This window comes from Bacillus sp. JHAA (genome assembly GCF_036961585.1).
GTDB classification, from domain to species: domain Bacteria; phylum Bacillota; class Bacilli; order Bacillales; family Bacillaceae; genus Bacillus; species Bacillus velezensis.
On the sequence record NZ_JBAMDE010000003.1, the window covers coordinates 576,715 to 634,385 of the forward strand.

The 57,671-nt window shown below is 46.0% G+C and carries 23 protein-coding genes (2 of these 23 only partly in view); 5 read left to right on the forward strand and 18 right to left on the reverse strand.

From position 1 onward, the window contains the following. The 4 genes from V7728_RS10015 to V7728_RS10025 all read left to right on the forward strand — a co-directional run. Window positions 1-1,562 carry the 3' portion of a YndJ family protein gene (locus tag V7728_RS10015; RefSeq protein ID WP_015239942.1) on the forward strand. It extends 67 nt beyond the left edge of the window, so the window shows 1,562 of its 1,629 coding nt (coding positions 68-1,629); its start codon lies off the left edge, out of view; it ends in the stop codon at window positions 1,560-1,562. An 89-nt stretch (window positions 1,563-1,651) separates the two neighbouring features. After that, complete coding sequence (locus V7728_RS10020) at window positions 1,652-1,870, forward strand: hypothetical protein (RefSeq protein ID WP_012117666.1); 219 nt, start codon at window positions 1,652-1,654, stop codon at window positions 1,868-1,870. A 220-nt stretch (window positions 1,871-2,090) separates the two neighbouring features. Continuing rightward, the gene (locus V7728_RS20495; RefSeq protein WP_366559814.1) at window positions 2,091-2,411 is read left to right on the forward strand and encodes a hypothetical protein; all 321 of its coding nucleotides are present in this window, start codon (window positions 2,091-2,093) and stop codon (window positions 2,409-2,411) included. A 100-nt stretch (window positions 2,412-2,511) separates the two neighbouring features. Next, a complete protein-coding gene (locus tag V7728_RS10025; protein ID WP_014418037.1) occupies window positions 2,512-2,781 on the forward strand; it encodes a hypothetical protein in 270 nt (89 codons plus the stop codon). 258 nt (window positions 2,782-3,039) lie between these two features. Here V7728_RS10025 and V7728_RS10030 read toward each other — a convergent pair whose 3' ends face one another. Continuing rightward, entirely contained in the window at window positions 3,040-4,176 is a 1,137-nt protein-coding gene (locus V7728_RS10030; protein WP_099566768.1) for an alpha/beta hydrolase, read from the reverse strand. Window positions 4,177-4,420: 244 nt separating this feature from the next. After that, window positions 4,421-5,920, reverse strand: coding sequence for a cellulase family glycosylhydrolase (locus V7728_RS10035; RefSeq protein WP_099566769.1), 1,500 nt, complete (start codon window positions 5,918-5,920; stop codon window positions 4,421-4,423). Window positions 5,921-6,369: 449 nt separating this feature from the next. Here V7728_RS10035 and V7728_RS10040 point away from each other — a divergent pair, with 449 nt between their 5' ends. Then, window positions 6,370-6,681 carry a DUF4870 domain-containing protein gene (locus V7728_RS10040; protein ID WP_099566770.1) on the forward strand — a complete coding sequence of 104 codons (312 nt, stop codon included), beginning with the start codon at window positions 6,370-6,372 and terminating at the stop codon, window positions 6,679-6,681. A gap of 53 nt (window positions 6,682-6,734) precedes the next feature. Here V7728_RS10040 and V7728_RS10045 read toward each other — a convergent pair whose 3' ends face one another. From V7728_RS10045 to bioF, 16 genes are all read right to left on the reverse strand, one after another. Beyond that, window positions 6,735-8,132 (reverse strand): sensor histidine kinase, encoded by a 1,398-nt coding sequence (locus tag V7728_RS10045; RefSeq protein WP_309192356.1) that lies wholly within the window; start codon window positions 8,130-8,132, stop codon window positions 6,735-6,737. A 2-nt stretch (window positions 8,133-8,134) separates the two neighbouring features. Further along, window positions 8,135-8,842, reverse strand: coding sequence for a response regulator transcription factor (locus V7728_RS10050; RefSeq protein ID WP_099566771.1), 708 nt, complete (start codon window positions 8,840-8,842; stop codon window positions 8,135-8,137). A gap of 143 nt (window positions 8,843-8,985) precedes the next feature. Then, complete coding sequence (locus tag V7728_RS10055) at window positions 8,986-10,257, reverse strand: glycoside hydrolase family 30 beta sandwich domain-containing protein (RefSeq protein ID WP_042635241.1); 1,272 nt, start codon at window positions 10,255-10,257, stop codon at window positions 8,986-8,988. 61 nt (window positions 10,258-10,318) lie between these two features. Next, entirely contained in the window at window positions 10,319-11,857 is a 1,539-nt protein-coding gene (locus tag V7728_RS10060; RefSeq protein ID WP_099566772.1) for a glycoside hydrolase family 43 protein, read from the reverse strand. A gap of 324 nt (window positions 11,858-12,181) precedes the next feature. After that, entirely contained in the window at window positions 12,182-20,038 is a 7,857-nt protein-coding gene (locus V7728_RS10065) for a non-ribosomal peptide synthetase (protein WP_099566773.1), read from the reverse strand. Window positions 20,039-20,126: 88 nt separating this feature from the next. Further along, entirely contained in the window at window positions 20,127-36,215 is a 16,089-nt protein-coding gene (locus V7728_RS10070) for a non-ribosomal peptide synthetase (protein ID WP_099566774.1), read from the reverse strand. Window positions 36,216-36,259: 44 nt separating this feature from the next. After that, a complete protein-coding gene (gene bamA / locus V7728_RS10075; protein WP_099566775.1) occupies window positions 36,260-48,208 on the reverse strand; it encodes a bacillomycin D hybrid PKS/NRPS BamA in 11,949 nt (3,982 codons plus the stop codon). Window positions 48,209-48,227: 19 nt separating this feature from the next. Then, window positions 48,228-49,430 carry a bacillomycin D biosynthesis malonyl-CoA transacylase BamD gene (gene bamD, locus V7728_RS10080; protein WP_085342048.1) on the reverse strand — a complete coding sequence of 401 codons (1,203 nt, stop codon included), beginning with the start codon at window positions 49,428-49,430 and terminating at the stop codon, window positions 48,228-48,230. 559 nt (window positions 49,431-49,989) lie between these two features. After that, window positions 49,990-50,775 (reverse strand): 3-hydroxybutyrate dehydrogenase, encoded by a 786-nt coding sequence (locus V7728_RS10085; RefSeq protein ID WP_014418050.1) that lies wholly within the window; start codon window positions 50,773-50,775, stop codon window positions 49,990-49,992. Window positions 50,776-50,787: 12 nt separating this feature from the next. Beyond that, window positions 50,788-51,450 carry a CoA transferase subunit B gene (locus V7728_RS10090; RefSeq protein ID WP_014305098.1) on the reverse strand — a complete coding sequence of 221 codons (663 nt, stop codon included), beginning with the start codon at window positions 51,448-51,450 and terminating at the stop codon, window positions 50,788-50,790. A gap of 17 nt (window positions 51,451-51,467) precedes the next feature. Beyond that, on the reverse strand, window positions 51,468-52,169 hold the full coding sequence (locus V7728_RS10095; RefSeq protein ID WP_007410135.1) for a CoA transferase subunit A: 702 nt from the start codon (window positions 52,167-52,169) through the stop codon (window positions 51,468-51,470). 24 nt (window positions 52,170-52,193) lie between these two features. After that, window positions 52,194-53,630 carry a GntP family permease gene (locus tag V7728_RS10100; RefSeq protein ID WP_020954028.1) on the reverse strand — a complete coding sequence of 479 codons (1,437 nt, stop codon included), beginning with the start codon at window positions 53,628-53,630 and terminating at the stop codon, window positions 52,194-52,196. Window positions 53,631-53,934: 304 nt separating this feature from the next. Then, window positions 53,935-55,131, reverse strand: a complete 1,197-nt coding sequence (locus V7728_RS10105) for a cytochrome P450 (RefSeq protein ID WP_082998091.1) — start codon at window positions 55,129-55,131, stop codon at window positions 53,935-53,937. A gap of 1 nt (window position 55,132) precedes the next feature. Further along, a complete protein-coding gene (bioB, locus tag V7728_RS10110) occupies window positions 55,133-56,152 on the reverse strand; it encodes a biotin synthase BioB (protein ID WP_007410132.1) in 1,020 nt (339 codons plus the stop codon). A gap of 2 nt (window positions 56,153-56,154) precedes the next feature. Beyond that, window positions 56,155-56,856 (reverse strand): dethiobiotin synthase, encoded by a 702-nt coding sequence (gene bioD / locus V7728_RS10115; RefSeq protein WP_059367361.1) that lies wholly within the window; start codon window positions 56,854-56,856, stop codon window positions 56,155-56,157. Next, on the reverse strand, window positions 56,853-57,671 hold the 3' portion of the coding sequence (bioF, locus tag V7728_RS10120) for an 8-amino-7-oxononanoate synthase (protein ID WP_099566776.1). It continues 342 nt past the right edge of the window; 819 of the gene's 1,161 nt are visible here — the last part of the coding sequence; its start codon lies off the right edge, out of view; the stop codon is at window positions 56,853-56,855. The genes bioD and bioF overlap by 4 nt, the downstream gene beginning before the upstream one ends.

The window sequence follows — 57,671 nt, forward strand, 5'->3', positions numbered from 1 at the left end:
ATATATCAGCTGCTGAGACGTTTGTTTTATTTTCCGTACTTTTTTTCGTTCCCGCTGTATTCGATTTTGCTTTTCGGCCGTCAAAGACCTTAGAGAATGTGTTATTACGGAGTTATCCTGTTGCCGCTTTATGTGCGGTGCTTGCGCTTGTCACAGACTTCAGTTTTTTTGCCTTTGTGTGGCTCATTTATACGCTTGGGCTGGCACTGTATGCTGTCCGGCGGCTGATGAAAACAAATATTCACAGAACAGAAGAGATGTCTGTTATGGCGGGTTTCATTTATTTGGCCGGGGGCGGATTCTGGTTCTTCGCATATGTCCTTGAGATTCCCGTCATGAATTTCGGCCCGCTTATCGTTCTGCTGACGGCGGTGCACTTTCACTATTCCGCTTTCCTGATTCCGATCTTTAACGGATTGCTCGGCAGGATCATACGGGAGAAACGGGTTCTTTACAGATGGAGCACGGTCATTATTTTGATTTCGCCGATCCTTATTGCCTTGGGGATTACATTTTCAAAGACACTTGATGTGATTGCTGTCGCTCTGTATCTGGCGGGTCTGTATGTAAATGCATATCTCGTCTTTACGGCGCCGTTTGTTACGAAAACAGGCAGGATCTTGATCAGGAGTTCTTCGGCTGTGTTAATGATTACAATTGCTTTTTCTTTGATATATTCGTACGGTGTCTACCGCGAGGAGGCAACGCTCACGATCAGCCAGATGATTTGGATTCACGGGGCCGTCAATGCATTCGGCGTTATCCTGCCGGCTTTGGCGGGGTGGAGGTTGGAAAATCCGAGATCGTTTGATGAGGGCAGCGAAAGAACGTTCAGCCGTATTTACGGGAAGAGAACGATAGGCAAAGACTTTTTGACTGATATTCATGCAGCAAATGACATCCATTATACCGGCCTTCTGGATCAGATGAGAGAACTGCATTCTGAAGACTTTTCAACTCAAAAACTGGCGCCGGCCGTTAATTCCTTTTATGAAGAGACAATTGATTATGATATCATGGCAAAAGTGACGTGGAGCGGATGGTTTCGTCCGTTCGCGCGCGTGTACGAGCCGTTCAGCAGAAGAGCGGGGCAGATTCACCTGTCCATGAATCCGGATTGGTATATCATGCACAGTGATATTATAGGAGTTGACTCTGACAAAGACGGCAGAAAAAATGTCCGTGCGTGGATCAGAACAAATGAAAAGCAGGAAACCGTTTTTACTGCGCTGTATTCAGCGTACAGGGCAAAAGGGGAAGGATACATGAATATCTCTCTTCCGCTGCCGTACGGCCAAATGACGGGCATTTTAAAGCCTTATGCGCGTAAGCAGAATCTTGTTTTGACAAGCAGACGGCGAAAAAGCGGAGCGGGTGATGAAGGGATTTATCTGCAGACGAAATGGGGGACGTGTCATCTTCCGCTGGCAGAGACATTTCTTATTTCAGCCCAGAGCGAAACAAGCCTGAAGGCCGTTCATCATATGTGGCTGTTCGGACTGAAATTTTTAACTGTGCATTATCGGATCACTCATGCTTCCGCAGGTAACCGAAGCAAATAACAAGCTGCAGCGCCGTCTGTTCATCAGGCGGCTTTTTCTCATCTGCTTTATTTGCGAGCTATTTTGCGGCGGATGACACGAAAGGAGTCATGCGCTGGATCTCATTTATTCTCGTGTTAGCTCAGCTGTCAGGGATGAGCATGAGCGGTTATGTTGTCAGTGAATGGGGATGGCACGCGGCATTTTGGATCGGGAGCGGCCTCGGTCTTTGCCTGTCTTTCATGATTCGCGAAATGAAAATGACAGCAATGTTTGGCTTCACAATGGCGAGAAAGAAATCAGCTTGTTGTCTTTTCGTTTATGACTAAGCACGCACTGGCTCTGCTAGTGATAGGAACATTAGTTCGCAGGTGCGGAAACGGGTAACATTAAAGCTGTTTTACTTACTCGCATCCGTTTTTATTTTTATCATTCCTTTTACCGTCAGCCCGATGGCGCTTTATCTGGTCCAGGTTTTAATAGGTTTTTCACTCGGGCATTATTTTTCCTTTGCTGCTTGGAATGTCGATTGAGTCTGTTCCGGAAGACATGAGAGCAACATCGATGGGGGTGTACCAGGCGCTTTGTGCACTCGGTATTTTCGGAGAACCTTTAGCCGAGGGATTTTTTAATGATTGGCTGGGGCTCAGAGCCGGATTTTATTTCGCGGGGGTGCTCGGGCTGGCAGCTGTCATACTTGCTCATATGTGGGGAGCCGATGCAAAAACTCGTCGGAAAAAAGCAGGGAAGATGCGGCAAAGTATTATCAGACATGATTTTATTTTTTGTGTACGCTTTCAAAAAAGAAGAGATCTTATTCGGATAAAATCCATTCCAATATATGTATTTTTAGTGAAAGTAAGTATTTGATCTACAAAATATGACAAATTCCCTTTGTTCAAGATGGTAAAATCAGATTGCCTGCTAAGTGAGTAAGCAGCAGGCAACAAATCAAAAGGGGGCAATATTAATGTTAAAAAGTAAAATTAAAAAAATAGCCGGTGCGGCTGTAATTGCTGGAGCATTATTGGTTTCCGTGTCGCCAGCAAAAGCAGAAACTCTTCCGGGATTGATCTGGGTCATGGACAAATATACTGACGCTTTTAAATTCGACATGTTTATTAAAAACGGAAATGAAAAATGGGTTTATGTTTACACAAGATTATCCGATGGCAAAGTTGATGTGGAAGAAGTAAAGTGTGAAACAATTTATAAAGATCGATGCTATGTAAAGCAGTAAGAAATAAATACAAATCGTAAAACATCCTATTTTTTAATTCTGTCTCATCAACTAAGTATACTTAAGATAACGAGACAGGATTTTCGTTGAAGATTTTACTTCCTAGAATATATATTATGTAAACTAGGAATGATGTAGAGAATATAAAAGTGGATCCATATTCTAAGAGCATCCCCTTTTGTAAGGAAAACCTCTACGGCCTTAATAAATTAAATTGGTCATAAAGGTTTTTCAGTTTGAGTATTTTAATCGGTTATGTCACTTGTTGCTGGTCTTCTTGATCAAGTCCACGCCATCGTATGCCAGACTTTCCACACTTGCAGCCTTCTGCAGTATGTAATGATCAAAAAAGTTCTTCGTATAGTCTGTAACAAGATTTCGCATCTCCATGGCATCCCGTTCACCTCTAAGTTCCTTATTCACACTGGTAAACACGATGTCGCAGTAATCTAAATGCGCAGCACGATCAACAGAGAAATAATAGGTATCCATGCTATTGTTAGCGCCAATGATCGCATTCATGTTATAGTTCGGTTCAGAAAACAGCAGCAAAAAGGGTTTCTTAAGGTCGCTGCCCTGAAGGCCGAACGCACCGCTATCCAAGCCAATCCCGCAGGCGAACCGTTCGTCGTCCCGGCAAACAATCGCCGTCGTAGGCCCTCCATAAGAATGTCCGACTATGCCCATGCCGATATCAAGCAACAATCTGCCCTTAAAGATGGAATTCAGCTCTCCAGAATCCAATTTGACAAGATAATCGGCTACATACCTTACATCTTCTGCCTGTAATTCACTATACTCTGTTAACTTGTCAAGTATCGGCAGTGTAAGCACGTTTTGGCACATCTCAATGGCAGTTTCATCGTCGGGCTGCATTTCCATCTTACCAGCCAACGCCAGCATCTCCGGATCTTCAGAAAACGCCATAATGACATCCGAAAAATCCTTTGATACATTAAACATTCGCCCATCTTTACGCTTATACATCGTGCTATTTTGATGGCCGATGCTTACTACAACATATCCCATGCTTGCCAAGTCTGTACAGATCACTGTACCCCATTCTGGAGAACCGCCCCCGCCGCAAACATAAAATAACACCGGATAGCGTTTTTCCTTCCCGGAGAGAGCAAGGTCGTCGTAACATTGGGTCTTGATATCTATAGAGTAAGCATCTTTCAACGCAGAGAGAAGCGTCTGCTCATCAAGCATTTCGCAGACTTCAGGAAACATGTACGTTGATGTAGTCTTCCCTTCGCTGCTGTCGGACGGATAATACACAAACGCCGTCAGTTCTCTTTTTGTATGATCTGATGCCGTGTACTCAAAATCCATCTGGGTTCGGCCGACAGTATAGCCGCCAATTGGCTCCGGAAACGCGTCATACTTTTTCATTCTCTTGTTCCCCCTTACGTAATAAAAGTGACGGATGTGAAATACACACATTGCTCTACAAACGCTTTTCATTACATCATATGTTCAGTGAATCATAGCTACTCCTTGGCTTTCTTGAGATTGCTAACAACCCTTGTACTGGCCCATATACTGTTTCAGAGTTTCATCCGCCACGTAAACCTCCTTGTATTGCTGTTTAAGATGACAAAAGCGGACATCGTTGCTGATGTCCGCCTAAAGCTAACTAATTGGGTTCTGTTCCCCAAATCAGTTTTCCTTGATGATATAATGTGATTTTTTTCGTTGTTTTAAACGTATTTGATTGGAAAAAGGAATAATCGCCGCTTTGTGCATAATTGCTCCAGTCATCATTGTGAAGACGAAGCTGAATATTCCCTGTGCTTGCTCCCGGTGACAGCGTTCCTGTTTTAAACCCCAGTTCCAGATAGGTATCTGCACCTTGCTTAGGTTTATGCAGCGTCACAAATTTGTGGGTCAGATTGCCGCATCCCATCTGCGCGTAGTCACAGTCAAAGTTTTGGCCTTTGTTTTTCACGTTATACCAGTAACGGGCAGTGACATCTTTTAAATCAACCGTCGCATTGCCGTTATTTTTTATGTGAAGCTGCGGGCGGATTTGATTGCTGTTCACAAGCCCATCCCCTGCTTTGTATTGTACAGAAACGCCTTTTTCCTGTGTGGGGTTATCTTGTGCTGGCGTTTCAGGGCCGTCCTTCGTTGAATCTTTAGTGCCGCGAATGTTTTCTCTTACGAATGTTCCTGAAGCAGTTAAATCTGACAGCGGCCAGCCGCCTGTTTTAGATGCTCCCGGCTTTAACGCTGAGGATGATTCCTGCTTATCAGAAAGATTCCAGTTCACCCAGCTGATTTTCTTGCTGTCGAGATAATTCAGCCATTCCCGCGACTGGTCAAGGAATATACCGCCATTTCCAGACGCGTCGCTTGTTCCCCATTCCGTCACGAAAATAGGCGCTCCTTTGCTGAGTGCGTAGTTTGCTTTATCCCGTAAAAATTGGCCATGTGTGCCGGCATAAAAATGAAGCGCGTACATGACGTTTGCATCTTTTAACTGGTCATCGGCAGCATCATTCACATCCTGGCTCCATGTACCGGTTCCGACAATGATGATGTTGTCTGGATCATTTTTGCGGATAACGGAAATCACTTCTTCCGCATACGGTTTAATATCACGCTTCCAGTTCACGTCACCGTTTGGTTCGTTTGCAATTTCATAAATGACGTTTGGCGTGTTTCCGTAAAGACTTGACATCTCCTTGAAAAATTCTTTTGCCTTCTCTTTATTTTGGTTTGGGTTGCCGTCATTTAAAATATGCCAGTCAATGATGACATATATCCCAAGTTCTTTTGCCGCTTCAACCGCTTCTTTTACTTTATTTTTCACGGACGGGTTGTCAATATAACCGCCATCTGCCGTATACATCGCCGCGCGGAAAACGGTTATGCCCCAATCGTCTCTCAGCCATTTTAAGCTGTCTTTATTGACGAAATCGCCATACCATTGCAATCCATGTGAACTGATCCCTTTCAGTTGTACCGCTTTGCCATCTCGGTTTACAAGTTGTGTACCTTTTATGCTAAGCTGACCATTCTTGGCTACTGGCGTTTTTGTCCCTGCTGCTGATGCCGGCGAAGGCAGCAAGCCGCCCATTGTCAATACCGCAATCAATAAACACGTAATAAAAACAGAAATTGACCGTTTCATATCTGATCTTTTCCTCCTTCGCATCATTTTGGCTCTTTCTTATGAGCTCGAACTCATTGTAAAAATCTTTCTCATGATTGTCTATCAACCTAATTTCTTGTTTTTGGGAGGTGTAAAAGCCTGTCAATTTGCTCTATCTCTATTGAATAAGACACACCTGACACATATAGAACAAAGAAAACCGGGCTGAATCGGGACTTTACACGTCATTTTTCAATCGAATCGAAAAATTAAATGTATTTCCAACGTAGACACGCTGAATGTGATGAGTCTCAATATGGCATTGAATCTTATGATTGCTGTAAGAAGACGAGTCCTTGTTAATTTAAGGTTGATGTAAGGTTCGGATTAATACGGGTTAAGGTTGGAGTTGTACAATAAGATTGTACTTCAGTGAGGGATTCAGCCAGAAGAATTCCCCCTTCAATAAATCATAGAGGTGAAAAGGTTTGAGAGAAAATAAAATTTTGTCTTCATTATGTTACTTCAGTATATTTTTTGCGCCGTTTCTGTTTCCGATTATCGTCTATTTCTTAGGCCAGGATGATGTGAAATATCATGCGAAAAAATCTTTGTGGACGCATCTGATTCCTTATTTGATTTTTGGAATTGGCATCATCGCTTCAGGTTTACTTGGTATGAATGACATCAGGCACACCGGGCCTTTCCTGCTTGCGACGTATGCTGTTACATTCCTTGTGGCGATCTATTTTTTCATTTGGAACATTGTCAAAGGAATCAAAGTGTTTTCGGAACAATAGGAAAAAACGGTTCTGTTATTAATCAACAGAACCGTTTTTTTGTATAGCCATTATCATAATTGTATATCTATCGTTGTCCCTTCTCCCGCGGTGCTGTGAATGGTGATGTCCCCTCCGTGCTTTTGGATAATATCCTTTGCTATGGCCATTCCAAGACCAGAGCCTGCATGCGTCGTTCCTGTATTTGTCCCCCTGTAATAGCGATCAAACACTTTCTCCAGCTCCTCTTCTTCTATCCCTTTGCCGTTGTCCTTAATTGTCACATGAGTTCGTTCTTTTTGTTCAAGCCGTACAACGATCTTCACATCAGGATCATTGTGAACGAGGGCATTTAAAATGAGATTCGTGACCGCTCTCCGAATCAATATCGCATCAAGGTTCAGCATCAGCTTTTCCAGGTTCGTTTGAAGTTCAATGGATTTATCCGCATATCTAGAATCGTTTAACATATCAATTAACGTTTCCCGCAGCAGCGATACAAGGTTTACCCGCTCTGTATGTAACATCACATCGTTGTTTTTCAGCCTTGTCGTTAAATTTAAATCTTCCATCACATCTTTCATATAGAGGGATTTACTCTCAATGATCTGGGCGTACTCTCTGATCTGTTCGACTGTGAGATGGTAATTTGGATCTTTGATGATTTCTGCATAGCCTTGAATAGATGCTAATGGTGTTTTAATGTCATGAGAAATATGACTGATCCACTCTTCACGCATTTGCTCTAATTTATCTTTTTCTTTTTTGCTTAAAGATAGTTGTTCCGATAAGTGATTGACATTATAGAAGACATCTTTATAAATGCCTTTGGATTTCATGTTGATCGTATAATCTCCATTAGCTAACCGCTGGATTCCTTGAATGACACGGCCGAGCGGTTTTGTGAGCTGCCGGCTGAATAGATAGCCAATGAGTAACGCGATCAATGCATCTATTGATAATAATATGATGGTTCCTGCATTGAACTTCGTCACAAATTCCTTGGTATCATATGAGAGGATAAATTTTCCGAGAGAGGGATTTTTAAACCCTATAAAGTAACTGTACTCCTTGCCATTTACTTTTTTCCCGCCAGCGTAAATGGTTGATAATAATTGTTCATCCTTATATTTATGTAAATTTACAATTTCAATAGGCGTATATTTTTTCTTCAGTCCTTTAGGTTCTCTATCATGATAAACATCCTGTCCGTTTTCATCTAATATTTGAATCCATGCATTCTGCTCTTTTAAAGCTTTTTGGCCCTCTTTGTTTACTGTGATACCATTGTTCGATAACGTGACATATTGTCGGAATGATCTTGTGAAAGTTTCCGGTGTACTTTCTTCGTCATGTTGGCTGTTCGCCTGGAAAACGAGCCAAAACATAAAAATAAATAAATTAATGAAGACTGTAATGATGGTCACGATAATGACAGAGACCATATATCTGCCTGTTAATCGCCAATTCATCCTTACGCATCCTTTACAACAAATTTGTAGCCTAACCCTTTCACAGTGACGAGAAAGTCTGGTTTTGATGGGGTGTTTTCTATTTTCTCACGGAGCCTGCGTATATGAACCATCACTGTGTTGTCAGAACCGAAGAAATCTTCTCCCCATACAGCTTGATAGAGTATTTCTTTACTGATCACCCGATTGGGATGCTGCAGAAAATAGGTCATAAGCATAAGTTCTTTAGGTGTTAACTCAATAGCCGCTCCATTTTTGGTGAGCTCGGCTTGTTGTTGGTTTAATTCAAATGGCCCTTTTTTTATTAGGGTTCCGGTTTGAGAAGGCTGTAAGTAAGAGACCCGTCTCAGCTGCGCTTTGACCCGGTATGCAACTTCCTTAGGGCTGAAGGGTTTTGTAATGTAGTCGTCCCCGCCGATGGCAAGTCCTACAATTTTATCCGTTTCCTCCCCCTTTGCAGACAAAAAGATAATAGGAACGTGTGAAATGTCTCTTATTTGCTTGCAGATATCATAGCCTTCACCGTCTGGCAGCATGATATCCAATATCACCAGATCGGGATTTTCTTGATGAAATTGAGCCAATCCGTCACGGGCAGTCGAAGCGGTGATCACACGATCAATGCCTTCTCTTATTAATACGGTTTTGATCAGTTCCAAAATTTCTTTTTCGTCGTCTATGATTAATACTTTGCTGTGAAGCCGTGACATATAATGATCACTCCTTGAAGTCATTGTCATTATTATACCCAATGTCTGTGTATCGTTAAAAAAATCAACACTTCTATCCCACAGAAAATAAGCCAATTTTCTTTTTCAAGTAAGAAAATTGGCTTATTGCGATGCTGATGCCTTTAACGCTTTACAACAAATGTTGTCACGCTTTGAGCCGGCAGATGGGCCCAAAAATGATTGTCCGTTACTTTGAGATCCGTTCCAGGTTGAAGATTGCTGCTGCTGCTCGTGATCCATCTGGATACTTGCGAAGCAGTTCCATTCTGCAATACGAAGTTTTGGTTGACCCCTGTGTTATTTTTATTAATGGCAACAATCACGACCTTATTGTCTCCTTTATAGGCTGACACGTAAACATTCGGTTCAGGATTTTTCGTTGCATCAATCCTTACATAGCCAGGGCGCACAAATTTTGAGAAATGAGCCATATTGTATCCGCGTTTGCTGATCATCCCATCTTCTTTCATAGGGCCGTATGATCTGCGGATATACCACCACACATAAGCTTGAAAATCTCCCTCTACCATTGAATGATGAATATGCTCTGAAACACCTAAAGCCTCAGGCCAGCGATCCGCTGAATTGTTGTCACTATTCGGATAGTATACCTCCGTCATCCATAGCTCTTTCCCTCCTCCTTTTTGTTTGAAAAGAGGATAAGGAAACTGACTGACCTGAGTGCCGTACAGGTGGGTTCCGAGGATATCCATATTCCTAAGCGCCTGCGGATCATTTAAAATGGGGTCCGATATATTTTTCAGGTATTGAAATGATTCCGGCGCAATCACGCGGGCATTAATGGAACCGGCATTCTCTCTCATGAAACGCAGGATTTCTTGGGGCGTCCACCATGTCCATTCGTGAGCGTAATCAGGCTCGTTTTGCATAGAAATCGCATACAGATTCACACCATTACTCTTCATGAAATTAACGAAATCGTTAAGATGCTGCGCGTATGCGGCGTACTTATCGTATCTCAGCCGCTTAGCTGTTGTGTCACCATTATGATTGAAAGTCTCAACCATATCGTTTGGCGGATTCCAAGGGGAAGCAAAAACGATTGCTCCATGTTTGATCGCACTCTTTGCAGTCTCCACTTCCTTGTACCAATTATTTCTATTTTCATCTACATGAATTCTTAAGACCGAAAAACCTAACTGATTCTGTCCATTGCCAAAAGCGGTCTCCCGTTGAGCCGCAGTCAAGTCTCCAATCCAAGCCGGGTGGTTCATTCCTCCAAAACCGCGAATCACTTGTCTATCTGCAGATATATTAACTGTTGCATCACTTGCTGCTGAAACTTCAGTAACTCCCGGTCCTAAGAGCATGACGGACAGCATTGTGAAACATACCAATAATACACAAATTGTTTTTTTTACGCTCGATATCATTTTTTCCTCTCCTTCATATGTCGTTTATGGACTTAGAAAACGTACCTTTGTCTCCCTTTGCTTATCTTTGTGTAAACTGCCAGTAATCGAAATTAAACAAGTTTCCTGTACCAGTTCCGGTAAATACAAAGAATACGTTGTGAACACCGGATGCGCCGCTTACCGCAGTTTCTATTTCTCTCCAAGATTGCGTTCCGCCTGTGGAAGGGACATTCAAGGTTCCGACAAGCTTACCGTTTGCACTATCTAGCCGCACTTCTATTTTCCCGCCAAGAGCGGACGCTACATTTGCTTTAAACGTCCTGGCGCCGCCTGACCCGAAATCTGCATTTCCAACAGCAATCCAGTCTCCGTTATGAATGTTTGTGACATGTTGATTATTGACCGGGCCGCCGGGTGCTGAGGATGCCTCTGTCAAAATCCGTCCGTTCCAGGCAAACGTTTCCGCTTCTACGCGGTGATATGGATTCAAATTGGATAGCTGTTTGACACCTGCAAAATTTGCCGCTACCTCTTGCAGGGAGCCATCTGGATTATGCACAAGCTTATTAATATGGGGAGAACGGTAACCTTTGCCGGCCCCGTAAAGAGCGGAGCTGACAGTTTGAGTATGATACACCACATACCACTCGTTTTTAAAATTGAAAACAGCATGATGATTGTTCCCGCCGCCTCCGAAAAATGCTCCCGGATTTTTCAGAAAGTGCCCTCTATACGAAAAAGAATCTATAGGACTTGAGCTGGTCATATAGCCGATCTCACCTGGAGGTTTATCGGCCGGGTGCGCGCCCCCGAAATTGATACAATAGGAATAGTAATATTTTCCGTTATACTTATGCATTCCCGAATCTTCAAACATAAAAGGCGCATCAATCGTAGACGCACTTCCGGCAACACTGGTCATATCAGGATCTAATTTCATGACTCTTGCTGTTTTAGGATTGGCCCATTGCCCCTGTGCGGGATTTGAACCGCCCGGAACGCCTCCGCCGGCATATAGGTAACCGGTACCGTCATCATCTACGAATACTGCCGGATCAAAAAGCCATACAACACCGGACATTCCTGGCGTATTTGGCGTTACCAGCGCTTTTCCGATCGGATCTGTCCATGGGCCGGTCGGGCTGTCTGCGGTGAGAACCCCGATACCTCCGCCGCCGTTTGCGAAATAAAGGAAAAATTTATCCTTACCATTGATCTTTTTCACCGCGGCTGACGGGGCCCATGATGCTCCTGCCCATTTGGCAATCCCCCGGCCGCCATTCGCCCCATTGGCACCCGCTGCGGGAATCGTTCCGTGATCTGTCCAGTTCACCATATCCGCTGAAGATATGACGGATATTTTATTCAAATTGGCAAATGAATTATCCTTAATCGTGCCGTCGCTATTATATTCATAGTCATCGCTTGACATATAGATGTAGACTCTTCCGTTATAGGTCAGCGCAAACGGATCTGCGCCCAGATGATGGTCAATAAGCGGATTTGAATTCCCAACATGTTTTGCAATTGGAGTGCTTACCGCATTCGCATATTCCCCAGGTAAACAGCTCAATAATAAAGCAAGGACCCATAGGCATACCCAACATTTTTTACACATAACTTAACGCTCCTCCTTTATTTAAAAATTTAGGCAACTTTTACCATCTGAGAACAAATTGCAGTACCGGCAGTAAAAAGCAGACTCCGCAGTTAAGCAACTCAATAATAGAGCTAGTACCCCTAAACATACGCTACACTTTTTTCTAATAACTTGACATCCTCCTTTTTCCTTAAAATGTATGATGATTTTTTTACCATTTGATGACAACTGGTCATGGAGAACGGCTCTGGAGTAAACCTTGCGAACACAGGAGTATGACTCTCGCCTTTTTAATAAAAACGCCGCTGAGTGCCAGGCCAGCGGCGTTTTATACTTGATCATTTACATTTTGTCAAACTTTGCGTCTCCCGCAAACGATCCCATTGACAGTTGTTCTTCAAGAACAAGTCCGTGATGATGCCGTTCTTCAATCCGTTTAATAATAGATCGAATGGCTTCCGCATTTTCTTCGATATTGTGAGGTTCAAAGATCGTCACGTGATCTCCTTTTAATTTGTACTCAAGATAATGCTGTGCTGTTGATTGTGTCCAGCCCCTATCATCGGTTACATCGCCGCATAGCAAATGATGGATGTTGGCGTTAACGGCGCCGGAATTGATCACTTCATTGTGGTACGCAAGATAGCCTCTGATTTTATCCTTAATCGAAGGAATGGTTAATATTTCTCTGTAATAGTCCGGAATAATGTCCATATTCAGATGGACGATCTCTTCGATTTCCTCTTCCGATAAATGAGTTACAGAAGTGGTTATTTTAGAATCCAGCATAATCACATCAGATACGGTGCGGCCTCGCTTCTCCAAAGCTTTAGCAGCCTCAAAAGCCAAATTCGATCCCGAGGAGTAACCAAGCAAAACAAAAGGCCCTTGTTCCTGAATGCGTATCATGCTTTCTGCATATCGGTCAACGATTTCTTTCTCATGAGACGGCTCTTCTAAGAAATCAGCAGCATAGACGGTGCTGACGCCGTCAAGTCTTTTCGCCATTTCATTATAAACGAGTCCATATCCGATTAAAGGCGGGAAACAGAACACAGGGATTGAATCTTCCTGGTTCAGCTTGACGAATACGTTATGATCCGTCTCGGATTCGAAAACTGCCGCTTGAATGGCGCGTGCCATTGTTTCGATGGTAGGAAAATCGTATACGGCTTGATAATGCATGTTGAGTCCCATACCGGCGTTAATTTGATGAATGAGCTGCAATACTTTAAGTGAATGGCCGCCAACGTCAAAGAAGTGATCTTTAATCCCGGGGTCAGGCAGAGCTAAAATATCCTTCCATATATCGGCCAGCTGCTTTTCAATTAACGTTCCTGGCGCTGTGTATTCGGTTCCGGTAAGCCTATTTCCCTCAGGAGCCGGCAAAGCTTTTCGATCGATTTTTCCATTAGCAGTTATCGGCATCTTCTCTACTTGTACAAAATAAGCCGGAATCATATACGCAGGCAGTTTGTTCAGCAAATGACGCTTCAGCTGCGCCGTATTTAATGACTCGTCTCCTGACAAGTAAGCGCACAGCTGCTTTGAGCCCTCTTTTTCAATCGCGATGACGACCGCTTCTTTGACAGCATCGAGTTGTAATAAAGATGCTTCAATCTCGCCGAGTTCTATCCGGTAGCCTCGGATTTTCACTTGATGATCAATTCGTCCCAAATACTCGATATTTCCGTCCGGCAGCCATCTTGCCAAGTCGCCTGTCCGGTACATCCGCTTCCCTGCTTCAAATGGGTGAGCTGCAAACTTCTCAGCTGTCAGCTCCGGACGGTTCAAATAGCCCCGAGCGAGCCCGTCTCCGGCGATACACAGCTCTCCTGCCACACCGAGCGGCTGGAAATATTCCGATCCGGGCTGTACAATGTACAATTGAATGTTGGAAATCGGTTTACCTATCGGAACGGAGTTAAGCGTTTCTCCCGCTTCACATTCAAAATACGATACATCGATCGTCGCTTCGGTCGGTCCGTATAAATTAATGATTTGAGCCTCGCCCGCCGGTGTGATCATGCGATGAAACCCGGCAACGTGCGCAGGCGTCAAAGCCTCGCCGCTTGCAAATACATATTTTAATGACGCCAGCTTTCTCTTTAATTCCTCGTCGGATTTCTGCTCCATGGACTCAAGAAAAGCATGCAGCATCGCAGGCACAAAATGCATAATGGTGACATTTTTCTGCGCAATCGTATCTAAAATGACGTCAGGGTTCTTTTCTCCTCCGTTTGACAGCAATACCGCTTTAGAACCAGTCATCGACCACCAGAACAATTCCCACACCGATACATCAAAGGTGATTGGGGTTTTTTGCAGAATGACATCCTGCTTATCCAGCGGGTAATGTTCCTGCATCCAAACGAGACGGTTGATTACGGATCGGTGTTCCACCATAACCCCTTTCGGTCGGCCTGTTGATCCCGAAGTATAGATAACATAAGCTAAGTGATTCGGTCCGGCCGTCTGTTTCAAGTTTGAACCATCTTCCCAAGAGAATCGCGGATCTTCCAGGTCAAGCACTTTTCCCGTAAAAGGCACGCTTTTCCTCAAGTGACTCTGTGCTAACAACAGCTTCGTATCCGAATCCTCCAATATATAGTGAATTCGTTCTACCGGATAGCTCGGGTCGATCGGCACATACGCGCCGCCGGCTTTTAAGATTCCGAAGAGTCCTACGATCATTTCCAAGGAACGTTCGGCCATAATCCCGACTGGCTGATCCGGCTGCACGCCTTCTGATTGCAATGTCCGGGCAAGTTGATTCGCTCTTTCATTCAGTTCCCGGTATGTCAGCTGGCTTTCCCCGTATACGACAGCCGTTTGATCAGGCGTACGCTGTGCTTGTTCCTCAAACAATTGATGAAGCGTCTTTTCCTTTGGATAATCTGCTTCCGTATCATTAAATGCCTCTATTAGGAGCGAACGTTCATCTCCCGTAAGTATATCCAAGTCTTGGACGCGAATCGCCTGACTGTTCACCATCTGCTTAATGATTTGCATAAAATGCTCTTCCATCCGCTTGACACTTGCATGATCATAGACGTTGCTATTGTATACAAAATGAATGTCGATTTCTCCAGCCGGCATGACAATGAAATTGAAATCGTAATGGGTATGCTCTTCCATATGGAAATTGATAATGTCCAGCGCGTCACGATTCGGTTTCATATGCTCCATTTGTTTCTCGACCGGATAATTTTCAAATACCATGATATGACTGATCAGCTGCTGCTTTTGTTCGGTTTGAGCCTGAATTTCATACAACGGAAATGTATCATACGCCTGAGAAGCCAATGCCTGCTCCTGGCTCATTTTCAACACTTGTTCCACAGTCATTCCAGGCTGAGCGGTAATACGTACGGGAATGGTGTTGATAAATAAGCCGACCATGGATTCAATACCCGGAATTTCTGCCGGGCGTCCGGATACAACCGACCCGAAAACGACATCCTGACTGTTGTTGTATCTTTGCAGCAATAGCCCCCACGCACTTTGAATGAATGTATTCACGGTGACGTGATGCTTGCTTGCAGTCTGTCTGATTTCTTCTGACAGCTGCTTTCCGAGCCGGCATGCAAGCCTTTGTTTTTGATATTTCTTGGCTTGGTTTGAGACAGGTTCTTTCAGTAAAACGGTTTGTCCTTCATAACCGTCCAAATATTTTTGCCAATAGGCCAAAGCGTTCTGATGATCCTGGTCTTCCAGCCATTCGATATATCGGCTGTACGGGGTGACGGCTTCCCGCTCCGGTTGTCTTCTCTCAAGAAGCTCATAATAGGTTTCAAACACTTCTTTCGTAATAAGAGGCAGACACCAGCCATCCATTAAAATATGATGGAAGCTCCATATCAATCGGACTTGGTCGTCCTCTGTACGAAGGATTGATACGCGCATTAACGCATCTTGGGTAAGGTCGAATCCTCTTGCCTTATCTTTTTGTACAAAGCCGGCAATGAACTCGTTTCGTTGTTTATTCTTCATGCTTCGAATATCTTCAACAGTTATTTCGATCGGTTTTTTTTGGAATACGATCTGTAAAGGCTGATCTTTCCATTCCGTATAAAAATGAGTCCGGAGAATCTCGTGTCTTTCCGCCAGCTGCGACAAACTCATTGTAAATGCCTCAATATCCAAGTCGCCTTTGAGGTCAAAAGCGGCTTGTTCAAAGTAAGCTCTGGAAGCCGAATCGATTAAACTATGGAACAGCATACCTTTCTGCATGGGAGTTAAAGGATATATATTTTCAATGTCGCCGATATGCTGTGTTTGCTTAACAAATTGATCTAATTCCTCGATTGTTATGTCCTTCAGCGAAATATCGCTTGGCGTCAGGTGAATGTGTTCTTGAGCTGCGCAATGTTCGATGACTTCTTTTAGGCTGTTCTTTAAGAGAGCTGCACATGTTTCCATTGTTTCTCTTCGATATTGTTTACCGCTGTAACTGATGGCCAATGACAGCCGACCGTCTGAGATCATGCCGTTAATGTCAAGCGTATAGGCAATGGGGTGCCTGTCGCTCGCAATTTTCCCTCCGGAGTAAGGAGATACCTCGATTCCTCCATTTTCGAAATCTTGATCAAATTGTCCGAGGTAATTGAAGCTGATTTCCGGATGTCCGGTCCATTCTGATGCCTTCGGATGATCGGACAAATATTTCATCAGGCCATATCCTATTCCTTTTTGGGGAATCTGACGCAGCTGTTCTTTCACCGTCCTAATCCGCTGGGAGATGTCCCGGTCCGCCTGGATTTGAAGAGAAACCGGGTATTGGGTTGTAAACCAGCCCACCGTACGTGAAATATCAACGTCTTGAAAAACAGATTCCCTGCCGTGTCCTTCCAGATGAACATGAATTTCTTCATGCCCCGTCCAGCGATGAACAGCCATTCCGAGTCCGGTCAGCAATAAATCATTAATGTCAGTCGTATAGGCACGGTTCGATTTTTTTAATAAACGCTCGGTTTCTTCCTCTGTCCATTGGACGATGATCGTTTCCAGGTCTTCGGCCAGACCGGTCTCCTGCTCATTATCCTTTGGCAATTTGTGTTGCGAGATATGTTTCTGCTCAAGCCAATATTGATTTTTCGCTTCAAATTCCGGGCTTTCTGCATAACGTTTCAATCGTTCAGCCCATAACAGATAGGAATCCGTCTTCTTAGGGAGCGTGATCGCTTCTCCGTTTTGGAGCTGCTCATAAGCTGACGTTATATCCTCAAGTAAAATCCTCCACGATACGCCATCTACAACCAGATGATGAATTGCAATCAGCAAATGATCGCCATCCTGACATTGAAACAATCCCAGTTTCATGAGCGGACCATCGGCTAAATGGATGGATTGCTGAATGTCATTGGCTATCATTTCTATCGTTTCGGCAAGGTTGTTTTCTTCGAGTAAAGAGAATACGTCGAGGCTGAATAATTCTCCTTCACTGATCCCGCAGGTTCTGGCTTCGTATTCATGATCTCCCTGAACATAGACCATGCGCAAAGCATCGTGATGCTCGGCAATCTTCTTCATGACTTTCTGAAGCTTCGATTCGTCCAACCCCTCTTTAAAATAAAGCATGACAGATTGATTATAATGGTGCGGATCAGGGTATTGCCGGGCGAAAAACCAATGCTGAATCGGCGTCAATAAAGTACGGCCTTTGATTTCCCCTTGTTCTGCGATTCGGGTAACGGGCTTAATAAAAGGAGCAAGCCCGGAGATCGTCGGGTGTTTGAACAAGTGTTTGATGTCAAGCTTATACCCGGCTTGATATAAGCTTGAGGTTACCTGAATCGACTTAATCGAATCTCCTCCCAGCTCAAAGAAATGGTCATCGATTCCGACCTGTTCTGCGCCTAATACCGATTCCCACACCCCGGCCAGTATTTTTTCCAGTTCTGTCCGCGGAGCTGTATAAGGATTGCCGGTGAGATTTCCCGTTGGAGCAGGCAGCGCCTGACGATCTATTTTTCCGTTGGAAGTAAGCGGCATCGCTGCCAGCTGTACAAAATAAGCAGGGATCATATAGGACGGAAGCTGCCGGGACAGGTGCTCCCGAATTTCGCCTGCGGTTAAAGAATGCTGTGCGGTATAATAGGCGCACAAGGATGTTTCCCCGTTGGTTTCTTGTGCCGTAACGAGAGCTTCTTGAATCGGCGGTATTTGGAAAAATGCGGATTCGACTTCCCCGATTTCAATGCGGTAACCGCGGATTTTCACCTGGTGGTCGATCCGGCCTAAATATTCGATATTTCCGTCCGGCAGCCGCCTTGCTAAGTCTCCCGTCCGGTACATTTTCACCTCTGGTACAAAGGGGTGCTGCAAAAATCTTTCCGCCGTTAATTCCGCTCTGTTCAAGTATCCTCTGGCGATGCCGTCCCCGCTGATATATATTTCTCCCGGGACGCCGGCCGGCACCGGCTTCATGCTCTTATCCAGCACGAAAATGTTCATGTTGTCCGCGGCGGTTCCGATCGGCACTGATTCCCGTCTGTCGTTTTGCGGATCAAAGGAATAAATCATACAGCCGACGACTGTCTCTGTAGGCCCGTATTCGTTAAAAATTTCGATTTTTCCGCCGAATTTCCCGCTGATGCTACGGGCGAGCCGCGTGCTTAAATTGTCACCGCCGACAATGAATTTCCGAATGGTGCACTCAGCAGGGATATTTATCTCTTTCAATAACTGCAAGTGCGCCGGGGTCAGCTTGATAATATCCGCCCTTGAATCCTGAATAATGGAATCAAGCAAGGCAGTACTGTTTTCTCCTCCGTAGACAATAATGGCATTTCCTGTAATGAGCGGAGTAAAAACAGACGTTATCGTCAGATCAAAAGCGATGGACGAATATAGGGGAAAGTTGGTTTTTTCCCCTTTGACATAGACCCGGCGGGCCCACCAAATATAATTGGTTAAGCCCTGATGCTCAATTGCCACTCCTTTAGGCTTGCCTGTGGAGCCTGACGTATAAATGACATAGGCCAAATCCTTCGTACTGCTGATCGGTTCCAGGTAAGAGCCGTCTTCGTGGTAAGAGCTTTCCTGATCGAGGAAAACCATTGTGCCCGCAAGTTCCAACTGTTTTTGAAGATGGCTCTGCGTCAGGACGATATCAGCTTGGGAGTCTTCTACTATATACTGTATGCGATGCTTCGGATAATCCGGATCAATTGGCACATAGGCCCCTCCCGCTTTTAAAACGGCCAGTATTCCCACGACCAGTTCGATCTCATGTTCGCAGATAATCGCAGTGAGCCGATCCGTCTTTACCCCCTTTTTCCTTAACGTTCGGGCTAATTGATTGGCACGTTCATTGAGCTGACGATATGTGAATTGCTTTTCTCCGTAAATAACGGCTGCTTGATCCGGTGTTCGTTTCATCTGTTCTTCGAATAACTGATAAACCGTCTTATCCCGCGGATATTCAGTTTTCGCAGTTTGATTGTCAACGAGAAGTGAATGTGTCTCCGATTCTGGCAAAATATTCACTTGACCGAGGGGGAGCTCAGGCTGAAATAATATGACAGAAAATAGCCGGTTTAAATGTCCGAGCACCTGCATCATATACTGACGATCATAGACTTGTTCATTAAAACATAACTTTATGTCAATCAAGTCTTCACCCATAGCAAACTGGAATAAAGCATCTGCAGCAGCCGTTTCTATGAAACCATCAGGATGAATTTGCTCTAGCGAAACGACTGTATCGATGATCGGCAAATGATTTGCATTGTAGTTCAGCCTCAGCTGTCCGGCCATTTTATCAAAGGGAACGTCCTGATATAAGATCGCTTCGTCCACCGTATGTTTCAATTCATGGAAAATTGATTTAAACGTACTGCCGGAATTGATATGCTGTTTGATTAACATGAGCTGGTCTGAACGAAGATCTTCATCAGTTTCGTCTTCAAAGCTTGGAACCCCTGTAATCACGCCTTCTTCCCCCGTGTATTTGTATAAAAGGGATTCAATTCCGATCAGGAGAACCAGATAGACGGCCATTGGCGTTTGGTTCGTCATGGTCAGGATGCGCCGTGATACATCCGCACTCAATGAACTGTGAATACAGTCAGATCCACTTGTTATATCACGCTTTACTGTTGAGTCGGACATTTGAAACGAAGGGAATGCACTAGGACGGTCTTCCGTGTGAAACATTCGGCCCCAGAACAACTCCTGTTGTTTGAATTCTGACACTCATATCCCTCCAGTTGGTTTCATTCCTGTTTTCAGGCGACTGGCGGCAGCCGCGGCATTCATGCCGGGACAGCCACTGCCCCTGTGATTAGAAATCCAATTCGATTGTGCTTGCGAGATGTTTACTTTTGTTTACTTTTTCGCTTAATTGAATGTCTTTTAAAGGAATGGATGGGTTTCTCATAATCGCCGAAAGGATCATGACGTAATCCTTGGCCAATACAGCAATGGTTTTCTTTTTAAACAGTTTCGTACAGTAATCAAAACTGCCCTGAATCTCATCTTGGTCTATTAAGAAGTTCAGCTGTAAATCAAACTTGGCTGCCGTCTCTGTTTGTTCATAAGGCCTGACTGCGAGAGAGTCCACTTCAATATCTGTTTGTTCGGTATTTTGCAGGACAAACATCGTATCAAACAATGGATTGCGGCTTAAGTCCCGTTTCACACCCAGTTTTTCAACTAATTCTTCAAAAGGATACTCTTGATGTTCAAAAGCCTTCAGCATGGTTTCTTTCGTTTCCGTTATATAATCCAAAAATGTCTTTTCCGCCATCGGAGCGGTGCGGATGGCTAATGTATTGACAAACATTCCGATAATGGGTTCCAAATCCGCATGCGGTCTCCCTGCAATAGGTGTACCGACAACGATATCATCCTGACCGCTGTATTTTGCCAGCAGTATGGAATAGGCCGAGAATAGAATCATGTAAGCGGTCGTTCCGGTCAATTCTTCCAGCTGCTTTATCCCTTGGGTGACAGTCTTATCGAGCGTAAAATTGTGCCTTTTCCCATCAAAGCTTCTAACCGGCGGTCTCGCAAAATCTTTCGGCAGCTCGAATGACGGGAGCTCTTCATGAAATACACCAAGCCAATACTCTTCCTGGCTCTTGATTCGTTCTCTTTGTTCTTTTTGATGTTTCCATTCCGTAAAGTCTTTGTACTGAATACGGAGCGGAGCTAACTCTTTGCCGTCATACAATTGAATCAGTTCTTCGACAAAAATATTCATGGAGGCGCCGTCCGTGATAATGTGGTGCATGTCAAACATGAAAATATGCAGGTCTTGTTCTAACTCGATGAGTCCGGCCCTGAGTAATGGAGCTTGGCTGAGATCGAACGGCCGCACGAAGGTCCGGAAACATTCCTCAACCTCGTCGGCTGTTGCTTTGTATCTTTCCATCGAAAACTCCACTTGCGATTTGATCATCTGCACCGGTTCTCCGCGGACCATTTCAAAACCGGTACGCAGCGATTCATGGCGCTGGATCAGTCTTTGGAAAGCGGTTTGCAAGCGATTCATGTCGAGTTTTCCTTCTAATGTAAGAATTCCCGGCATATTGTAGCTCAGTTCTCCGCCTTCTATTTGTGTTGACAGGTAAACCATCTTCTGCACGGACGATACGGGATAGACATCTTTTGCTTTGGCTTTCGGAATATAGTCCGGTCCGTTGGTTTCAGCTTCTGCAATAGCTTGTGCCATTTCTTCAACTGTCGGACATTGAAAGACTTCTCTTAATGAAATGTTTTTGCTGAATTGCTTATGAATTTTGGCGATGAGCGTCATCCCCCGCAACGAGTGGCCGCCCAAATCGAAAAAGTTATCTTTTACACCTATTTCTTTTACCTTCAAAACGTCTTGCCAGATGCATATCAGCTGCTCTTCCATATTCGTCCGCGGAGCAACGTAGTCAGTCCCCGTTTGCAAACCTGCTTCAGGCATCGGTAATGCTCTTCGATTTACTTTTCCATTGCCGGTTAGCGGCAGTTTCTCCAGCTGGATGAAGTATGAAGGGATCATATATCCCGGTATTTGGCCAGCAAGTTTTTCTTTAAGCTGACTGATCGAGAGTGATTGCTCTGCTGTAAAATAGGCATACAAATCGCTTTGGCCATCGGTATTTTCTTTTGCTAGGACAACTGCTTCCTGTACGTGCTTGAGAAGAGCGGCTTCCACCTCACCGAGTTCAACCCGATAACCGCGGATTTTGACTTGATGGTCCCTCCTTCCCGCATATTCAATGTTTCCCTCGGGAAGGTAACGAGCCAGATCGCCTGTTTTATACATCCGTTGATTCGAGTCATATGGGTGCGGAACAAAAGTTTCGAGCGTCAAAGACTCCCTGTTATGATAGCCTCTGGCCAGGCTCACTCCTGAAATACAAAGTTCACCGACGATTCCGACAGGCTGAAGCGTTCCGGCTTCATTCAAAATGAAAATCTCCGTATTTGAAATCGGTTTTCCGATCGGCTGAAGCTCCTGATCTGTATCAGGATCGACGGTATACATGGTCACAACATGCGTCTCCGACGGACCGTAATGATTATGCAATGTGACTTGGTGTCGTGCCAGCATGTCACGCAGCATCCTTGTTGCGATGAGCTGTTCTCCCGCAGCGATGATGTGATCCACGCACTCGGCAAACGGTTCGAAATAGTGTTTCTCTGAGGCAAGGAGCTTAAGGAACGCTGTCGGGAGAAATGCTGTTTGTATCCCGTGCGTTCTGACAAAATCATTGAGCTGCCGTATGTCACGTTTTGCCTCATTGCCGATGATAAAGAGTGTTCCTCCGCTTGAAAGCGCGGAGAACATTTCTTGATAGCAGACATCAAAGCTCATTGCGGCAAATTGCAGCACTCTGTCAAAGCGAAGCTGCGTATGATCCTGCTCATAAGCGAGCAGATTCGTCATCGTCTTGTGCTCCAGCTGAACGCCTTTCGGCTGCCCTGTTGTGCCTGACGTGTAAATAACATACATTAAATCATTTTCCGAGCAGGAAAGATTAAGATTGTCTGTTCTGCCTTGATATAGTAACGGATCATCAAGCAGAAGCACTTCTCCTTCAAAGAGCGGCGGAATAGCGTGACCTGCACAAGTCAAAAGCACATCGGCACCGCTGTCTTTTAGCATAAAAGCCCGCCGTTTTTCGGGAAGCTCCGGATCGATAGGGAGAAATGCTGCGCCGGCCTTTAATATGGCTAAAATGCCGATGATCATATGTGCTGAGCGATCCGTGAGAACGGCAACAACCTGATCAGTGCAGGCACCCTTATCTTGAAGAACGCGCGCCAGCTGATTGGAACGTTCATTCAGCTGACGATAAGTCAGCGTCTGATTTCCAAACATGACGGCTTCATGATCCGGGTTACGCTCAGCCTGCTGCTCAAAAAGCTGATGAATCGTTGTCGGAATTCGTTTTTCCGCAACTGCAGTATCGTTAAAGAGTTGCTGAATGTCTCTTTCCTCTTCCTTGGTCATCATATTTAAACGAGCCAGCTCGGCCTCAGGCTGTTTAATAATCGAATCAACCAGCTGTTCAAAATGCCCCATCATCCGTTCGATCGTTTCCGGTTTAAACAGAGCCGTCAAGTATTCCAGCGTGAACTGAATACCCGCCCCTTCTTCCACAGCAGTTAAAGTTAGATCAAATTTCGCCATCGTATGTCCGTTTGGATATGGTTTGAAAGTGACGTCATTTATCTCTAACTGTTCCTGCTCCGTGTTTTGAAGCACAAACATGGTGTCAAACAATGGATTGCGGCTCAAGTCTCTGGCGATATTCAGTTGATCGATCAGCGCTTCGAACGGATAATCCTGATGTTCATAAGCTTTTAATGCATTCTCCTTCACTTCGGACAGATACTGAGAGAACGTCTTCCCTTTTTCAGGGTAATTTCTCATCGCCAATGTATTGACAAACATTCCGATAATCGGTTCCAAATCGGCGTGCGGTCTTCCCGCTATAGGACTGCCGACAATAATGTCTTCCTGGCCGCTGTATTTTGAAAGCAATAATGTATAAGACGCAAGGAGCACCATATATAAAGTCGATTCAGTTTGGGATGCCAGCTGCTTTAATCCGTCGCTTTTTTGCTTATCAAGCGTAAAATGCATTGTGGCTCCCGCAAAATCCCGTGCCGACGGCCGGATATAATCGGCCGGCAGATGAAGGACAGGAACGTCGCCGCTGTACAGCTCTAACCAATAGGCTTCTTGTTTTTGAATCTGCTGTAATCTCGCTTCGCCGGTCTGCCATACCGCGTAGTCCTTGTACTGGATGCGCAGGGGCGGTAATGTCTCTCCTTCATAAATCCGGATAAATTCTTTGATCAATACGCTCATGGATGTTCCGTCAGAAATAATGTGGTGCATATCAAACATCAGAATTCCGCGGTCAGGTTGAAGTTCAATCAGCCCTACGCGAAGCAGCGGCGGCTCATCCAGGTGAAAAGGACGAATAAATTGGCGGATATAAAGGTCCGCATCATCTTCTTCCCCTTGGTACCACTCTGCTTCAAACGCCGCGTGATCCAAGACATACTGAACAGGTTCTCCGTCAGCCATTTTAAAACCGGTGCGCAAAGATTCATGGCGCAAAATCAGCGTGCGGAAGGCTTGCTGCAGCTTGTCACGATCAAGCTTTCCTTCCACAGTCATCAGTCCCAGCATGTTGTAACTGAGTTCTCCGCCTTCCAAGTGATTCAGGATGTACAACCGTTTTTGTGCTGAGGATACCGGATAATAAGGTCTTTTTTCAATTGCAGGAATCGCGGCATACCCGGTCAGCTCCGTCTTCGTGATCGTCCGTGCGAGCTGTTCAATGGTTGGGAAACGGAAGACGTCCCGCAAAGGAATTTGGACATGCATTTGCTTTTGTATTTTTGCAATCAGCGCCGTTGCCCGCAGGGAGTGTCCGCCGATCTCAAAAAAGTGATCTCTGATCCCCAACTGCTCTAGTCCAAGGACATCCTCCCAAATTGCTGTCAGCTGGATTTCTGCCGAAGTTTGCGGCGGGACGTACTCTATGCCGCTGTCACGCTTTTTGACCGGAGCCGGCAATAACTGGCGATTCAACTTCCCGTTTGGCGTCAGCGGCATCTTATCCAGCTGCACAAAATGAGCGGGGATCATATATCCGGGTAAATGCCGGGCCATTCTTTCGCGAAGTTCACTGATCTGTATTGTCTTATCTGCTGCAAAGTATCCGCACAAGTAATATTCATCATCTGCATCTTTAAGGGCAGCTGCGGCGGCTTCTTGAATATCAGGAACGTTCAGCATCACCGATTCGATTTCACCGAGTTCAATCCGAAAACCTTGAATTTTCACCTGATGATCAATCCGGCCGATATATTCAATATTTCCATCCGGCAGAAGGCGGGCCAGATCACCGGTTCTGTACATTCGGTCCTCCGGTACAAACGGATCGGCAACAAATTTTTCGTCCGTCAGTTCCGGCAGGTTCAAGTAACCCCGCCCGACACCGTCCCCTGCAATATACAGCTCGCCTTGGACGCCCTTCGGCTGCAGCCGTTTTTTTGAATCAAGAATGTACATTCGGTTTCTGCCTAACGGCTTGCCTATAGGGACATAGTTTTGGCTGCGTGCCCAAGCATCGGAAGAACATTCAATGTTGAACAGAGACGCGTCTACGCAAGTCTCCGTAGGCCCATATACATTAGTAATCCCAGGCGCAGCGCCATGCTCGCCGAATAATTGCTTGAGCTTATTTACCGTCGTTTTGGAAAGAGCCTCTCCTCCGATTAAAAGATGCTGAAGCGTGACTCCCTGCAAATCACCTGCAGCTATCAAAAGCTTTAAGTGGGCAGGTGTTCCGTCAGTGATGTCAATCGAATGCTGCCGATAGTAACGGCATAAGGCAGCACCGTCTGACACTATCTCTTTCGGAACAATAAACAAGGTATGGCCTGACAGCAAGGAAGCATACATTTGCTGAACAGAAGCATCGAAATAATATGGAGCGAGCATGGCTATATTCAGCTCCGCATCATAGGCAGAGTATACTTGGCGGCTCAGCCCTTCTATCAGGTGGATGACCTGGCGATGTTCAATTAACGTGCCTTTAGGCTTGCCTGTCGTGCCGGAAGTATAAATGGCATAGGCCAGTTGACTGGACTGATAAGAGAGTGCAAGACTGCTGTCTTTTTCGTGATAGAAATGTTCCTCCATGAGATCGATACATGTTCCTGAGAAGCCGATGTCATCCTGCAGCTTCCCGCAGTAAAGCAATACGCTGATGCTTGAATCATTTAAAATATAACGGATGCGTTCAGACGGAGAATCAGGATCTATCGGCAAATATGCACCGCCCGCTTTTAAAACTCCCAAGATGCCTACAACCATCTCAAGCGAGCGTTCAGTCATAATGCCGACAAGCTGATCCGCCTGCACTCCTTTTGCCTGCAAGGTTCGAGCAAGCTGATTGGCACGCCGGTTCAGTTCTTCGTAGGTGAATTGTTTACCCTCGAATACAACCGCTGTATTGTCCGGAGTACGATGCGCCTGTTCCTCGAACAACTCATGAATCGTTTTTTCACGCGGGTAATGCATGTCATTAGACTGAAAGCGGCTGAGCAGATATTCTTTTTCTTGCTGAGAGAGAAGCTCCAAATCTTCTATTTTGACAGACGGCTGCCGCAATACTTGCTGCATGAGTTTTTCAAAATGACCTCGGAGCCGCTCCACTTCTGATTTTTCATATTCGTTTTCATTAAAACCGAAATGAACGGCCAGCTGTTTGCCAGGTATGACAACCACATTCAAATCATAGTGGGAGTGTTCCTGCATATGAAAATTCGTAATGTTCAGCTCCGTACCATGATGTCCCGTCTCTTCGGCTTGCTGCCCTATCGGATAATTTTCAAAGATCATGATATGATCAATTAAGTTTTGCTTTTGTTCCGTTTGGGCCTGAATTTCGTATAAAGGATAGGTATCGTACGATTGGGAAGCCAGCGCGTTTTGTTGAACCATTTGCATCGTATCAGCAAAAGTGCTGTCCTCATCGCAGCGGATGCGAACCGGAATCGTATTGATGAACAGGCCGATCATCTGTTCCACATCAGGAATTTCCGCCGGCCTTCCCGACACGACACTGCCGAAGACAACGTCTGCGGACCCGCTGTATTTCTGTAATAATACTCCCCATAACGTTTGGATCAACGTATTTAACGTAACCTGATGCTGATTTGCGATCTGCTGTAATTGTTTTGTCTGTTCGTGATCAAATCGGCAGATCAAATTGGCATAAGCGTATTCTTTTTGTTCATGCTGCGCTATTTTATGAAGAAGCGTGGTTTCACCTTTATATCCTTCAAGATACCCGCTCCAGTACCGCTTTGCCGCTCCCTGATCTTGGCGGTCAAGCCACTCGATATAGTCGCTGTAAGGAACTGCCGATAGCGGTTCTGGTTCCCTGCCTTCCTGTAAGGCGCTATAATGATCAAACACTTCCTTCGTGATAAGAGACAGGCACCAGCCATCCATCACAATATGATGGAAGCTCCAAATCAAATGATATTTGCGGTCTTCCATCCGGAAAATCGCTATGCGCATCAGCGGATCCCGAGCCAAGTCAAATCCTTTTGCCTTATCTTCTCTTTGATAGGCTGCGATTGCATCCTCTCTCAGGTGCTCCTCTCTATCACGCAAATCTGCAAAATGAATTTGCGGTGTTTGCGTTTTATAGACAATTTGTAAAGGAGTATCGTTCCAGCCGCTGTAAAAACGGGTTCTGAGCACGGCGTATGTTTCAAATAATCGTTCAAGGCTTGCTTTAAACCAATCAATCTTTAACTCTCCCTGCAAATCGAACGATGCTTGTTCAAAATAAGAACTTGAGGCCTCGTCCAACAGGCTGTGGAAGAGCATTCCTTTCTGCATCGGAGTGAGCGGATACACGTTTTCAACCTCACCTGCATGCGGCAGTTGAATGAGGAGCTGATCCAATTCGCCAATGGATATGCCTTTTAACAAAATATCGCTTGGCGTCAGTTCCGATTGTTCTTTATGAACGCAATGCGTAATGATGGTCCGCAGGCGGCTTTGAATCGTTTCCGATAACCGCATGATCGTTTCTTTTGCGTACTGTTTGCTGCTGTAGCTGATCGTAAGCTTCAGCAGGCCCTCGGTGATCATTCCGTTTATATTCAATACATACGGTCTTTCTTGATTTCCGCTTGAGTCTGAACCGCATGAATAAGAAGATAACTGGACCCCATGCTGCTGTAAATCTTGGTCAAACTGTCCAAGGTAGTTAAAGCTGATCTCGGGATTTAGTTTCGATGGCATTCCGCCGCTTAAGTACCTCGCTATTCCATATCCGATCCCTTTATGCGGAATTTGACGCAATCCTTCTTTGGTCGTCTTGATATAATCAGAGATTTCTTTGCCCGGCTGCGCGTGCAGCACAACCGGATACAGACTTGTAAACCACCCGACCGTGCGGGAGATATCTATATCTTGTATAATCTGTTCTCGGCCGTGTCCCTCTAAATGAATCGGAATTTGTTCCAGTCCTGACCAATGCGATATGGAAAGACCCAGAGAAGTTAAAAGCAAATCGTTTATTTCCGTGTGATAAGCGCGATTCGCTTGTTTTAATAAGAGCTCCGTTTCCTCTTTCGTCCATTCCACAGCTGCTGTTTCACTGTCTTTTGCAGTTGTATGGGTTTCATGAAAATCTTTAGGCAGCGGTTTGACTTCGGTTTGTTCGATCTTTGTCCAATATTCCTGTTCTTGTTTTATGGTTTCACTTTGCGCATATTCTGACAGTCTCTTAGCCCATAATTGGAAAGAGTCTGTTTTTTGCGGGAACTGGATCGTTTGTCCGCGTTCTGCCTGCTCATATCCGCTTGCAAAATCTTCGAGTAAAATACGCCAGGATACTCCGTCAATCAGCAAATGATGGATGGCAATGAGCAGATGATCTCCATTTGCGCATTGAAACAACCCGGCTTTCATTAACGGCCCATCACTTAAACGCATACTGCTTTGTATCTCATCAGCCTTGGCTTCAATTGTACGCCCCGGATCGGGATCTTCTTTCAGATTCAGGACTTCTAAGCGGTACAGCCCGCTTTGGGCGATTTCTTCATTCTGTGCCTCACAGCCATTTTCCGTAGTCCGGAACGTCATGCGGAGCGCATCGTGATGTTCAGCAAGCTTTTGCAGGGTTTGACGAAGCTGCGTTTCCTGAAAACCTTCCGGCGCATGCAGCATGACGGCTTGATTGTAATAATGCTGATCTGTTGTTGTTTGTTCGAAAAACCAATGCTGAATAGGAGTCAGGCTGACTTTTCCTTTGACCTCACCTTGATCGGCTATACGCAGATTCTGCTTGATATGCGGACTCAATTCTGCAATTGTTGCATATTGAAACAAGTCTTTGATTTCCATTTTGTATCCTTGCTGATTTAATCTGGAGGATACTTGAATGGATTTAATGGAATCTCCGCCAAGATCGAAGAAATTATCAAGAATACTGACGTTTTCAGCGCCTAATACCGATTCCCAGGCAGAAACTAATATTTCTTCAGCTTTTGTTCGGGGAGCTTTATACTCTGCTCTGTCCTGCAGCTCGAAATTCGGAGCCGGCAGCCCTTTTCTGTTTATTTTTCCGTTAGAAGTTAAAGGCATTTCATCAAGCTCAATAAAATAAGCCGGAACCATATAACTTGCAAGGGTATGAGACAATTGTTTCCGGAGACGTGCTGCCGTTGTTTGCCCGCCGCTCACGTAATATGCACACAATTGTTTAAACCCGTGGACATCCTCTCTGGCTGTAACGACAGCTTCCTTGATCGCTTCTTCTTGAAGCAGTGCCGCCTCGATCTCGCCTAATTCGATACGATAGCCTCTGATTTTCACTTGTTCATCTATTCTGCCCGCATATTCAATGTTTCCGTCCGCCAGCCACTTCGCCAAATCTCCGGTCTTATACATCTTCGCTCCGGGTTCAAACGGGTCATCGACAAATTTCTCTGCCGTTAATTCGGGACGGTTCAAATATCCTCTTGCCACACCGGCGCCGCTGATATAGATTTCTCCCGGGACACCGATCGGCGCGGGTTTCATATTCTCATCAAGAACGTAAATGCTCGTGTTTGCCGCAGCGGTTCCGATCGGTACTGATTCCCGCCTGTCCTTTGCGGGATCATAACGGTAAATCATGCAGCCGACAACGGTTTCCGTCGGTCCGTACTCATTGCATATTTCAATCCGGCCTTCGAACTGTTCATGAATGCTGCGGGCTAACCGGGTGCTTAAGTTTTCCCCGCCCACAATCATTCTTCTGACAGCCGTTTGATCGGCAATGTTCATTTCTTTCAAAACCTGCAAATGGGCCGGGGTCAATTTAATGATATCCACCCTCGGGTCCCGCACAATCGATTCAAGCAGAGCTGTTTTATCCTCTCCGTCATAGACGATGATTGCATTTCCTGTGACAAGCGGCGTGAAAATAGAAGTCACCGTCAGATCAAAAGAAATTGACGAATACAATGGGAAGTTGGCTTTCTCGCCTTTTACATAAACCTCTTTCGCCCACCAAATATAATTGGTCAAGCCTCGGTGCTCGATTAGTACGCCTTTTGGCCGGCCTGTGGAACCTGACGTATAAATGACATATGCCAAATGGCTCGCATCATTTATCGGAGCAAGGTCAGAGCCATCTTGGTGATAAGAACTTTCATCATCAAGTAAAACCGTGACGCCTTCATAGGCAAGCTGTTTCCTGACGTCCCGCTGCATTAAAACGATTCCGGCTTGGGAGTCATCCAGCATATACCGGATGCGGTCTTGCGGATATTCCGGATCTATAGGGACATAGGCTCCGCCTGATTTTAAAACGGCAAGGATTCCGACCACCGATTCGATGCTGTTTCTTGTGATGATGGCTACAGGCTGATCCGCCTGCACTCCTTTCGCTCTTAACGTTCGCGCCAGGCGGTTGGCCCGCTTATTGAGCTCTCCGTACGTGAGCTGCCTGTCCTTATCAATGACGGCTGCTTGATCGGGCGTACGCTGCGATTGCTCTTCAAATAATTGATGAACCGGCGTCTGCGGAAACGGCGCGGCCGTGTCGTTAAGCGTCTGCAGAAGGGTTCTTCTTTCGCCTTCCGTTAACAATTCCGCTTGATCCACCCGGATATCCGCATCTGTCACGACTTGATGCAGGATTTGCATGAAATGTTCCCGAACCCGCTCTATGCTTGCCCGATCATACACATTTGCATTGTATTCAAAAGAGATGTTCATCTCGTCGCCCGGTATAACGGTCAAATTAAAATCGTAGTTGGTCTGTTCTTCCATTTGTACGTTGGAAATCGTGATGGATGTTCCGTTTTGGCGGCCTATACTTTCCATATACTGATCAACCGGATAATTTTCGAATATCATTAAATGTGTAATTAAATCTTGCTTTTGCGTTGTACGCGCTTGAATATCGTACAGCGGGTGCGTCTCAAATTGTTGAGACGCTACAGCCCTTTCCTGCGCCTCTTTCATAAGCTCAGCAAACGTTGTCCCGGCTTCACATCGGAACCGGACGGGAATGGTGTTAATGAATAAGCCGATCATGGTTTCCACGTTTGGAATTCCAGCAGGTCTTCCGGATACAACACTTCCAAACACAACGTCCCGGCTGCGGTTATATTTCTGCAGCAAAACCGCCCATGCCGTCTGCAGCAGCGTGTTCAGCGTGACATGATGCTTGCCTGCCGTCCGCTTCATTTTCGAAGTGAGATCGGAGCTTATGTCACACGTCACTTTTTCAGGAACGTATCGTCCGTCTTCCGCTGCATGGTGATCCTTAGGAAGGCCGGTTTGCTCCTCATATCCCTCCAAGTACTGATCCCAATAAGCCGTGGCCTCTTTCGCATCTTGCCGGCCGAGCCATTCAATATATTGACTGTACGGAGTAATTGACGATTGTTCAGGCTGCTTTTGCTGAAGCAAAGCAAAGTAATTCTCGAAAATTTCTTTTGTAATCAGCGGCAGACACCAGCCGTCCATCAAAATATGGTGGAAACTCCAGATAAAACGGTATGTTTTTTCATCCGTACGAAGGATGAATAACCGCATTAACGCGCCTTTTTCTAAGTCGAACCCCCGCATCTTATCTTCTCTGGCATACTGCTGAATCATCGCTTCTTTTTGTGATTCCTTCACCTCTCGTAAGTCATTGAATTGAAAACCGATTTTTTTCGTTTTGAATATGATTTGGAGCGGCTGATCCTTCCAGCCTCTGTAAAAATTCGTGCGGAAAATATCATATTTTTGCGATAAGCCGTCCAAGCTTTTTGAAAATGAATCAATTTCCAGATCTCCATGCAGATCAAACATCGTTTGCTGAAAATAAGCACCTGAATTCGGATCAAATAAGCTGTGAAACAGCATGCCCTTCTGCATCGGCGTTAATGGATAAATATTTTCCGCTTCGCCTAATTCACGCGTCTGCTCCAAAAGCTGTTCCAGTTCGTCGATTGAGATGTCTTTTAACAGGATGTCACTTGGTGTGAGAGAAGTCTGCTGCCGGCTTACGCAATGTGCAATGACTTCTTGCAGACTTTCTTTCAACCCCCGGGCAAATTGCGCCATAGTAGATCTTTCGTATTGTTTGCTGCTGTAGCTCAGAGTCAGTGATAATGTCCCTTCGGCAATCATGCCGTTCAAGTCAAGCACGGCCGTTCTCTCTTGGTTTTCGTTCATTGATAACCCTGTGGAAAAAGGCGAGATTCGCAAAGCCTGATGCTTCAGGTCTTGGTCAAATTGTCCCAAATAATTAAACGATATCTCCGGATTCAGCTGCAGGCTGTCGGCTTCCGAGTGCCCGGAAATATATTTGATGATGCTGTAATTCATTCCTTTGTCAGGGATACGGCGCAGCCCTTCTTTTACGATCTTGATCCGCTGCGACAGGTTTTTTCCGGCTTCCATCCTCAGGACGACAGGGTACTGGCTTGTGAACCATCCTATCGTGCGGGAAATGTCAGCATCCGGAATAATCGGTTCTCTCCCGTGGCCTTCCAAATTCACGACAATCTCTTCCGTGCCTGTCCACTTGTGAACAGCCAGCCCTAACGAAGTCAGCAGCAGATCGTTGATATCCGTGTTGTAGGCGCGGTTCGCTTGTTTTAATAATTGCTCCGTTTCCTCTTTTGTCCATTGAATCGTCACTTCTTCGCTGTCTCTTAATAACGCTCCTTCGCTGAGAGTGTCCTTAGGCAATGGCTGAGGCTTTATACTTGAAAGCTCAGTCCAATACGCAATCTCCTCTTCCATATCGGTTTCCGCCGCATATTTGGACAATTGATCGGCCCAGGATGGAAACGAGTCTGTTTTTTGCGGGAGCTGGATCGTTTGTCCGCGTTCTGCCTGCTCATAACCGCTTGCAAAATCTTCGAGCAAAATACGCCAGGATACACCGTCAATCAGCAAATGATGAATTGCAATCAGCAAATGATCTCCGTCCGGACATTGGAACAAACCGAGCTTCATCAATGGCCCTTTGTCTAATACCATGCTGCTTTGAATCTCATTCGCTTTATCGGCAATCGCTTGAGCCGGATTGGTTTCCCCTTTATAATTCATCACTTCCAGATGGAATAGTTCACTTTCATCTGTTCCTGTAATTCGCGGAGCGTATCCATCCGGCGTTTTTTCAAAAATCATCCTCAAGGCATCGTGATGCGACGCGATCCGTTCCATCGTCCGGCGAAGCGGGCCCTCTTTAAAGCCTTCCGCCGAATATAACATGACGGCCTGATTGTAATGGTGTGCATGCGGCATTTTTTGCTCAAAAAACCAATGCTGTATCGGGGTCAGCTTGGTTCCGCCATTCACTTCTCCTTGATCAGCCACTCTGCTGACCGGTGCTACAAACTGACTAAGTTCAGCAATCGAGGGGTGTTTAAACAAATGCTTCATATCAATCTTGTATCCGGCTTGATACAATCTGGATGACACCTGAATTGATTTAATCGAATCTCCGCCAAAATCAAAGAAATTATCCAAAATTCCTATACGTTCTGCCCCTAATACTTCTTGCCAGATAGACGCCAGCAGTTCTTCTATTGTGTTCCGCGGGGCTATGTATTCGTTTTCCGCCCGCGTATTTTCGTCAGCAGCAGGCAAAGCTTTCAGATCAATCTTCCCATTGGAAGTGAGCGGAATGCGTTCCAAAGGGATAAAGCGGGAGGGAATCATATAATTCGGCAGTTCCCGGGATAATTCTTCTCTGAACTGCGCAGCGGTCAAAGAAGGCTCGCCGACATAATAGGCATACAATTGTTTGGCCCCGTCTGCGTCTTCCCGCGCGACGACTGCGGCCTCACGAACGTTTTCCAGATTGAACATGGCTGCCTCTACCTCGCCGATCTCAATCCGGTAGCCGCGAATTTTCACTTGATGATCAATCCGCCCTAAATATTCGATTCTTCCATCCGGCAGCCATCTGGCGAGATCCCCCGTTTTATACATCTTTTGACCAGGGACATGCAGATGCTCCACAAATTTTTCCTCCGTCAATTCAGGCCGATTGAGGTAGCCGCGGGCCACTCCCGCTCCTCCGACATACAGCTCTCCCGGTACGCCGATCGGCTGGATTTGATGGTGCGCTCCTAAAATATAAGCTTGATGGTTGGCCACCGGGCTGCCGATTGTGATCTGTTCATCAGCGGACTGAACAGGGTGAAATGTAGATACCACGCTGTTTTCTGTCGGTCCGTATTCATTATTGATCCGAATGCGAGGCTGCAGAGAATGCAGCTTCTCAACTGTATCTGCTTCCAGCTGCTCACCGCCTACAACAACATGCTGAACATGGATGAAATCCTCTCTGTTCATCTGTTCGATCATCGTTTTCAGAAGACGGGGAGAAGTTGAAAAATGGGTAATTCTTTCTTGTTTTATGGCATTTTGAATGGCGAAAGTTTCTTTATTCTCTTCATTAGGCAGAAGGTGCAAAGTTGCTCCTGAGATGAGCGGGCCGAAGAAATTTAAAATGAACGCATCAAAAACATACGGGTACAAGACAAGTACGCGATCCGCCGGAGAATGCCTAAAAAACGCCTTCTTCCACTGAAGCGAGTTCACAATGCCGCCGTGTTCAACCATGACCCCTTTCGGCTTTCCTGTTGTACCCGACGTATAAATGACATAGGCTAAATGGCTGTGTCCCGCTACTGGTGATAACAATGAGCAATCGGCATGGTATGATGTTTCATCATTCAAATCAATCACCGGGCCGTCAAAGGCGAGGCTGTTTTTTAAATGATGCTGAACAAGGAGAACGTCTGCATCCGCATCATGAAGCAAATATTGAAGCCGCTCTTTTGGATATTCAGGATCCAGGGGCACATAAGCGCCCCCTGCCTTCCAAACAGCTATAATGGATACGATCATCTCTAATGAACGATCAGCGAGAATGGCGACTAACGTATCGGGTTGAACCCCGCAATTACGCAATGTTCTTGCCAAACGGCTCGCCTTCTCATTCAGTTCCCTGTACGTCAAATGGTCGTTTTTAAACTTGACGGCCGCATGCTCAGGTGTTCTTTCCGCCTGCTCTTCAAATAATTGATAGACTGTTCTGCTCCCGGAGAAATCTCTGACGGTGTCGTTAAAATCAAACAATAGCTTCTGTTTTTCCGCTTCCGGTAAGATCTCTGCCGTATGGATCGCGGCTTGAGGCTGAAACAGGATCACAGACAGCAGCTGATCCAAATGGGATACAATTTGATTGATATAGCGCTCATCGTACAGATTGCCGTTATAAAAAAGCTTCAAATGTATCCCGTTGTTCTCCAAATCAAAGTGAAACAGCGTATCGGTTGCAGTATCTTCTTTACATTGCATGGAATGAATTTCGTTAAGCGAAACGACGGTATGAATCAAAGGCATATGCTCGTCATTGTATTGCACGCTCAGATGCCGGACCATTTTTCTAAACGGCAGGTTTTGATTTTTCAGAGAATCATTAACGGCTTCTTTCAGCTGCCCGAATACGGTTTTAAATGTGCTCTCGTTTGAAAGCGTATTTTTTAAGAGGACAATGTTGTTAACGGCTGACTGGCCGGCTTTTTGCTTCGATACCGTTGGAATGCCAAGAATCAGGCTCGTTCGATCCGTATATTTATACAACAAGCATTCAATACCCGCCAATAAAATCAGATAGGCCGCCATATCGGAATGATTCGCCATTGTCATGATTCTTTGAGATACTTCCGGAGATAAGGAACGGCAGATGCATTTTTCCTGGTAGCCGGTACGGGCCAACGACGCTTTATCCGCTGCTTTAAAGTAAGGGAATGCGCTTAGGCCGTCTTCTTCATCAAACAGGTTTTCCCAGTACGTTTCTTGAGTTTTAAATACCGACATTGGAGCACCTCATTTTATATATTTTAAAGAAATAATGCTTTTCCCTAAAAGTTCAATTGAATAGAATCAAGCGCGTTCTCTTCTTCCTCATTGCTGCCGCTCAATCCGATATGTTCGATTAGAATGCTTGGCTGTTCCAAAATCGCCGATAGGATGTGTAAGTAGTCGTTTGATAAAACCTCGATTCTGCTTTTCTTAAACAGTTTTTTCGAATATTCAAACAGTCCGTAATAGTTGTCGCGGTCCGCCTGAATCGACAAGGTCAAATCGAATTTGGCAACCGAATGATGAAATGGATACGGCTTGAGTTGAAGGGAATCGAAAATCAATTCAGCATGATCAAGATTTTGCAGCACAAACATCGTATCGAATAAAGGATTGCGGCTTGAATCTTTTGGAAGATGCAGATGCTGAATTAATTCTTCCAACGGATAGTCTTGATTTTTATAGGCGTTCAGCATGTTTTCTTTTACTTCGTTTAAGTAGGCATCAAATGTTTTACGGCTCGCCGGGTGATTGCGAATGACTAACGTATTGACGAACATTCCCACGACCGGCTCTACATCCAGATGAGTCCGCCCGGCAGATGGCGTTCCTACGATAATATCTTCTTGTCCGCTGTATTTGGATAAAAGAATCGTATAGGCTGCCAATAAAATCATATACAGTGTTGCTCCTGTGTCTTCTTCCATTTGGCTTAAACGCTGTTTCAAGTGTTCGGGTATAAGAAATTCAAATGATTCGCCTTCGTAATCGCGTATGGCAGGTCGCTCATAATCCGCAGGTATATCCAGTACAGGAATATCACCGTGAAACTGATCCAGCCAATACGCTTCCTGGCTCTTGATGTTCCGTTTCTGAAGGTCCGATTGCTGCCAAACTGCAAAGTCTTTATATTGAATAGAGAGCGGGCCCGGTTCGTTCCCCTCGTAGATTCGGCTTAAATCTTTCATCAGAATATTGACGGACACGCCGTCAGAAATGATATGATGCATATCAACCACAAGCACGTGCCGCGCAGGTTCAATTTCAATCAGTCCGGCCCGCATCAGCGGCGGTTTGGCTAAGTCAAACGCTTTGATGAAATCAAGCACACGGTCTTCCGCCTCTTCTTCGCTAGCTTGAATTCGTTCTATCGTAAAGTCGACGTTCTGATGAATACGCTGTGCCGGCTCGCCTTCATATAAATCAAAGCTGGTACGCAATGCTTCATGACGCGCGATTAATTTTCGGAAAGCGGCGTTTAACCGTTCGGGATCGATCGTCCCTTCCACTTTCATGGCACCCGTCATATTGTAAGTCAGCTCGCCGCCTTCTGTGTGACTTAATAAATACATCCGCCTCTGAGCTGAAGAAACCGGATAATATGGCATTTCCTTTGCAGCCGGAATCGGTACATATCGATTTTTGTCCATGTGTAACGCCTTGTCAGCCAATTGTTCAATGGTAGGAAACTTGAATATGTCTTTGAGAGACAGATTCACATCCAGCTCTTTGTGAATTCTGGCGGCTAAGGCAGCCGCTCGGATGGAATTGCCTCCGAGATCAAAGAAATTATGTTTGATCCCCGCATGGCTTATTCCGAGCACTTCCTTCCATAAATCTGTCAGTTTGGACTCCGTCTCATTACCCGGCGGAACATATTCAGCTGTCTGTTGCAGACTCGCTTCTGGTGCAGGCAGTGCCTTACGGTTTATTTTCCCGTTGGATGTTAACGGCATATGCTCCAGATGGACAAAATAGGACGGAACCATGTAGTCCGGAAGCTCCGATGACAATTGTTCCCTAAGCTGCGCAGCCGCTATAGGCTTGTCGCTTACGTAATACGCGCATAATTGTTTTAAGCCGTCTTTTTCTTCTTTCACTGTAACCGCGGCTTTTTGCACCGCTTCCGCGTTATGCATCGCTGCTTCAATTTCACCAAGCTCGATTCGGTGTCCCCTGATTTTGACTTGTTCATCAACGCGCCCAATATATACAAGATTTCCGTCCTTCAATCGCTTAGCCAAATCCCCTGATTTGTACATTTTCGCTCCCGGGACATACGGGTTTTCAACAAATTTCTCTTCCGTTAAATCCGGGCGGTTCCAATACCCTCTGGCAACACCCGGTCCGCTGATATATATTTCGCCGATTACCCCGATCGGAACCAGGTTTCTGCTTGCATCGGCCACATAAATATCCGTGTTGGCAGCCGGAGTGCCGATCGGTACAAATTCCCGCTTGTCCCGTTCTGCGTCAAAGTGATAAATCATACATCCGACGACAGCTTCCGTCGGTCCGTATTCATTGAAAATGTCCAGCCGGCCTTTAAACTGCTCGCTGACACTTTTGGCCAGACGGGTGCTTAAATTTTCTCCGCCGACAATCATTTTCCGTATTGCGGTGCCGCCAGCGATGTTCATCTCCTTGATGACGTGCAGATGTGCCGGGGTCAATTTGATCATGTCTATTCTTGAGTCCCGCATAATCTCAGAAAGCACAGCGCTTTTGTCTTCGCCGTCAAAGACAATGATGGTATTTCCCGTAACCAGCGGCGTAAATATCGAGGTCACAGTCAGATCGAAAGAGATGGAAGAGTATAATGGGAAGTTGGTTTTCTCACCTCTTACATAAACCTCTTTCGCCCACCAAATATAATCAGCCAGCCCCTGATGCTCAATGAATACACCTTTTGGATTTCCCGTGGAACCTGACGTATAGATCATGTAGGCTAAATCATGCGCATCGCTGTCCGGTTCAAGATTCGAGTGATCCTCATGGTATGAGTTTTCCTCATCCAAAAGCACAACGTCACCATCATACGGGAATTGATCCAGCAGGCTGCGCTGTGTCAACACAACCTCCGCTCTTGAATCTCTCAGCATATATTGAATCCGTTCTTCCGGATATTCAGGATCAATGGGCACGTATGCGCCGCCGGCTTTCAGAACAGCCAAAATTCCGACAATCAGCTCGATCCGATGCGGGCAGATGATGGCAACGAATTGATCCGCTTGTACGCCTTTTGTCCGTAACGTCCGCGCCAATCGGTTCGCCCGTTCATTGAGCTGTCTGTACGTATACCGCTCATTGCCAAAAATAACGGCTTCATGATCGGGACTCTGTTCAGCCTGCATTTCAAACCACCGATATACCGTTTCCTTATGCGGATACGGCGTCTTTGTGCCATTACACTCCGTCAGCAGTTGATGCCGTTCGGTTTCAGACAGCATAGGAACGGAAGACAATGTCATCTCCGGCTGCTCAGCAAGGCTGTTTAAAATGGCGGTATAGTGTCTGGTAATCTGTTCAATGGTGTCTTTTGTGAATCGTCCCGGTTTATAATCAAAATGCATCTCTATCTGTTGACCGGCATCTTCGATCGTGAGCATCAAATCATACAAAGAGACCCCTGGATTTCGTTCTTTCACTTTAAATGTACATTCATTGTGCCGGATTTCATGAAATTCAATGTTTTGAAACACAAACATCGTGTTAAACAGAGACTTTCCGGTTGTTTCCCGCTGCACATTTAATTTCTCCACAAGCCGGTCGAATGGATAGTCTTGGTTTTCGAAAGCGTCAAGCGTCTGCCGCTTTACTTCTTCCAGATAATCCGTAAACGTTCTATTGGCGTGCGGCTTCGTCCGGATTCCGATGGTTTGTATGAAAATACCGATGATTTTTTCGATATCCGGATGATTTCTTCCTGATGCAGGCGTGCCAACGACAATGTCTTCTTGTCCCGTATATTTATGAAGCAGCACATTATAGGCGGCCAGAAGCACTGTATAGAGAGTGGTTTCCGCCTTTTGCGCCAAATCTTGAAGCGAACGGATGACATCCGGCTGTAAGGAGCATGTCACACGCTGTCCCTCAGAAGACCGTTCTGCCGCTTTGGAACCGTCTGTCGGCAGGTCAAGGATGGGAATTTCGTCTTGATATTGTTCCAGCCAATATGTCTCCTGCCGCTTCATGGCATCGTCATTCAGCCGTTGGTTTTGCCATTCTGCGAAATCTTTATATTCAAATTCAATGTCCGGTAATGGTTTCTGATGATATAAAGCCAGCAATTCATTTGTAAGGATGTTGACGGAATAACCGTCCGAAATGATATGATGCATATCGATGAGCAGTTCGGCCTGCTCGTTTTCAATCTTGATCAGCTCCGCACGAACTAACGGAGCTTGATCCAGGCGGAACGGTTTTACAAACCGGTCTGAATAAGCATCAAATTCGTCCCGGCTCATTGTCCGGACATGAACGTTAAAATCAACTCCGTTTTCAAGTTTCTGAACGATATCGCCATCTATAATGTCGAAATACGTGCGAAACGCTTCGTGCCGCTGCATCACTTGTTGAAGAGATGAGATCAGGGCCTGCTCATCGTACTTCCCTGTTATTGATATGTGGCCGAACATATTTTGCGCCAGCTGATCCGGTTCCAGTTGGTGCAGGAAATATACTCTTTGCTGTGCCGGCGATGTCGGGTAATACGCTTTTTTCTCGGCAGCCTTCATCGGGAGGTGCACGACTTTCGTTTCGTTCTGAATGAAACGTGCTAATTCCTTAACAGTCTGGTGATTGAAAAATTGTCCGATGGAAACCTTTTGATGAAATGTCTTCTGAACTTTGGAAAGCATAAGCGTTGCCTGGAGTGAGTTTCCCCCCAGAGCCAGGAAGCGATCTGATCTGCCGACCCGTTCAAGGCCGAAAAGTTCCTCCCAAATCCGCGCCAGCTGCCGTTCCGTTTCATTTACCGGCGCCTCATAGGCTTCAGTAAAATTTGCCGTATTGCTTCCTATTGAAGAGATCCGCTTCTGGTGTTCGGCGTAAAGTGCTTGTAAATCATGCTGTTCTTCATCGGAAAACATCATCATGGCGTTAAGAGGGATTGAATCTCCCTCAACCATTTTTTGCAGCAATTTTGTAAAACCCGCTCCCCACTTTTTCATGATTTCCGGACTGATGACGTTCGTATTAAAGTCGAAATCAAGAACATATTCTTGATGCGCGTCTGTTATGTTCAGAAATAAATCGTACAGGGTGCATTTTACCGGGTATGCAACGGGCTCCGCTTCCGCCTTTCCGAAATGCAGTTTTCGAAAAGGCCTGTCTAAATTAAAGATAATACGCATATCCGGCACTTGATCGTGCGGAAGCTCTCTGGCCACCAGTGTCATCGGGACGGCTTGGTGCCGCATTGCAAGATTCACGCTTTCTTTCATACTGCCAAGATAACCGGATAAAGTGCTTTCTGAAGAAGACGTGTTCTTCACCGGAATCATATTGACGCAATTTCCAATCAGATCATGCTGTTTCATATGCGATTGACCTGCAGCGGGGATCCCGATCACAAGGCCTGACTGTTTGGTAAGCCGGTGCAGAAAAAGATGAAATGCGCCCAGCATCGTCACAAATACGCTATTTTTCATCTGAATGCTTAATGACCTTAAAGCCTCGCTCAATGGCCGTCCAAGCCTGACGGTACACCGGTCTCCCTCATACCCGTTCGGATAACGGACAGAAGCTGTGCTTGGCAGAATTGGCTGCTGTATCGGTTCAGAAAAATGACGCCGCCAATAACGGACCCCTTCTTCATAATGGCCGCTGTCAATCTGTGCCTGCTGCCAGTCTAAGTATTGGCGAAACGAAACATCTGCCTCTTTCGGTGAAATCGGTATTCCTTGTACGATTGCCGCGTAGCTGCTCTCCAGTTCTTGAACAAAAACGGCGATTGACCATCCATCGGCAATGATATGATGGAACGTGAGCACAATCAGATGTTCATTGTGAGCCGATGTAAGCACATGGATTCTAAACAAAGGCTCTTGTTCATGGAAATGAAACGGCCGCTTGGCATCTTCTGTCAGCCATTTTTGGATTTCCGGCTCCCGATGTTCATGCGGGTGACCGGTAAAATCAATGACAGGTATATCTATATTCATCCGTTCCAGCACTTGCTGTACCTCGTCATCGGGATGAATCACCGTACGTAAAGCTTCATGACGGTCAACGATATGCCGGACGGCTTGTTTTAATGATGTATACTGCAGTTCGCCCTTCACTTTCAGCATAATGGACTGGTTTAAAGCGGCGGAAGCTTCATTCCCGTAATAGGATGCCATAACCAACTGCTTTTGTTCAGGTGAAAGCTCGCGCGTCCCGGACTTTTTACGGCCTCCGCCATCAGGGGAATCCGGGCCTTCCGGAATAAATCCGCCTCGGCGAAGATCCTCCACCGTGTCTTTCACCGCTTGAATAATATTTTCGATATCATCCGCGGTATGCGCCGCAGACAAGAAGCAGTTGCGTCCCTCCCACACATAGACCCCTTTATAGTTGAGATGGTAAAAGAACAAGTCATTATCAAGCGATGAGACAAACCGGAATAAAGAACCGAATCGAACCATGCGGATAGGCACTTGCGCTTGTTCGAAGCAGCGATTCAGCTCATCGACCAGGTAGGCTGTTTTTTGATTAAGCTGCTCATACAGATGCTCTCCTTCGGTTTGTAAATGGCGAAGGACGGCTAATGACATCCTCATGGTAAGCGGGTGAGTATTGAAGGTGCCGGCCACAAACGTGCGTTTCGCCTCGTCTTGCGGGTAGGAATCGTCCCCATACTGCCAGGTACCCCCGTCGATCGTATTCATGAACTCAGCTTTTCCGGCAACTACCCCTAATGGCTGTCCGCCGCCGATGATTTTTCCGTAGGTCACTAAATCAGCCTGAATGCTGAACCATTCCTGTGCGCCGCCAAGACCGATCCGAAATCCGGTAATAATTTCATCCATAATCAGAGCTGTTCCGGATTGCTGCGTGATCGCCCGCAATTCTTTCAAAAATGCCTGCGGCTGCAAATCCGGTCTGCGGCTTTGTACCGGTTCCACCAGTACGGCTGCCAATTCATCACCAAGACTGCGGATCACGTCCAGCGAATCGGGATTGTTGTAATGTAAAATAATCAAATCATCCATAAAGCTCTGCAGTATACCCGGAGCCAGCGGATTCGCAGACGCAGCCCCGCCTTTTGTGCCGGCTACCCCTAATACGCCGTCAAACGTGCCGTGATAAGATCCCGAGAACGCCACAACTTTCTTTCTTCCTGTTGCCGCCCGCGCCAAACGCAGGGCAACCATGACGGCCTCTGTTCCGGAATTATAGAAAGCGACCCTTTCCACTCCGGTACATGTGCGGATCCGGTCGGCAACTTCACCGGCGACATCTGACATCGGGCCGAGCGGAGGCAATGATGAACGGGTTGAATCATCGATAACCTGTGTAATAAAGGAAGGATGATGCCCGAACAGGTTAACCCCGAATCCCATGGTGATATCGATATATTCATTTCCGTCAATATCCCACATTTTAGAACCGTCAGAACGTTCGGCGATAATCGGGTATACGATTTCCTTCCAATACGAACGGAAGCTGGACAAATTGCGGTTGTTTGCATGAGCAAATCGGGTGTTGTCCGTATATTGTTTGGAACCTTTCGTTTTATCGGCGTATTTCTTGATGAAATCTTCTAAGTATTGTTTTTGCCGTGCGGTATAGTGCCCCTGATCATTCAGGTTCTGAGGCTGAAAAGGAACATAGGGTTTCGCTTCTTGAGCCGCTTTCTTTTCTGCAGTGACGGTCGGAGGCCCCTGCTTGACAGAAGGAATTGATTTCTCTTGCGCTTTAGCGTATTCTTTCTCATCGGAATGATGTCCGCTGTTTCTCAACAAATTAAAGCTATTTAATTGAGCTTGCAAGGTATCCTGAATTAATTGATTCTGAGAAGCGATTATTTTTTCGAGCATATGCTCTTGATGACCTTCTCTGCGATCCGATTCAGACTGCGCTTCTGAAATGACCTGTATTTCCTGCGCCGGTACATTCTCTTGAGGCGGAGCGGATGCAAAGGACGATGGAACGGTATCAGCCAAGTAATCTATGACACTTTGAAGGTTGGTCAACGTATCAAAAAAACGATCCATCGGGATATCTACCCCGAATTCGTCCGCGATGGCTTTTTTGACCTGTGACAGCATGATAGAATCCATTCCGAGCCCGATAAAATGAGCATTCAGATCGAGTTCCTCCGCTCTGATCCCTGAAGCATTGCTGATTACAGTTTTCAGGAAGGATTTAATGTGCGCTTTCGATTGATTGATATTCAATGCTGCTCCTCCTTTCTTTTCGCCCTCGTTTAAGCGCAATTGGTCAGCTTCAGCCCAGCATCGGCTCCGTTCAAACGGATACAGGGGCAATGGCGTCTTTTGTACAGTTTCACCGGAATAAAGCGCGCGCCAATCGATAACGGCTCCTTGCACAAATAATTCGGCTGCGCGATGCAGCCATGTGATCCGTTCATCTTGCGTACGTAAACGCTGCTTAATCAGAGCGGCTGCTTGTTGATTCAGCTCTTCTTTATGAGCAGGCAGCATTTCCTTCATATTCTTGTAACCGATGTATACACCGGGAAGGTTTCTGTCTCCCTGAATCAGGCGGGTCAGCTTATCCGATAGTTCTTGTTTACCGGATACAATCATGGCAATGCCATGATCTAAATGAGCCCTGCCCGTAGTGGCTGTATAGCAAATGGACTTTAATGAAGCTTGGCTGTCATCCGATACATATTGCCGGTACTGCTGTGCGAGTTCATAGAGTGATTTTTCAGTATGAGCGGATAAAACAAATAGGTGCGGCCCATGTTCATCCTCGGGTGCATACTCACTTTGAGAAATATATTCTTCCAATACCACATGAGCGTTCGTTCCGCTAAAGCCAAATGAGCTGATTCCGCCTCGCAGCGGCTCATCACCGGATGTGAACGCTGCAGCTTCCTGATTCACATAAAATGGTGATGTGTGAAAATGAATGAGCGGATTAGGTTCATTAAAGTGCGCTAACGGCGGATTTTTCTTGTGATTCAGCATGAGGACAGATTTGATCAGCCCGACGATGCCTGCCGCTTCAAACAAATGACCGATGTTCGATTTAACAGAACCAATCGCACAAAATTGTTTTTTTGCCGTATACTTTTCAAACGCTTTACAAAGCCCGTTAAATTCAACCGGATCGCCGAGCTTCGTTCCGGTGCCATGCGCTTCGATGAAAGACAGTGTTTCAGGGGCAATGCCCGCGTCTTTCCAAGCCGTCTCAATGACCTCAGTCTGAGCTGCCGGATTCGGTGCTGTAATCCCGGCGGTTGTTCCGTCTTGATTCATCGCGCTTCCCTTGATTACGCCGTAAATATGGTCTCCGTCGCGAACAGCATCCTGCAAAGGTTTTAGCAGGACTGCGGCCGCGCCTTCACCTGTGCCCGTGCCGTCTGAATCTTTGCTGAACGTTTTCGTGTACCCGTCCGAAGATTCCATATCAAGTCCGATACAGATCGGCAAGAGCGATGTCCGGATACCGCCGGCAAGAGCCATTTCACAATCGCCGGACATTAAAGATTTACATGCCATATGAACGGCGGCAAGCGATGAGGAGCATGCCGTATCCACTGTGACCGCCGGCCCTTTTAAATTTAAGAAATAAGCGATTCGGCTGGCTAGCACGGAAGGGAGATTGCCCACGATATATTGATGAAGTTCCTCCGGATAATTCGCAGAAAGGAGACGTTCATAATCGTAGCCCACCTTCGAGTACCCCGCATATACCCCGACACGGCTCCCGTTCATGCTGCCGCCGGCATAGCCCGCATCTTCAATCGCATGCCATGCAGACTGCAAAAACAGTCTTTGGTTAGGGTCCATAAACTGAGCCGCTTTAGGAGCTAAACCGAAGAACGAATAATCAAAGCGGTCGATTTCATCTAAATAGCCGCCCTTCACAAACTGACTCTCATTGAACTCGCTTTGGATGGACTTTAAATAATCCGCCGCATCTTTCAGCCGGGATTCGGGGTATTCTCGAATGCTGTGCTCACCTTTTTCAAGCAGATTCCAAAAATCACTTTTCGTTGACGCTCCCGGGACATTGAGCGACATCCCGATAATGGCGATATCTTTCGGTGTCACATGGCTTGGTTTCGCTGCCGCGTCCTGTTTGATTTCAGCCCGGCTTTCAGACAGATATACCGCTAAATCAGTGATAGAAGGATACGTAAAGAGATCTGAAACGGCAAGCTCGCGTCCGAATTTCTGTTCTATGCGCTCGGCAATCTGCGATAACTGTAATGAATTTGCTCCCATATCAAAATAACTGTCAGCGAGGTGAACCTTTTTTCCATCGAGCACTTCGGAAAAGATAGACAGCAATTCCGTTTCTATCTCATGAATGGGTGTCTGTCCGGATGTTTCCGGGCTGCTCTCCAAACATTCATTGATGGCGGCAGACTCTGTTGAAAAATTCCCTGCCTCATACTGTCTGGCAAGTTCGTAGCGTTTAACCTTTCCGCTGGTTGTTTTAGGGAGTTTTCGGATCGGAAGGACTTCTTTTATGCTCCAGCCGCCCCGCTTGTACAAATGCTTTTTTATCTCTTTGACAAGCGGTGCGAATTTTTCAGGTGATTTTTTGTAAACAACAAAGAGCACGATTTCTCCGCTTTGTGTCTTTTGATCATATACACCGCAGGCGGCAACCCTTCCTAAGTCAACCTCTTCCATTTCAATCGCGACCCGTTCAATATCGTGCGGGTAGATATTTTTTCCGTTCACGAAAATAATGTCCTTTTCTCTTCCGGTTACGACTAAGTTACCACTTTCACTAATGAATCCGAGGTCTCCCGTTTTTACCCAGCCCTCAGAAGTCAGCGCTTTTTCCGTACTCTCTGGGTTGTTATAATACCCTTGCGTCACATTGTCTCCTTTGATCTGGATATGGCCGATGATTCCGTCTTCTACTCTTTCATTTGTTTCATCGGAGATCCGAAGCTGACAATAGTCAATAGGTTGTCCCACCTCAACGAATGAAGCGCAATTTTGGTCCTCTTTGCTGACTTTTACAGCTCTTTCACCAAGATTTAAATAGTCACGATGCAAATAAACGGGAACGAATTCTTTACCTATTTTAGAGAACGCTGCGCCAACCGAAGCTTCCGCTAAACCGTAAACATTCAAAATGGCGGATCTTTTCAGATTGAATGCTGCGCATCTTTTCAAAAATTCGTCACACAGCTCCGGTAATATCGGTTCTGCACCGTTTGCGATGACCTTGATGTGGGATAAATCCCAGTCTGGTTCATTTTTCAGAAATTTAAGGAAGTAGTTGTACCCGAAATTAGGAGATGATAGAATACTGGCTTTATGTTCATGAGCTTTTTTCATCCAAAGAATAGGTCTGCGAATAAATAACTCTGTAGGCATTAGATTTTGATTGATTCCGGTTATGAAGGGAACAAGGTGGCAGGCGATGAGCCCCATATCATGCGTTAAAGGCATCCATGATAAGAAAGAGTCTTTCGAATGAACGGCTAGGGCAGTCCCAATGGCGCACGTGTTATGTATTAAGTTGTGATGCGTTAACATGACTCCTTTTGGATCTCCTGTCGATCCGGAAGAAAATTGGATAAAGGCGAGTTCATCCGCATCAGGTTCATAAAATGAAGCGGGGTAATCGTAGGTTTGATCTTGAATGATGTCAGATTTTTCGTTTAATTGATGATGGAAATCCTGTAAATCGTGTTCTGCAGCGTATTTCTTTATTTTGTCCAATACTTTTTCAGAGGCAATCAGAAACGGATGATTTAATATATTCCAAATGCGCCAGACCTTCAGTTTATGGTCATCATCTTCTCCGATACTGACCGGCACCGGGATCATTCCTCCTAATATACAAGCCCAAAAAGCAACGACAAATGATTTGTTTTCTTGGATTTGAAATACAATTTCCTGCTTCGGCTTAATGCCGAGATGCTGTAAATAGCCAAGATACCCTTGCGCCTCTTCAAACAATTGGCGGTAAGAGACAACCGTCTCGTTTTTATCGGATTCGATAAAACGGATCCCGCGATCAGAGATACTGCTTCTTTCCCGAATGACATCTACTAAGGTTTGGAATTGACTGGTATACATAGGTCCCCTCCTGGGCGCTTTATTTTAAAATCCGCAATTCTTCCCAAGCCGGAAGCTGTTTAGCTTCACAAATTAATTTGCATAAATGGATCGAATGTTCGAGTTCTTGTTCTGAAAGCACGTCTTCATGCCTTTTCATTCTCTCTTTCAGCTCTTGGATTTGCGTAAATAATGGCGTCGTCATAGTGGAATAAGCCGCTGAATCCTTGTTGTAATTTCGCGCAATGACGGATTGAATCATCAATTTATTCAGTTGTTTTTTGCGTAAATGGACAATATGTTTCTTTCTTTCCGTTGAATTGGAAAGCGGGGGAACATCAGATGTCTGTCCTAAGGGATAAGGTACAATGTGATTCGTTGTTTTTCTCAGCAGACCGGCTAAGACATTGTTCGGACCCATTTCGATGACTTCTATGACTCCATGTAAAAGCAAGTAATGCATCGATTCTGTCCATCTAACCGGCATCGTCATGTGCTGCTTGAGATGTTCGCTGATCGAATTTCCGCTGCTGTAAGGGCGCGCGGTGACATTTGAAATGATCGGCCATGCGGCATCCCGGAAGGAATACCGGTGTAAAACAGTCTGGAATTGTTCGGAGGCTGATCGTATCATCGAACTGTGAAAAGGCGCACTGACATTCAAATAAGTGTATGCCGCACCCTTTTCCTCCGCCATCTTGATGACACGTTCCACAGCTTGCCGGTGTCCGGAAATCACATGCTGCTGTTCTGAATTCATGCAGGCTACACCTGCCGGAAAGTCTTCCGTCGATACTTTCGAACATATTTCCTGCAACGTTTGGAGAGAGAGCTGTGTCACGGCGGCCATCGTCCCCTGCTGCTGGGGATCCGCATTTTGCATAAGAATTCCCCGCTCCCTTACAAGTGTAACGGCATCCTGAAAAGAAAGGGCGCCGGCACAGACAAGCGCTGAATATTCGCCTAAGCTATGGCCTGCCAGGAAGCGGGGCTTCACCCCTATTTCCTGCATATACACTTGAAAAGCAATCACACTGACCGTTAAAATAGCGGGCTGCGCGTTCATTGTCTTTGTCAATTCATTCATATCTCCGTTAAAACACAGTTTTTTTACATCCAAGGAGATCGCATCGCTCGCTTCTTCAAACAATCTCTTTGCGAGCACAAAATCATTCCAAAATTGTTTGCCCATTCCTACAAATTGAGACCCTTGTCCAGGAAATAAAAAGGCAAGATTGTTCATGAGATTCCTCCGATCATATTGAACAGGGGATACAATATCCTACAAAATATCCCTTTATCTAACATCCTAGCATGATTATAACAAATGTGTATAGAATACTTTCGGAGGAGTTATTGTTCGTTTTCACAAACGAATTAGATATATTTATTCATAAAATAAAACATGGGGGTTTCGCCGAAAATCAGTCTTAAAGAGAGATGATGAAAGCCGGCGTGGAGCCTGTTACCGGCTCTTCTTCACTTCGGACGCGCTCTTCATGTTTCATATGTTTTAGGGCTATTGGCATTATTGTGTCAGAAATTACATATTTTCTGTTTATTGTAAAAATTCATTTGTATATCTGTGAAGGATTGTAAACTGATTGCGCTTAATTATAAATGTGGTGCAAGAGATGGATCTGGATGGGGAAAATCCGCAAGGACGAAATACGCCGCAGAACATGCGAATGACCCTGCCCGGATACCGATTGACGCAGTAAATCGGCCTATTGAGTGAACAAGGTTTTCAGGCATAAAAAAACAGCCGTTCAGAGCGGCTGTTTTTTTAAAAAGCATAAGAACTATTGAGCGGTATACCCGCCATCCATGACTACGGCTTGACCTGTGACCCCTTTTGCTTTGTCGCTGGCCAAAAATACGGCGTAATCAGCGATTTCCTTCACTGACAGCAGCCGTTTTTGGGGAACGAGCGGAAAGATGACGTCCTCAAGCACCCGCTCGTACGGTACATTCCTTGTTGCGGAAATGTCCTTTAACTGATTGCGGACAAGCTGAGTGTCCACATATCCCGGACAAAGCGCATTGACGGTAATGCCGTCAGCCGCGCCTTCAAGTGCGCCGACTTTCGTTAAACCGATGACGCCGTGCTTGGCGCTGTTATATGCCGCTTTCCCGTGAAAACCGATCAGTCCGTTGACAGACGCCATATTAATGATTCGACCGAATTGCTGTTTTTTCATAATGGGAAATGCATGCTTCATTGCGATAAATGGCGCAGTCAGCATGAGACGAATGAGCCGTTCAAACTGTTCGGTGGGAAATTCCTCGATGGGCGCGACATGCTGAATGCCCGCATTATTCACAAGGATATCGAGACGTCCGAATTGTTTCTCGACCGTCTGCAGCATGTCGGCCACTTGCTTTTCATTTGTTACATCGCATGTGATGCTGACTGCTTCACAGCCTTCATCTTTCAGTCTTGCCGCCGCTTCTTTCCCCGCTTGTTCGTTTACATCAGAGATGATGACGGCTGCTCCTTCACGGGCGAATTCTTTTGCGATTTCAAGCCCGATTCCTCCGGCTGCTCCTGTTACAACGGCTGTTTTTTCAATAAGCAATGAATGCATGACGGCACCTCCTCATTTTGGTCTGACCCCGTTTTTTAACGACTGGCTGACAGTAAAATGACCTTCTGTTTTCTCAAAGACCTCCTCTATTGTTACACCTTCCTGCAGTTCGGTGAGCGTCATACGGCCATCATGAAAATCGAATACAGCCAAATCTGTGATCAGCCGATCGACCACCTGCCTGCCGGTTAAAGGCAGCGTACATTCCGTTCTCACTTTAGATTCCCCATATTTATTAACGTGCTCCATAATGACAATAATCCGTTTTGCTCCGTGGACCAAGTCCATGGCGCCGCCCATTCCTTTGATCATTTTTCCTGGGATCATCCAGTTCGCCAAATCTCCCCGTTCGGAGACTTCCATCCCGCCGAGGATCGCTACATCAATGTGGCCGCCGCGAATCATGGCAAAGGATTCGGCACTGTCAAAATACGAGGCTCCCTTTACTTCGGTGATGGTTTCTTTTCCCGCGTTGATCAGATCGGGGTCCTCCGTTCCTTCCGCCGGATAAGGCCCGATCCCGAGCAAGCCGTTTTCAGACTGAAGCAGGACGTTATAATCATTCGGTATCTCATTGGCTACAAGCGTCGGCATCCCTATCCCCAAGTTCACATTCATTCCGTCCTTAATTTCCTTTACAGCCCGTTTGATCATTCGTTTTCTGCTATCTCTCATTCTGTCAGCCTCCTTTATCATGCTTGCCGGACGGTGCGGCGTTCAATCCGTTTTTCATGAATCCCGCCGAGCAGCACGTGCTGCACAAAAATACCCGGCGTATGAATTTGATCCGGATCAAGCTCTCCGGCATCGACGATTTCTTCAGCCTCTGCAATCGTCACTTTGCCTGCCATTGCAGCGAGCGGATTGAAATTTCTCGCCGTCTTTCTGAACATCAGGTTGCCCAGAGGATCGGCTTTCCAGGCCTTTACGATGGCGGCGTTCCCTGTAATCCCTTTCTCCAGAAGATAGGTGCGCCCGTCAAATGTCTTATGTTCTTTTCCCTCGGCTACTGATGTTCCGACGCCCGCAGGTGTGTAAAACGCCGGAATGCCTGCCCCTCCCGCGCGAATTCTTTCTGCGAGCGTTCCTTGGGGCACCAATTCGACTTCCAGCTCCCCGCTTAAAAACTGCCGTTCAAAGGTTTTGTTTTCTCCCACATAGGATGCGACCATTTTTTTGATCTGCCGGTTTGCAAGCAAGAGGCCTAACCCCCAATCATCAACACCGCAGTTATTACTGACAACGGTCAAGTTTTTTACGCCGCTGTCCCTGATCGCGAGAATTAATTGTTCCGGAATGCCGCACAGGCCGAAGCCTCCTGCGATGAGGGTGTCTCCGTCCTTGATCAGTGCAGCAGCATCTTGATAAGAGTCCATCACTTTTCCTTTTCCCATATTCGTTTCCCCTTTCTGTTTTGGCTACACAAGGCCCGTCAGACTGTAAATGGCGATGATGACAAACACAGCGGCTGTTTTAATGACGGTAATGGCAAAGATATCCCTGTAGGATTGGCGGTGGGTCAACCCAGTGACCGCGAGCAGCGTAATGACGGCGCCATTATGCGGAAGAGTGTCCATCCCGCCGGAGGCCATCGAGATCACCCGGTGCATGACCTCCGGCGGGATGTGGAATGTATTGATTGCTTCTGTATACGCTGCTGACATCGTGCTTAAAGCGATGCCCATTCCTCCTGATGCCGATCCTGTAATCCCGGCAAGCGCAGTGGTCGTCACCGCTCCGTTGACGAGCGGATCAGTAAACGTCTGCGATATGCCACTGCTGACCATTTTAAAGCCGGGAAGCGCCGCAATGATCCCGCCAAATCCGTATTCGGCTCCTGTATTCATCGACGCCAGCAAGGCGCCCCCGATACCCTCATTCAGTCCCTCTTTCAAATTGAAGAGGACTTTTTTCCAATCGAACAAAATCGTTGTCATGATTCCGATGAACAGTGCGAGTTCTACTGACCAGATCGCAGTGACGGAGGAAAGGTCAATCTTCCCGAACGCTTCTAGCCCGAGCGGCGCAAAATCAAATCCGTCAGGGTACCAATGCGGGAGCCACATCGTGAAGCATTTGTTCATGACTCCCACAAGGATAAGCGGAACAAAGGCGAGCACTTGCCGCGCGGGGCTGGGTTGCGGTAAAACAGGCGTATGTGTTTCATTAGCCAGACTAGAGGATTCCTCTGCAGCGGAAACTTCAGATTGAAATCCAGCATAGCCTTCTCCGGCATTGGCCGCTTTTTTGCGCCGGGATTCTAAATAAATCATTCCGGCCGTAAGCACAAATGCTGCACCAATCAGTCCGAGCCAGGGAGCGGCATAAATGTTTGTTTTAAAAAAAGCGGTCGGAATGACATTTTGAATTTGCGGTGTGCCGGGAAGCGCATCCATTGTAAATGTAAAGGCGCCCAATGCAATCGTACCGGGTATCAGACGCTTGGGAATATCAGCTTTAATAAATAGGTTTTTAGCAAACGGATAAATGGCAAACACCGCTACGAAGAGACTGACGCCGCTGTACGTTAAAATCGCACCCATTAAGACGATGGCGAGAATGGCTCTTTTTGCTCCCACAAGTCTGACGATTGTTTTTGCAATCGACTCAGCGAGCCCGGATATTTCAACAACCTTGCCAAAAACGGCCCCTAAAAGAAATACGGGAAAATACAGCTTAATAAATCCTACCATCTTCTCCATAAATATATTCGAGAAGAAAGGAAGTACGAAGCTTGGATCTGTCAGGAGCACAGCAAACAGCGCACAAATCGGGGCGAATAAAATGACTGAAAAGCCCCGGTAAGCCGCAAACATCAGCATGCCTAATGCCAATAAAATAATAACAATGTCCACAAATCCCCCTCTTTTCTGCTCAATATTAGTAAGCGCTTACAAAAAATCGAGAAAATAAAGCAAAAAACATGCCGGTTTTGCACAGGTTCTGAGGCTGAAAAAATGTGCATCATGGTGAATGTTCCGTTTTGGCGAAAGAAAGGGAGACTCTTGCTGTATTAGATTGATTGGCTGAGCAGTGAGTTTTTTTAGGGATAGTGAGATGGATCAGAGAGGATTTTTGCTTTATAAATATGTATTCTTTTTTCTTTCATTTATTTCCTGCAAGAGGAACCGATAAAATCCGGCCCTCCTGCATGGTCATTCAGCCAATGACAACCGGGAGCTCTTTGAGCGACCTAAAACCAATGAGCTTGCGGTATTCAAGGCGGTGTGCAGCCAGCCGAAGCTTAGGTATCCGCTCAAACAGTGTGAGAATTGCAATTTGTGCTTCGATGCGCGCTAATGAGGAGCCTATGCAAAAATGGGCGTTCTTTCCGAATGCAACATGCGGGTTCGGCTTTCTTTGGATATCCATTTTGTGAGGTTGATCGAATATGCTTGGATCGCGATTGGCTGCCCCTAAAAGGATATATACCTGCTCTCCTTTTTTTATGGTCTTCCCATTTATTTCGCAGTCTTCTGAGGCGGTGCGTGCCGTCAGCTGCGCGGGGCTGTCGTAGCGCAGACATTCCTCAACTGCAGTTTCAATAAGCGAGGGGTTTTCTCTCAGTGCGCTAAGCTGTTCAGGGTGTTTCAATAAAGTAAACACACCGTTGCTTATGAGGTTTACCGTCGTCTCGTGTCCGGCTATGACAAGTAAGATACATGTCGCGAGCACTTCCTCTTTTGAAAGCTGTTCCTCCATAATAAACCTGCTGATCAAGTCTTGTTTAGGGTGCGCTTCCCGCTTGTGAATCAAATCTCTGAAATATGACGTCAGCCTGCCTGCGGTGTCGCTTGCTCTGACTAACGTCTTTCTTGATCGGGTAAGATCAATGGCCTGAATGACGTCTGCCGTCCATTGTCTGAATTGATATCTCTCCTCTTTCGGCACTCCGAGTATCTCCGCAATGATAAGGCTTGCCAATGGAAAGGCAAACTCTGAAACAAGGTCCGCGGTTTTTTTGATTTGGACTTGATCCAACAAGTCATGAACCGTTTCTTTTATACAAGGGCGAAGTGATTCCGCCGTCTTTGCGGTAAATTCTTTACCGATAAGCATCCGCATCCGCTTATGGTCTGATTGATTTTTAAATAACAGCATATCGTGCTGGATATGCGATAGATTTTGATATTTCGTTGAAGCTTCCGGAAGAGGAATGCGGTTTTTAAACCGAATGTCTTTCAGAATCGCTGCCGCTTCTTTGTACCCGGTGACATACCAGCCCGGATATTTTAATACGGTTCCTTTATAAACAGGATCAATGGATCGCAGTTTGTCATAAAACGGGTAAGGGTCATTCCAAAAATCCGAATCCGCATGGAGAGACGGATGTGCAATCGATAGGTCTGCCGTCATCTTATACCTCCGTATTGCAGGCGGATTGCAGGCCGGCTTTCATTTCTTCAACGGATTCGACTTCAAAACCTAAATCATGGAGCATTTGATGATCCTCTGTTTCTTGCTGCCCTGCTGTCGTTAAGTAATCTCCGACGAAAATCGAATTTGCGGCGTAAAGTCCCAGCGGCTGCAGCGAACGAAGGTTGACTTCCCGGCCTCCTGAGATACGGATTTCTTTTGACGGATTGATAAAACGGAACAAGGCGAGCACTTTCAGGCAATACACCGGATGTAATTCGCTTACCCCTTCTAACGGAGTTCCGTCAATCGCATGCAGAAAATTAACCGGGATGCTGTCGGCGTCAAGCGCTTTTAAGCTGTTCGCCATATCAATGACGTCCTGTTTCGTCTCTTTCATGCCGACGATGACACCAGAACAAGGTGACATCCCCGATTGTTTCGCCGTTTCCACTGTATTGACCCTGTCGTCATACGTGTGGGAGGTCGTAATGTTTGAGTGATTTCTTTGTGATGTATTGATGTTATGATTGTACCGGTCTACTCCTGCCTGTTTCAGCCGCTCTGCCTGTTCCGGCTTCAGCAGACCGAGGCATGCGCAGATTTTTAAACCGTACGTTTCTTTAATTTCTTTGACAGCATCAACAACTTGATCCACTTCTCTGTTTGACGGTCCCCGGCCGCTGGCGACGATACAGTATGTCCCTATATTCAGGTCGTGGGCGCGTTTTGCCCCTTTAAGCAATATATGCTTATCCACCATCCGGTAAGACTCAATCGGCGCTTTTGATATTGAAGATTGTGAACAGTACCCGCAATTTTCCGGACACAGGCCTGATTTTGCATTCATAATCATATTCAGCTTTACTTTTTTTCCGTAAAATCGTTTTCTGATATGAAAAGCGGCATGCATCAGCAATAAAAGATCCTCATCAGGACAATTTAAAATGGCCAGCGCTTCTTGATTCGTTACTTCCGCCCCGTCCAGCACTCTCTCTGCAAGATCCATCCATTGATTCATGTTTATCTCCCCATTTGTGTCAGATTCATGAAAGAGGAAACATCTATATGTTTCTCAATCATGTGTTGAATGTTTTCCGATGAAACGTGATCCAGCTTCGGTGTGATTCCCAAAATCGGAACTTTGCATAATGTTTCAATCATGCTCGGGTTTGTCTTTTCGTCCAGCCCCGGCCTGCTCCTTACGCCGTTGATAATAATGCCGAGAACCTCTATCCCCATGTTTTTCGCATATTCAACGGTTAAATATGTGTGGTTGATGGTTCCGAGATCAGGCCTGGCCACAATCACCGCCGGCAATTCCATGGCTTTTATCAGATCACTGACTAAATAATTTTCACCAAGCGGGACGGAAATGCCGCCTGCCCCCTCAACGATGAAACACTCATGACGATTTTTGATCTTACTCCAGTGGGCCATGACATCCGCCATGCTCACGGATTTCCCCTCAAGCATGGCGGCCGTGTACGGGGCAAGCGGCTCTTTCCATTCAAATGGCGTGATTTCTTCATGAGACAGTGCGGTTTGTGACATGTCTTTCAACAGCGAGGTGTCACTTTCCGGATGAGTTCGCGGCACACCGCTTAAAAACGGCTTAAACACTCCGATATCCGCCTGTTTCTGCCGGAATGCCGCGGCAAGTCCGCAAGAAACGATGGTTTTTCCGACGCCGGTATCTGTTCCTGTAACAAAAAAACTTCTCATTTGTTTATATTCAGCTCTTTTCTAATGGAATCAAATGCTTCTGTCAGCTCGTCTATGTCCTGTAAGCTGCGATCCGCCGTAACGGTCAGCCTGATTCTGCTTTCGCCTTCCGGAACAGCGGGCGGGCGGATGGCCGGGGCGCAGATTCCCTTTTTCTCCAGCAGTGCAGCGGCTGAAACCGCTGTTTTTGCATCACCGATGATAACGGGGATAATCGGTGTATCTCCGCCTCTTACGGTAAAGCCCATATCGGCCAGACGCGTTTTTATCATTTTGACAGACGACTGCAGCTCACGGCGCGTATCGTGCATATCTGATATGATGTCAAATGCCGTATGCGAAGCCGCACAAATTGACGGCGGGAGGGCCGTCTGAAAAATAAACGTCCGCGCCTGATTCAGCAAAAAATCAATGAAAATGTTTGATCCCGCGGCAAAACCGCCTTCCGTTCCTACAGCTTTGCTTAATGTGCCGATGACAACATCAGGACAAACACCGAAATAGTCACTTGTTCCCCCGCCGTTTTCCCCGAGTACACCGGTTGCATGCGCGTCATCTGCTATCACAAATGCCTGGTACTGCTTTGCAAGCGCCATTATGCGGTCAAGAGGCGCGATGGTGCCGTCCATGCTGAAGACGCCGTCTGTGACGATGAAGCGGCGGTTCCGAGCCTGGACGGAGGCAAGTTTTTTCTCAAGATCAGCCATATCAATATGGCGGTACACGATGGTTTCCGCTTTTGATAAACGGCAGCCGTCAACAATGCTCGCATGGTTCAGTTGATCGCTTAAAATGACATCGCCTTTTTGAGGCAG

Excerpts from the sequence above, each read along its gene's own strand:
- V7728_RS10050 (WP_099566771.1), bottom strand. The coding sequence starts at position 8,842 with ATGTCACGGCTTCACAGCAAAGTATTAATCATAGACGACGAAAAAGAA.
- V7728_RS10090 (WP_014305098.1), bottom strand. The coding sequence starts at position 51,450 with ATGAGAGATAGCAGAAAACGAATGATCAAACGGGCTGTAAAGGAAATT.
- bamD (WP_085342048.1), bottom strand. The coding sequence starts at position 49,430 with ATGAACAATCTTGCCTTTTTATTTCCTGGACAAGGGTCTCAATTTGTA.
- V7728_RS10085 (WP_014418050.1), bottom strand. The coding sequence starts at position 50,775 with ATGCATTCATTGCTTATTGAAAAAACAGCCGTTGTAACAGGAGCAGCC.
- V7728_RS20495 (WP_366559814.1), top strand. The coding sequence starts at position 2,091 with ATGAGAGCAACATCGATGGGGGTGTACCAGGCGCTTTGTGCACTCGGT.
- bamA (WP_099566775.1), bottom strand. The coding sequence starts at position 48,208 with ATGTATACCAGTCAATTCCAAACCTTAGTAGATGTCATTCGGGAAAGA.
- bioD (WP_059367361.1), bottom strand. The coding sequence starts at position 56,856 with ATGAGAAGTTTTTTTGTTACAGGAACAGATACCGGCGTCGGAAAAACC.
- V7728_RS10055 (WP_042635241.1), bottom strand. The coding sequence starts at position 10,257 with ATGATATCGAGCGTAAAAAAAACAATTTGTGTATTATTGGTATGTTTC.
- V7728_RS10035 (WP_099566769.1), bottom strand. The coding sequence starts at position 5,920 with ATGAAACGGTCAATTTCTGTTTTTATTACGTGTTTATTGATTGCGGTA.
- V7728_RS10020 (WP_012117666.1), top strand. The coding sequence starts at position 1,652 with ATGCGCTGGATCTCATTTATTCTCGTGTTAGCTCAGCTGTCAGGGATG.
- V7728_RS10025 (WP_014418037.1), top strand. The coding sequence starts at position 2,512 with ATGTTAAAAAGTAAAATTAAAAAAATAGCCGGTGCGGCTGTAATTGCT.
- V7728_RS10045 (WP_309192356.1), bottom strand. The coding sequence starts at position 8,132 with ATGAATTGGCGATTAACAGGCAGATATATGGTCTCTGTCATTATCGTG.
- bioB (WP_007410132.1), bottom strand. The coding sequence starts at position 56,152 with ATGAATCAATGGATGGATCTTGCAGAGAGAGTGCTGGACGGGGCGGAA.
- V7728_RS10105 (WP_082998091.1), bottom strand. The coding sequence starts at position 55,131 with ATGACGGCAGACCTATCGATTGCACATCCGTCTCTCCATGCGGATTCG.
- V7728_RS10060 (WP_099566772.1), bottom strand. The coding sequence starts at position 11,857 with ATGTGTAAAAAATGTTGGGTATGCCTATGGGTCCTTGCTTTATTATTG.
- V7728_RS10030 (WP_099566768.1), bottom strand. The coding sequence starts at position 4,176 with ATGAAAAAGTATGACGCGTTTCCGGAGCCAATTGGCGGCTATACTGTC.
- V7728_RS10070 (WP_099566774.1), bottom strand. The coding sequence starts at position 36,215 with ATGTCGGTATTTAAAACTCAAGAAACGTACTGGGAAAACCTGTTTGAT.
- V7728_RS10095 (WP_007410135.1), bottom strand. The coding sequence starts at position 52,169 with ATGGGAAAAGGAAAAGTGATGGACTCTTATCAAGATGCTGCTGCACTG.